The following is a 56,504-nucleotide window of genomic DNA, read 5'->3' as shown; positions in this document are numbered from 1 at the left end:
TCCGACGGAACATCCGGGTGGCGGTGATCTCGCCGTGCACCGCCGGCTCGCCCTCGCCCGCCGGCTGCGGCAGTCCCGGCCTCAGGTGCTCCTCGACGCTGATGTACTTCAGGCCCGCCCGGAGGTCGGCGTCATTGCGCAACCTGATGACCAGCGGGAACTCGGCGAGCGCCGTGGTGTCGAACAGGCCCGTGGTGTAGAGCAGCTGGACGCCCAGCGCGTCCGACACCGCACGCTGCAGCTCCAGCAGGTACGTGGCGTTGGCGCGGCCGATCGGGTTGTCGAGGAACAGGGTTCCGGCGTGCCGGTGCTTGTCGCGGCCCCGGTCGTTGCTGCGGAGGGCGGCCATCGTGCAGTACAGGGCGATGGCGGCGGTGAGCAGCTGCCCGCCGGAGAAGACGTCGCCCATCTGCCCGACCGGGACCCGCTCGGCGCGCAGCACCGCGTCGGGCTTGAGGATCTCCACGGCCACGCCCTTGGGCTGGAGGGCGGCCTGGACGCCGCGCAGCAGCAGGGACATGCCGTCGCGGCGGAGGTCGGAGTTCTTCTTGAGGGCGGCGCGGGTGGCCTCGTCGACGACCTCGCCCAGCCGCTCGACCAGGGTGGCCTGGTCCGGCTCCTCGAAGCGGATGCGGAGGAACTCCTGGCCCGACCATTCGCCCAGGCCCTCGGGCAGGCGGGAGAGGCGCTGGGCGGACCGGAGCGTGGCCAGCGCGGACTCCACGAGGCCCCGCAGCCGGTCGACGATGGAGTCGCGGTTGCGCTCCAGCTGCGCCAGCTCGTCGGTGAGGACCCGCAGCCGGGGGGCGAAGGCGTCGGCCCACTTGGCGGCGTGTTCGGGCAGCGCGGAGGCGGGCAGTTCGCGGATCTGCTGCCGGGCGGGGGTGCGGACCTGCTCGAAACGGGTGGCGTTGGCGTGCCGTACGAGGACGTCGGAGGCTTCGCGGACGGCGGCGTCGGCGGCGGACAGGTCGGCCGCGCAGCCGCGCAGGGAGCGGCGGGCCTCGGCGGCGGACCGGCGGGCCTCCTCCAGGCTGCCGGGGTAGGGCTCGGGGTTCTCCTGGTCCTCGTCGGTGTGCTCCCGGAGCAGGTCGCGCAGGAGGGCGGCGGTCTCGTCGAAGCCGCTCGCGGCGTCCTCGGCGGCACGGTGCGCCTGGAGGAGCCGGGCGTGGGTGGCGCGGGCGGTCTCCAGGGCGTCGGTGCGGACGGCCAGCTCGGTGGTCGCGGTGCGCAGGAGCGCCTGGGCGTGCTCGGCATCGGAGGGCACCAGCTCGTCGGGCAGGTCGGTGTGGGCCTCGCCGTCCTCGGGTGCCAGGCGCTCCGCCTCGCCGCGCAGCCGGCCGAGCTTCTCGCTGGCCTCGGAGGCGCGGGACTCCAGCATCTGGACCAGGGACTCGGCGCGGGCGGCCGCCGCCTGGCGGGAGGGGCCGTCGGCGCCGTCGGGGCTCTCCAGGAGCTGGGCGGCGCGGGTGCGGACCTTGTTGGTGAGGCGGTCCAGCTCGGCGAGCGCGGCGCTCTCGTCGCTCTCGGCGCGGGCCTGTTCGGCGCGCAGGTCGGCGCCGACGCCGACCTTCTCGTACAGCTGGGAGGCCGCGCGGTACGCCTCGCGGAGGGCGGCGAGCGGCGCGCGGGGGGCGTCGGTGTCCTCCTCCGGCAGGTTCTCGGGGGCTCCGGCGATCTCGGCCCGCTCGGCGCGCAGGGCGCGGGCGGTGCGGTGGGCGTCGTCGGCGGCGCGCTGGGCGGCGCGGCGGTCCTCGTCGGCGGCGCGGGCGCGCTCCAGGCAGGTCTGGGCGCGGGCCTCGTACTCGGCGGTCTCGTCGGCCAGTTCGCGCAGCCGGGCCTGCCAGCCGGCGCGCTCGCGCAGCCGGTACGCCAGCCCGGCGAGGGCGTCGGCGACCCGGCGGGCGCGCTGCGCGGCCTCCTGTCGCTCGTCCCGTACGCGGGCGGTGTCGGCGGCCGCCTCGTCGGCCTCGGCCCGGACGGTGCGCGCCTCGGCGAGCGCCGCCTCCGCCGTCTCGGCGGCCACGCGCGCGGTGGCGGCGCCCTCGGCCAGCTCGGTGAGCATGCCGGGCGGGCAGTCGGCGCGCCAGGAGCCGATGCGGGCGGCGAGGGAGCGGTCGCCGGTGAGGCGGGCGGCGAGGGAGCGGATCTCCTCGTCGCGGGCGGCGGCGCGGGCGCGCAGGGTCTGGCGCTCCTCGTCGGCGGCGTGCTCGTCGTGCATGGCCGGGTTCGGCGGTACGAGGAAGACGTCCGGGTCGGTGCCGGTGGCCCCGGGCACGGGTGCGAGGAGCGCGGCGGCGGTGCCCACGGCGACGGCGGAGCGGGGCAGCAGGGCGGCGCCGGCGAGGACCTCGCGGGCCCGGGCGTACGAGACGGGGTCGGTGATGACGACGCCGTCGACCAGCTCGGGCCGGGCGGCGAGCACGGCGGCGTGGTCGGCGGGGTCGACGGCCTGGGCGAGGTAGCGCCAGCCGGGGAGGGCGGGGATGCCCTGTTCGCCGAGGTACTCGACGGTGGCGAGGACGTCGGGGCCGGGCGGCAGGAGGCCGCCGTCGCCGAGGGCGCCGAGGATGCGGGAGTCGTCGGCGGCGGCGGTGCGCAGCTCGAACAGCTTGCGCTCGGCGGTGGCGATGCCCTGGTCGAGCAGCTCCCGCAGGTCGTCCGCGTACCGGTCGAACTCCTCGACGGTGAGCGGCCCCTGGGCGGGGCGCGGCGGGGCCTCTCCGTGCCCGCCGGCATCCGAGGGGGTGTCGCCGGCGGCGGGGCCGGGGCCCTGGCGGGGGCCGGGCACCGCGGGCCGGGGCGCGGACGGCAGGCTCAGCAGCTCGGCGAGGCGCTCCTCGGCGGCGAGGGACTCGGCGGCCCGGCGCTCGGCCTGGTGGGCGTTCTCGGCGGCGTCGGCGGCGTCGGCGGCGCGGGCGGCGGCCAGTTCGGCGCGGGACTCGGCGGCGGCGGCGTCGCGGGCCCGGTCGGCGGCCGCGCGGGCGGCGTCCCGGGCCTCGTCCCAGGCGGCGACGGTGGTCTTCTCGGCGTCGCTGGCGGCGAGCGCGGCGCGGGCGGGGTCGGCGTCCGGGGCGGTGTCGTCGAGCCATCCGGCGCGTACCGCCTCGGCGGTCTCCTGCTCGACCTCGGCGAGGCGCTGGCGCAGGTGGCCGGCCTCGCTCCGGGCGCGCTGGGCCTCGGTGGCGGCGGCGGTGGCGTCCCGGTGGGCGGTCTCCCCGGCCTCCTGGAGGGCCGCGGAGCGCTCCTCCTCCTCGGCGGCCTGCCGCTCGCCCCGGTCGGCGGCGGCGTGCAGGGCGCGGACGAGGTCGGCGGCGGCCCGGGCGCGGGCGGCGAGCGCCGGGGCGGCGTCCCGCTCGGCCTCGCGGATGGCGGCCGCCACGCGCGCGGAGCGGTCGGCGGCGGCGCGGTGCCTGAGGACCGCCTCGGCGGCCTGCCAGGCGGCGTGCAGGGTGCGGGCGTCGGTCAGTTCGCGGCGCTGGGCGGCGGCGCCCTTCTCGGCGGCGGTGAGGGCCAGGGAGGCGTGGCGGTAGGCCAGCTCGGCGGCGATGCGGGAGCCGTGCGCGCGCGCCTGTTCGGCCCCGGTGACCGTGTGGGCGGCGGCGGTGACCTGCTCGGCCAGCTCGGCGGTACGCGCGCGTTCGGCGGCGGCGCGGGCGGCGAGGCGGTGGGCGAGGGTGCGGGTGCGGCGCTCGGCGCCGGCGTGGACGTCGCGGGCGCGTGCGCGGGTTTCCGAGGCGTCGACGATCCGGCCGAGGAGGTCGACGGAGCCCGCGGTGAAGTCGCGTTCGGCGGTGAGTTCGGCCCGGCGGCCGAGCTTGTTGCCGAAGCCGCCGACGAGGTCGGCGAGGCCGTCGGTGTCCCGGGTGTCGGTGACCGCGCGCAGCAGGAGGTCGGTGAAGTCGGAGTCCTTCTTGACCGCGAAGAGGCCGGCCGCCTCGCCCTCGTCGGCGTTCATCTCGCGCTGGTAGCGGAAGAGTTCGGGGTCGAGGCCGAGGCCGCCGAGGTGCTCGTTCCAGCGGTCGTGGATCTCCTCCCAGTACACCTCCAGGTGGGGGTACGCCTTGCCCGCGTCGGTGAGGGCGTCGCGGAAGCCCTTCATGGTGCGGCGGCGGCCCTGGGCGCCGGAGATGCCCTCGGCGGGCGGCCGGACGGAGGTGGCCTCGGCGACGGGCAGCGAGTCGAGGCCGAGCCCGGGGCCGGGGCGGAAGGAGTACCAGGCCTCGGCGAACTTGCGCGGGTCGTTGGAGACCTGCCGGCCGCGCCACTCGCTGACCTTGCCGACGACGACCAGTTCGCCGGTGAGGGTGTGCTGCCACTCCAGGGCGACATGGCCGCAGTCGTCGGCGAGCAGGAACTTACGCAGCACTCCGGAGCTGGCGCCGCCGAGGGTGTTGCGGTGGCCCGGCAGCATCACGGAGAAGATCAGTTTGAGGAGGACGGACTTGCCGCCGCCGTTCTCCAGGAAGAGCACACCGGCGGGCGCGGGGCGGCGGGGCGGGCCGACCGGCTCCTCCTCGAAGAACTCCGCCTGCGCGGGCGCGGGGTGGGGCACGGGGGCGCCCACTCCGCGCAGGTCCAGCACGGTGTCGGCGTACCGCGCGCCGGCCGGCCCGATGGAGTAGAGGCGGACCCGGGACAACTCGTACATGTCGGCGGACTCTCAGTCGTGTGCTGTGGTGTGCTGCGGTGCGGGCGGTGCGGGCTGTGGTGTGCGGTGCGGGCGGTGCGTGCTGTCGTGTACTGCGTGTGCGGTGCGTGCTGTGGTGTGCGGTGTGCGGCGCGGGTCAGGCGTGGAAGGGCAGGCCGGCGTCGGCGGCCAGCTCCAGGTCGTCCCCCTCGGGCGGCGGCAGGAGGGTGGCGGAGCCGTCGGTGACCGGGACGACGCCCAGCTCCAGCAGTTCGGCTAGGGCGGCGCTGCCCGCCATGTCGCGCACCTGGAGCTGGTAGCGGGCGGTGGTGCGGTAGGAGCCGCCGCCCTCGTCGCCGGTGCGCTGGAGGAAGCCGGAGTCGGTGAGGAACGCGACGGCCTTGCCGATGATGCCGGTGGTGGAGCCGGCGAGCCGGCGGGCGTCCTTGGTGGCGCCGGTGGCGCTGCGCCGGGCGTAGATGCGCCAGGCGGCCTCCAGGCCGGGGGCGTCGGTCATCGGGTCGGTGTTCTCGCCCTGCTCCTCGGCGCGCTCCTCCAGGCGGCGGCACGCCTGGCGTACGAAGGCGTCGACGCCGTTGACGGTGATGCGGCCGATGTAGCCGTCGTCGGCGAGGTCCTCGGGGCGGGGGAACGCCATGGCGGCGACCGCCAGGTGGGCGAGGCCGTGCAGGAAGCGGTCGCCGGCGTCGGTGGAGGCGCGGCGGGCGTACTCGCCCATGCGGACGGCGAAGACGGAGTCCTCGGCGGCGGTGACGGCCATGCCCGCGCGCGGGGAGACCTCCAGGACGACCAGGCCGAGGCCGGTGGCGACGGCGTCGGCCACGCGCGCGAAGGCGGGCTCCTCGCGGTAGCGGCGGAGCAGGTCGGCGTACTCGGCGTCGCGGGCGGGGAGCAGCTTGGGCTGGAGCCCGAAGGAGACCAGCCGGGCGGCGTCGGCCGCGTCGGCGGGCGTGACGGCGCCGGGTGCGGCGGGCCGGGGGGTGTCCGGCTCGCTCCACGCGTCGGTGTGCTCGGCGTGGTGGTCGGTCACGGCTGGTGCTCCTCGGTGCGGGTGGGGTGGGGGGTCGTGGCCGGGTGGGCCGGTGCGGGCGGGGGCCGTCGGGGCGGGGTAGGGGTCGTGGCCGGGGCGGGTGGTCAGGGGCGGCGGGGCACGCGCGTCGCGGGCGGCCCGGGGGCGCGGGGCTCCGGGGTCATGCGGCGTCCGTCCGGTCGGCGGCCATGCCGGCGGCGTCCAGCAGGGCGGTGCCCACGATGAGGTCGGCGCCGCCGAACTCCGGGTCGTCCAGCTCGGTGCCGTCGTCCACGGCGAACAGCAGCCGCTCCTCGCCCTGCCGGTAGGCCGTGCCCACCGGGGGGCTCGCCGCGTGCACCGCCAGCAGGGCCACGAGATAGGGCAGTTCGGGGTCCCGGGCGCGGGCCTCGGCGAGCAGTCCCGACAGCCGGCGCGGCGCGTCGTGCTCCAGGTCGAGCAGCTCCATGGCGCTCGCGAGCTGCTGCTCGCTGAACCGGCTGTCGTCGGGGGTGGCGATCAGGTCCGGCTCGGGCATCTCGGCGCCCAGGTGCTCGCGCTCCACGGGCGGGGTCAGCAGGAGGTCGACCAGGTCCCCCATCCGGACCGAGCCGGGGGCGCGCAGGCCGGTGCCCCGGGCGAAGAACGCGTCGGTGACGGTGATCGCCCGCTCCAGCGGCAGCGGCAGGACGGGGGCGACGAGCTGGCCGTACAGATCGAGCCCCACACGCGCGGCGGGCTGGGAGAATGCCTGCCGGTCCTGCTCGGCGCGGAACAGCGGGCCGGCCTCCAGGAGTCGGGACTGCAGCTGGGTGTGGCGGCGGATGCAGTCCTTGACGATGTCGACCAGCTCGGCGGCGCGGCGCTTGTGCTCCTGGTCCTCGGCCTCGTCCCGCGCCTTGCGGATGTTGGTGAGGATCGCGTTCTCGTGGCGGTACCGGTCGGCGACGTGGTCGAGGGCCTCGTCGATCATGTCGGGCACGGCGCCGAGCCAGTCGACGGCCCGGACATTGCGGCGGGTGGCCTCCAGGGTCTTGCGGAGGGTCTCCGCGTACTGCACGGTGCGGTAGCGGGCCTGCTCCGCGGCGAGCTGGGCGTCGGCGAGCCTGCCCCGGCTGATGAGCACCTCCAGCTTGACCTCGGCGGCGATCTGGGCGCTGGTGACGTCGGTGTCGAGGGCGCCGACCAGGACGTTGACCGCCTCGTCGGTGGTGCGGAGGTAGACGCTGCCGCCGTAGCCGGGGACTTCCTCGATCAGCTTGAAGTCGTAGTCCCGGCGGACATAGACACCGTCGGCGCCGAAGGTGCCGTACACGGCGCGGAAGCCGCGGTCGACGCTGCCGACGTTGATCAGGTTCTCCATGACCCAGCGGGCCACGCGCTCGTGCTCGGCGGCGGGGCGCGCGGGGGCCTGGGCGGCGACGCGGGGCAGCAGCCGGGCGACGATCTGCTCGTGGTCGGCGCCGGTGTCGAAGTCCATGTTGAGCGTGACGAGGTCGATCGCGGCGAGGGCGACCTCGGCCATCGCGTACGTGGTGTACTCCCCCGCCAGGTTCGCCTTGCGGGCGTCCAGGTCGTGCAGGGGCGCGGTGCACGCGAGCGCGCGGAGCCGCCGCGCGAGCCCTTCGTCGGCGGCCGGGCCCTGCGCGGGCCGCGGCCCCGCGCTGAGCTGGGGCGGAACGGATTCCGTCGAGGCAGGCGAAGTCACGCTGCACAGATTAGGTCCTCGCACTGACAACGGTCGAAACGGCGCAGATGGCCCGCCGGGGGCCCGCGCTGCGGGGCACGGGCGGCGCGGGCCGGCGGGCGGCCGGGCAGGAGGCCGGGGACGGGCGGCCGCTCCGGGGCCTCAGCCGGTGCCGGCTTCCCGGCCACCTTCGAACACTTGGGTATAAACCCGGACCAACTGCTCGCGCGAGTCGTCGAGGTAAGCCACGAGGAGCTGCTCCGCCCTGGTGCGCTCCCCCGCCTGCAGGGCGTCCAGAATCTCCCGGTTCCTCCGGAGATACGGCTTGTGCAGCGCCCGCGCGTCGTCCACCAGGTGGAATACCAGCCGGAGTTCGGCGAGGACCCCGCGCATCAGCTCGTCGGTGCGGTCGCTGCCGGCCAGGGCGACCAGCTCGCGGTGGAAGTGGATGTTGGCGGTGGACACGCCCGTCCAGTCGCCCTTCCGCGCGTCGCGCTCCCCCTCCCCCACCGCCCGGACCAGCCCGTCCAGCGCGAACGGCGGCTCGCCCAGGTCGTGCACGACCGCGCACTCGACGAGCCGGCGGGTGCGGTAGATGTCGACCACGTCATCGACGGCCGGGACCCGCACGAACACCCCGCGGTTCAGCTCGTGCACGAGCAGCCGCTCACGGGTCAGCAGCCGGAACGCCTCGCGCAGGGTGTTGCGGGAGACGCCCAGCGCGCCGCCGATGCCGTCCTCGGAGAGCCGGGTCCCTGGCGGGAAGAAGCCTTCGGCGATCCGGGTGCGCAGGATGTCCGCCACCCGCTCCGCCGTGCTCGTGCGCCCCAGCAGCGCCCGGTCGTCCACCAGTCCGCCGGCCCGCTCGTCCCCGGAGCCCGTTGTCCCCACAGCGCCCTCTTCTCCTCCGCCGGTCCCGCCCGGCTCATCGTAGAAGGAAAGGCGGACGAGAACGAGGGGACGAACCTCTTGTCGGATTGTTGAACGATCCCTACCTTGGGGGCACCGCAACGGTTCCCGCTCTCCTCTGCGAGGTGCAGATGAGCACGACCAAGTCCCCGCACACCTCCCCGACCGGACCGACCGGACCCACAGGGCCGGCTCAAGCCGCCGGAACGACCGGACCGGCCGACGAATCCGGCGCGTTCGGCTGGCTGCGCGCCCTCGGTCCGCGCGGCCGGCGCGCCTTCGGCGGCGCGTTCGGCGGCTACGCCCTCGACTCGTACGACTTCTTCACGCTGCCGCTGAGCATGGTGGCGATCTCCGCCTACTTCAGCCTGAGCGGCGGCCAGACCGGGCTGCTGACCACGGTCACCCTGGTGGTCTCCGCCCTCGGCGGTGTCCTCGCGGGCATCCTCGCCGACCGGATCGGCCGGGTGAAGGCGCTGATGATCACGGTCATCACGTACGCCCTGTTCACCGTCCTGTGCGGCTTCGCCCCCAACTACGAGACCCTGCTGGTCTTCCGCGCCCTCCAGGGTGTCGGTTTCGGCGGCGAGTGGGCGGTCGGCGCGATCCTGGTGGCCGAGTACGCGTCCGCCCGGCACCGGGGCCGCACCCTCGGCGGTGTGCAGAGCGCCTGGGCGGCCGGCTGGGCGCTCGCGGTCGTCGTCTACACGCTGGTCTTCCACTTCCTCGACCCGGACACCGCGTGGCGGGTGATGTTCTGGACGGGCGCCCTGCCCGCGCTGCTGGTGATCTGGGTCCGCCGGAACGTCGAGGACGCGCCGGGCGCCGCCGAGGTACGCCGGTCGAGCCGTGAACGCGGCTCCTTCGCCGCCGTCTTCAGGCCCGGGCTGCTGCGCGTGACCCTGTTCGCCACCCTGCTGTCCACGGGAGTGCAGGGCGGCTACTACACGCTGGCCACCTGGGTGCCGACGTACCTCAAGGAGGACCGGGGGCTGACCGTCGTCGGGACGGGCGGCTATCTGGCCTTCCTGATATCCGGGGCGTTCCTCGGGTACCTGACGGGTGGTTACCTCACCGACCGGCTGGGGCGGAAGCGGAACATCGTGGTCTTCGCCTTCCTCTCGGCGGTGTGCATCGTGGCGTACACCAACATCCCCGCCGGGGCCGACGGTCTCGTGCTGGTCCTGGGGTTCCCGCTCGGCTTCTGCATGTCCGCCATCTTCAGCGGGTTCGGCTCGTTCCTGGCCGAGCTGTACCCGACGGCGGTACGGGGCACGGGCCAGGGCTTCACGTACAACACCGGCCGGGCGGCCGGCGCGTTCTTCCCCACCCTGGTGGGCTTCCTCGCGGACAGCTGGGGCGTGGGCGGGGCACTGGTCTTCGGCGCGGTCGGGTACGGCATCGCCGTCCTGGCCCTGCTCGGCCTGCCGGAGACACGCGGCCGCGAACTGGTCTGACGGATACGCGCGAACGACGGGAGACACCACCGTGACCTGGGCCTCGATCGACCTCAACGCCGACCTCGGAGAGGGCTTCGGGCGCTGGCGGCTGACCGACGACGAGCAGCTGCTGTCCGTCGTCACCAGCGCCAATGTCGCCTGCGGCTTCCACGCCGGGGACGCGGCCACCATGCGCCGGGTGTGCGCGCTGGCCGCCGAGCGCGGGGTGCGGATCGGCGCCCAGGTCTCCTACCGCGACCTCGCCGGCTTCGGTCGGCGCTCCATGGACGTGCCCCATGAGGAGCTGGCCGCCGAAGTGGCTTACCAGATCGGCGCGCTGGGGGTGTTCGCCCGGGCGGCCGGGGCGCGGGTGTCGTACGTGAAGCCGCACGGGGCGCTCTACAACCGGGTGGTACGGGACGAGGAGCAGGCCGCCGCCGTGGTCGACGGGGTCCTGCTGACCGGCGAGCGGCTGCCGCTGCTGGGGCTGCCCGGGTCGCGGCTGCACGAGGCGGCGGAGAAGGCCGGGCTGCCGGTCGTGACGGAGGCGTTCGCCGACCGCGCGTACACGCCGGACGGCACCCTGGTGCCGCGCGGTGAGGAGGGCGCCGTCCTCACCGACCCGGCGGCCGTGGTGGAACGGTCCGTGGCCATGGCCCGGTTCGGGACGGTCACCTCGCGGTGCGGACGCCCGGTGGCCGTCCGTGCCCGGTCGCTGTGCCTGCACGGGGACACCCCGGGCGCCGTGGATCTGGCGCGCCGTGTGCGGGCCGCCCTGGAGTCCTCCGGCGTGCGGGTGGGGGCCTTCGTATGAGGACCCTTCCGGTGGGTGACCGGGGTCTGCTCGTCGAGCTGGGCAGCGGCGAGGAGACGGAGGCGTTCCACGCCGAGGTGCTCCGCCGCCGGGCGGCCGGGGCGCTGCCCGCCGTGACGGAGGTCGTACCGGCCGCCCGGACCGTGCTGTTCGACGGGGTCGAGGACCCCGGGGCGCTGGCCGCGCTGGTCGCCGCCTGGGAGGTGGGCCCGCTCCACGCGCGCGTGGACCCGGCGGTGGAGATCCCCGTCCGGTACGACGGGCCCGACCTGGCCGAGGTGGCGGCCCGCTGGGGCATGACGCCCGGTGAGGCGGCCCGGACGCACGCGGGCGTGGAGTTCCGGGTGGCGTTCTGCGGGTTCGCGCCCGGGTTCGGCTATCTGACCGGGCTGCCGCCCGCCCTGCACGTGCCCCGGCGGGACACTCCGCGCACGGCCGTCCCGGCGGGCGCGGTCGCCGTGGCCGGCCCGTACACCGGGGTGTACCCGCGCACCTCGCCCGGCGGCTGGCAGCTGATCGGCACGACGGACGCCGTGCTGTGGGACCCGGCCCGGGAGCCGGCCGCGCTGCTCGCGCCGGGCACCCGCGTCCGGTTCGTCGCCCGGGGGCCGGAGGGCGGACGCCGATGACCGACCGGGCCTTCGCCGTCGTACGGGCCGGGGCGCTCACCACCGTGCAGGACCGGGGGCGCCCCGGGCACGCGCACCTGGGCGTCCCGCGGTCGGGCGCCCTCGACCCGTACGCGAGCGCCCTCGCCAACCGGCTGGTCGGCAACGGGCCCGGGGCGGCCGTGCTGGAGACGACGCTGGACGGCTGCGCGGTGCGCCCGCGCCGCGCGGTGACCGTCGCCGTGGGCGGCGCGCCCTGCCCGGTCCGGGTGGACGGCCGCCCGGCAGCGTGGGGCGCCCCGGTGCGGGTCCCCGCGGGCGCCGTGCTGGAGGTGGGGGCGGCGGTGCGGGGCCTGCGGTCGTACGTGGCGTTCGCCGGGGGCGTCGCCGCCGAGCCGGTGCTCGGCAGCCGCTCCACGGACCTGCTCTCGGGGCTGGGCCCGGCGCCCCTGCGCGACGGCGCCGTGCTCCCGCTCGGCCCGCCGCCCGCCGGGGCACCCGGCCGGGGCCACGGGGCGGTCCCGGACGCCGTGCCGTGGCCGGGCCCGCCCGGAGAGCTGGTGCTGGGCGTGCGGCAGGGCCCCCGGGACGACTGGTTCACCGCGCGGGCGCTGCGCACCTTCGCCACGCGCGCGTACCGGGTGTCCCCGGCGAGCAACCGCATCGGCCTGCGGGTGGAGGGCCCGCCCCTGGAGCGTGCCGTGCCGGGCGAGCTGCCCAGCGAGGGCATGGTCCTGGGCGCCGTGCAGGTGCCGCCGGACGGGCAGCCGGTGGTGTTCCTCGCGGACCATCCCACGACCGGTGGCTACCCGGTGGTGGCCGTGGTCCGGGAGCGGGACCTCGCGGCGGCGGCGCAGGCCGTGCCAGGCACCCCGGTCCGGTTCGCCGTCACCGGTCAGGGGTCGCGCGGGGTGCCGTAGCCGCCGCCTCCGGGGGTGGCGACGACCAGGACGTCCCCCGGCGCCACCTCCACCACGTCGACGCCGGCCAGGCGATGGACGGTGCCGTCGGCGCGCTCCACGCGGTTCTCGCCGAGCGCGCCCGGGGCGCCGCCGGCCATCCCGTACGGGGGGATCCTGCGGTGGCCGGTGAGGAGGGTGACCGTCATGGGCTCCAGGAACCGGATGCGGCGGACGACGCCGTCGCCGCCCCGCCACCGGCCGCGCCCGCCGCTGCCGTCCCGTACCGAGAAGGCGTCGACGCGGACCGGGTGGCGCCACTCCAGGATCTCCGGGTCGGTGAGGCGGGAGTTGGTCATGTGGGTCTGCACGGCGTCGGCGCCGTCGAACCCGTCTCCGGCGCCGGACCCGCTCGCCACGGTCTCGTAGTACTGCACGCGGTCGTTGCCGAAAGTGACGTTGTTCATGGTGCCGGAGCCCTCCGCCTGGACGCCGAGGGCCGCGTAGAGGGCGCCGGTCACCGCCTGGGAGGTCTCGACGTTCCCCGCGACGGTGGCCGCCGGGTGGGCGGGGGCGAGCATCGAGCCCTCCGGCACCCGCACCTCCAGCGGTTCGAGGCAGCCGCTGTTGAGGGGGATGTCGTCGTCGACGAGCGTGCGGAAGACGTACAGCACCGCGGCCATCACCACGGACCGGGGCGCGTTGGTGTTCCCGGGCTGCTGCGGTGACGTGCCGGCGAAGTCCAGGACGGCGCGGCGGCGTTCGCGGTCGACGCGGACGGCGACCTGAATGACGGCGCCGGCGTCGGTCTCGTACCGGCAGGTGCCGTCGTGGAGGGTGGCGACGATGCGGCGGACCGACTCCTCGGCGTTGGCGCGGACGTGGCGCATGTAGGCGTGGACGACGTCGAGGCCGAACCGGTCGGTGGCGCGGGCGAGTTCCTCGATGCCCTTCTCGTTGGCGGCGATCTGGGCGCGCAGGTCGGCGAGGTTGGTGTCCGGGTCGCGGGAGGGGTAGGGGGCTTCGGTGAGCAGCCGGCGGGTCTCGGCCTCGCGGAGCCGTCCGTCCCGGACCAGGAGCCAGTTGTCGAAGAGGACGCCCTCCTCGTGGACGCTGCGGCTGAAGGCCGGCATGGAGCCGGGGGTGATGCCGCCGATCTCGGCGTGGTGGCCCCGGGAGGCGACGAGGAAGCGCAGCGGGCCGCCGTCCGGGCCGAAGACGGGGGTCACGACGGTGATGTCGGGCAGGTGGGTGCCGCCGTGGTACGGATCGTTGATCGCGTACACGTCGCCGGGCCGCATGGTGTCCCCGTTGCGGCGCAGCACCTCCTTGATGGACTCGCCCATGGAGCCCAGGTGGACGGGGATGTGGGGCGCGTTGGCGATCAGGTTGCCGTCGGCGTCGAACAGGGCGCAGGAGAAGTCGAGCCGTTCCTTGATGTTGACGGAGTGGGCGGTGTTCTCCAGCCGTACGCCCATCTGCTCGGCGATCGCCATGAAGAGGTTGTTGAACACCTCCAGGAGGACCGGGTCGACGTCGGTGCCGGCGGCGGTACGGGGCGGCCTGGGGCGGGCGCGGGTGAGGATGAGGTGCCCTTCTTCGGCCGCCCGGGCCCGCCACCCGTCGTCCACGACGGTGGTGGCGTCGGCCTCGGCGACGACGGCCGGTCCGGTCACCGTGTCGGCGGGGCGGAGGTCGTCCCTGCGGTACAGGGGGGTGTCCGTGGGGGTGCCGTCCACGTGGACGGTGACGGTGGCGTACGGGCGCGGGGGGCCCTCCCTCGGGGCCTGCCCGGTGCGGGCCGGCTCCCGGTCGCCGGACCGGCCCACCGCCTCGACCGACACGGCCTCGGCGACCAGCGGTTTGTCCATGGTGAAGGCGTACCGGGCGCGGTGCGCGGCGGTGAACGCCTCCCGCATCCGTCCGGCGGGGGCGAGGGGTACCGGCAGGGTCGCGTCCGTGCCGGCGTAGCGGAGCAGTACGCGCGCGTGGGTGGTGATGGCGTCGTCGGGCAGCCCGTCCGCGCGCAGTTCGGCGCGGGTGCGGTCGGCGAGCCGGGCGCAGAGGGCCGTCACGCGCGCGTGGGCGGCGTCGTCGAGTTCGGCCTCGACGGACTGCTGGCGCATGGCGGTGGCGTCGGCGAGCCCGATGCCGTACGCCGACAGCACCCCGGCGAGCGGCGGTACGAGGACGGTGTCGATGCCCAGGGCGTCGGCGACGGCGCAGGCGTGCTGGCCGCCGGCGCCGCCGAAGCTGGTGAGGGCGTGGCGGGTGATGTCGTGACCGCGCTGGACGGAGATCTTCTTGACGGCGTTGGCCATGTTGAGGACGGCGATCTCCAGGAACCCCGCGGCGACCTCCTCGGGGGTGGGGGCGGTGCCGGTGTGCCGCCGTACCTCTCCGGCGAGCGCGGTGAACCGCTCGCGCACCACCCCGGTGTCCAGCGGCTGGTCCCCGGCGGGGCCGAAGACGGCGGGGAAGTGCCGGGGCTGGACGCGGCCGAGCATCACATTGGCGTCGGTGACGGTCAGCGGGCCGCCGCGCCGGTAGCAGGCCGGCCCGGGGTCGGCGCCGGCGGAGTCGGGGCCGACCCGGTAGCGCTGCCCGTCGAAGTGGAGGACGGAGCCGCCGCCGGCCGCGACGGTGTGGACGCTCATCATGGGCGCGCGCATCCGCACCCCGGCGACCCGGGTGTCCAGCTCCCGTTCGAACTCGCCCGCGTAGTGCGACACATCGGTGGAGGTGCCGCCCATGTCGAAGCCGATCACCTGTCCGTACCCGGCCTGTTCGGACGTACGGGCCATGCCGACGACCCCGCCCGCCGGGCCGGACAGCACGGCGTCCTTGCCGCGGAAGTGGGCGGCCTCCCGCAGGCCGCCGCTGGACTGCATGAACAGCAGCCGTACCCCGGCGAGTTCGGCGGCGACCCGGTCGACGTACCGGCGCAGGATCGGCGAGAGGTAGGCGTCCACCACCGTGGTGTCGCCGCGCGGCACCAGCCGGATCAGCGGGCTCACCTCGTGGGAGCAGCTGACCTGGGTGAAGCCGGCCGCGCGGGCCGCCTCGGCGACGCGCAGCTCGTGGGCGGGGTGGCGGTAGCCGTGCAGGAGGACGACGGCGGCGCTGCGGAAGCCGTCCTGACGGGCCGTCTCCACGCGCGCGCGGACGGCGTCGTCGTCGAGGGGGCGGACGACGGTGCCGTGGGCGTCGACCCGTTCGGGGACCTCGACGACCCGGTCGTAGACGGCCTCCGGGAGCAGGATGCGGCGGTCGAAGATCCGGGGGCGGTTCTGGTAGGCGATGCGCAGGGCGTCGCGGAAGCCCTCGGTGACGAGCAGCACGGTGGGCTCCCCGCGCCGCTCCAGCAGGGCGTTGGTGGCGACGGTGGTGCCCATCTTGACGGAGGCGATCCGGTCGGCCGGTACCGGTTCGTCCGGGCCGAGCCCGAGGAGCAGCCGCACCCCGGCGACGGCGGCGTCGTCGTAGCGCGCCGGGTCGTGGGAGAGCAGCTTGCGGGTGACCACGCGCCCGTCGGGGCGGCGGGCCACGACATCGGTGAAGGTGCCGCCCCGGTCGATCCAGAACTCCCAGCGCCCGGTCACTCCCCCATTCTGGCAAGCGGCGGCTCCCCCGGCACGGGGACGCCGGGCCCGCTCCGCTGCACCGGCACGGGGACGGGCGGTGGCGCGGGGACGTGTACGGGCGCGGGCGGCGCGCCGGGCGGCATGGGTACGCGTACGGGGGCGGGCGGCGATACGCGTACCGGCCCGTGCGGCGGTCCCGTTACGGCGGCGAGGGCGGCCGCCAGCGCGGTCTCGGCGTGCAGGTCGAGCCGTGCGCCGGTGCCGCGCGCCCAGTGCACCGTCTCCGCCCCCGCGAGCCGCAGGAGCTGCGGCAGCAGGTCGTGGCAGCGGCGCAGCAGCCAGCCGGTCCCGGCGGTGGCCAGCCAGAGCGCGGTGTCGGCGGCGGTCGGCGGCGGCTGCCCCGGTTCACGGGCGGGCGCGGCTCCGTGCGCCAGGCCGCGGTCGGCGAGCAGGGTGTGGAACCGGGCGGCGATGGTCCGGTGGCCGCGCTCCCCCGGGTGCAGCCGGTCGGCGCTCCACTGGGCACGGTCGGCGACCCAGGCGGAGTCGGCCAGGTGCAGGTGGACGGCGCCGTGGCGGGCGGTCAGGGCATGCGCGACGGCGTTGACCTGGCGCTGGCGGCGGGCGAGGGGGCGGGCCAGCGGTGGCGGCAGGCCCAGCATGGCGCCGGGGTCGGGCAGGCAGGCGGTGAGGAGGACGGCGCCCTGCGCGGCGAGCCGGCCGCAGACCCGGTCGAGGGCGAGCGCCACCTCGGTGATGTCGAAGGCGCTGCGGAGGGTGTCGTTCACCCCGACGACGACCGAGGCGACGTCGGGGCGGTACGCGAGGGCCTCGGGGAGCTGCCGCTCGGCGACGTCCCTGGCGCGGGCGCCGCTCACCGCGAGGTTGCGGAACCGCACGGCGGTGCCGTCCGGCTGGGTGAGCCCCTCCGCGAGGAGCGCGGCCCACCCCCGGAGGCCGCCGCCCACCGGGTCGCCGACGCCCGCCGTGAGGGAGTCCCCGAGGGCGGCGAACCGCCGCGCCCCTTCGTGTCCGGTGGCCGGCGCGCTCCGGTCGTACGCCGGCGGGGACGGCCGTACGGGCGCCGGACCGGGGACCGGCACCGGCACCGGCACCGGCGTGAGGCCGTACGCCGCCCCGGAGGGCGGGGGTGTCAGCGGCGTCCCGGGGGTCATGCCGGCACCTCCGGGAGCGCGGGGGCGGCCTGCGCCGGGGCGGGGCGCATGGGGGCATCGTGCGCCGCGAGGAACGCCGCCACGGCCAGGTCCCAGCCGAAGAGCTCCGCCCGGGCGCGGGCCTCGGCGCGCCGCCTGCCCTCCGGCCGGGCCAGCAGGTGGACCACCGCGTCGGCGAAGGCCCCCGGGGTGTCCAGGGCGGCCACTCCGGCGCCGCCGACGACCTCGGGGAGGGCCGAGGCCGCGCTCGCGACGACCGGGGTGCCGCAGGCGAGGGCCTCCAGGGCGGACAGCCCGAAGGTCTCGGCCGGGCCGGGTGCCAGGCAGACGTCCGCCGACGCCTGGAGCGCGGCCAGTTCGCCGCGGTCCGCCACATGTCCCAGGAACCGGACGGCCGATCCGCGCGCCCGGCGCTCCAGGCCGCTCCGCAGCGGCCCGTCGCCCGCGACGAGCAGGGTCGCGGGGACGCCCAGGGCGCGCAGCCGCGCGAGGGCGTCCACGGCCGTCGCGGGCCGCTTCTCGACCGACAGGCGGGAGCAGAGCAGGAGCAGGACGCCGCCGTCCGGCGCGTACCGGGCGCGCAGGGCGTCGCTGCGCCGCCCCGGCCGGCACCGGCGCAGGTCGACCCCGAGGGGCGCGCGCACCACATTGCGCGCCCCGACGCGGAGGAACTCGCGCTCCGCCCACTCGGTGGTGCAGACGATCCGGGAGTAGGCCCACGCGCTGCGGCGGTTGAGCCGGTCGGCGGCGCGTGCGGCGGCGCGGCCCGGCATCCCCCAGGTGCGCAGGACGCCGTCCGCCGTCTCGTGGGAGACCATCACGGCGGGCACCCGGGCGCGCCGGGCCCATTCGCCGGTCCAGCGCAGGGTGGTGCGGTCCGACACCTCCAGGCGGTCGGGGCACAGTTCCTCCAGCAGCCGGCGGAGCCGGTCCCGGTCGGCCAGGACGCGGTAGCCGCCGGTGCCGGGCAGGACGCGGCCGGGGAGGGTGATCACGCGGCCCTGGGGGGTGACGCGGTCGTCCGCGGCGTCGCCCGGGACGATCAGGACCGGTTCGTGGCCGGCGGCGGCGTACCCCCGGCCCAGTTCGTCCAGGGCCGTGCGCAGCCCGCCGGACGAGGGGGTGACGAAGTTCGCCAGCCGGACGATGCGCAGGCTCATGCCGCCACCGCCGTCCGCCGCTCGCGCAGGACGTCGCCGTAGTGGCCGAGGAGCAGGTCGCCGACGGCCTCCCAGGTCCGGCCGTTCACCCGGTCCCGCCCGGCGTGCCCGTACGCCGCGCGCAGGGCGGGGTCGGCGGCGAGCGCGGCCACGGCCGTCCGCAGGGCGTCCGCGTCGTGCGGGGCGACGAGCAGGCCGGTGCGCCCGTGGTCCACCAGGTCGAGGGGGCCGCCCGCGGCGGGCGCGACGACCGGGAGGCCGCAGGCCATGGCCTCCTGCACGGTCTGGCAGAAGGTCTCGTACGGGCCGGTGTGCGCGAAGACGTCGAGCGAGGCGAAGATCCGGGCCAGGTCGTCCCCGGTGCGGCGGCCGAGGAAGACGGCTCCGGGCAGGGCGGTCCGCAGCGCGCCCTCGCTCGGTCCGTCCCCGACGACGACCACGCGTACGCCGGGCAGGCCGCACGCCCCGGCCAGCAGCTCCACCCGCTTCTCGGGCGCGAGCCGTCCGACGTACCCGACGAGCACCTCGCCGCCGGGCGCCAGCTCCCGGCGGAGCGCCGCGTCCCGCAGGCCGGGGCGGAAGCGGCCGGTGTCGACCCCGCGCGGCCAGAGCCGTACCCGCCGCACGCCGTGCCGCTCCAGGTCGGCGACGGCGGCCGTGGAGGGCGCGAGGGTGCGGTCGGCGGCGCCGTGGACGGCGCGCAGCCTGCGCCAGGCGGCGCCCTCTCCGGCGCCGACGTAGGTGCGGGCGTAGCCGCCGAGGTCGGTCTGGTACACGGCGACCGCCGGGAGGCCGAGCCGGGCGGCGGCGGCCATGCCCCGGGCGCCGAGCACGAAGGGGCTCGCGAGGTGGACCAGGTCGGGCCGGTGCGCGGCCACGGCGGCGGACAGCCGCCGGCTGGGCAGGGCCACCCGGACCTGGGGGTAGCCGGGCAGCGGCAGGGAGGGGACGCGGACGACCGGGCACGGCGGCCCGGCGGCGCCGCCGGAGCCGTGGAACACACCGGAGCCGTCGCCGGCGCCGAGCGCGGGGGCGGAGGGCGTGGCGGGGGCGATGACGAGCGGGTCATGTCCGCGCAGTGCGAGGTGCCGGGCGGTCTGGAGGGCGCAGTGCGCCACCCCGTTGATGTCGGGGGGAAAGGACTCGGTGACGATGACGACACGCATACGGGTGTTCTCGTCGCCGCCGGAGTGGCCGCGCCGACTTGGATCTGTCCGTGCGGGAAACGTCCCGTGAGCGTTTGCCCGCGCGCGCCGCGTCACATGCCCCCGGCCGGACGCTGCGGTCGCGCGCCCGCGCGAGCCGGCGCCGTGATCGCGCGCCGCGCGGGTCCGTCATGCGCCGCGTGCACGCCCCGGATCCGCGCTCCGGTCGTACGGCCGCGGCTGGACGGATGGACGACCCGCTCGCGCCCGCGGGGGCCGTGGGCCCGCGAGGTCCCCCGTGACCCTCGCGGTGGGCGGGGCTGCGTGCCCCCGCGCCGGTTCAGACCTTGGGCAGGTCCGGTCCGATCCTGCTGCGGACCGCCGTCTGGACCTCGTCCTCCTCGGCGGGGTCGGCGGCGAGGCGGCGCAGCCGCTCGGCCACCCGTACGTCCCCGGTCTCGGCGTGCAGGGCGGCGATCTCCCGGGTGGTCTCCTCGCAGTCCCAGAGGCATTCGACGGCGAAGCCGGTCGCGAAGGAGGGGTCGGTGGCGGCGAGCGCGCGGGCGGTGCGCCCGCGCAGCTGGGAGGAGGCGGTCTCGCGGTAGATGTGGCGCAGTACGGGCGCGGCGCAGGCGACCTCCAGCCGGCCGGCGCCGTCGACCAGGGCGTACAGGGCGGGCGCGTCGGGGCCCTCGGCCCGTACCGCCTCGCGCAGCGCCCCGAGGACGAGTGCGGCGTCCCGGGCGTCGCCGCGGCAGGCGAGGACGCCGGCGGCGGAGGCGCCCAGCGGGTCGGGCCGGTGGATCCAGCCCCGCGCGCGGTCGACGGCCGCGTCGCCGCACATGCGCTCGAAGGCGCCGACGGCGGCTTCGGCGACGGTCCGGGAGTCACTGGCGGCGGCGGCCTCGATGAGGTCGAGCACGACGGGGTCGCGCGCCTCGGCGAGGTAGTGCAGGGCGGCGCAGCGGGCGCCGTCCGCACCGGTGCGGGCGGCCTGGACGATCAGCGCCCGGTCCTCGGGGCCCGCGACGGCGGTGAGGCAGCGGGCGGCGGGGACGTGCAGCGCAGTGCCGCGCTCCAGGCCCTCCTCGGCCCAGGCGAAGACGGCCTCGACGCTCCAGCCGGGCCGGGGGCCGGTGGGGCGCAGCTGGCGCTGCCACCGGTCGAAGGAGCCCTGCTCCCGGGCGGCGCGCACCCGGGCGCCGACCGTCTCGCGCGGGTCGTCGGCCCAGAGCCGCCAGGGGCGCGGTTCGAAGGCGTCCCGGACGGCGGCGGCCAGCTCGGCCTCGCCCTCGGGGGTGGCGGGGAAGCGCGCCAGGACCGGGGCGGCCAAGGCGCGCAGGCCGGAGTCGTCGTCGCGCAGGGCCAGCTCGTCCAGCGCCCAGGCCCAGTTGGAGCCGGTGGCGGCGTACCGGCGGAGCAGCGCGAGGGCGTCCCCGCGGCCGTACGCGGCGAGGTGGCCCAGCACGGCGAGCGCCAGGCCCGTCCGCTCCTCCTCGGTGTCGAGGTGGTCCTCGGCGGCGAACAGGTGGTCCTCGATCGCTTCGAGGCCGCCGTGCAGGTCCAGGTAGAGGCGCGCGTAGTAGAGGGAGCGGTTCTCGACCTGCCAGTCCTGGCGCGGGTCGGAGAGCACACAGTGGTTGAGGGCCGCGAGGGCCTCTGTCCGCGGCGCGGCGAGCGCGTGCAGTGTGCCGTCGCCGCGACCCCTCTGCAGCAGGCCGAGCAGCGTGCCGCTCGGCGCTATGACCGGATCGAACATGGAAAATGCCTCACATCAAGCTGTCGACGCACCCGGCGGGTACCGGGGTCCCGGCGGGGGGCCGGGAAACGGTGATTGCCTAGGCCGCGCAGCAACATGTGGAGCCGCCCGTCGTCGTCTTCCGCCTGGTGTCGACCATCTTCCTCTGCCTCTCGTCGGTGGCCCCGTGCGGGCCCGACGTCATGATGACCCAGCCTTTTCGCCACCGCGACCACATTTACGCCACCGCTCCGACCTGGGGTTCCGCTCCCGTTCACCGGGTTCCGAACAGCTCCAGGAGGTGTGTCTTCCCAAACATCCTGGCGGTATCCACGGCGGACGGAGTTCCGGCTTCCGGATCGGCGCCGGCGTTCAGGAGGGCCTGGACGATGCCGTCCTCGCTCTTGAAGACGGCCCCGGCGATGGGGCTCTGGCCGCGGTCGTTGACGCGGTTGGGGTCGGCGCCGCGCGCCAGGAGGGCGGCGACGGCCTCCTCGTGGCCGTGGTACGCGGCGAGCATCACCAGGCAGTCGCCCTTGTCGTTGGTGAGGTTCACCGGGACCCCCGCGTCGACATACGCGGCGAGCGCCTCGGCGTCGCCCTGCCGCGCCAGGTCGAAGACCTTGGACGCCAGCTCGATCACCCCGGGATCGATGGGGTTGCTGGGGTCGTTGGAGTCGTTGGGTTCGATGCCTTCACTCATCGGACGTACCGCCTCTCACCTCGTTGACGCGCCGTGAGGACCAGGGCGCGCGCGGCCGTGATGGCCGCTTGACCTGCGTGGACCCGGAGGACCGGGGTGTACGGCGGGGGCGCCGTACGAGTGAACCGACAGGGTACTGCCCGGGCGGGGACATGATCGGCTCCGGCGGCGGCAAGGGATGTGCGTCGGGGCGGCGGGACGCCCCGGCGAGGGCGGCCGGGCCCGCCGGTCAAGTGACACGTCCGCCAGTCAAGTGAAAAACCCATAATTTCACTCGTTTGCACCTTTTATCACATAGATACTTTCTGTGAGGCTGGAAGAACTGAAGGTGACTGTCCCCTCACCCAGGAGATCCCCTCATGATCCTGTCCATCTCAGGCGTGGTACTGCTCGGCATCATCGTCTTCCTGTTCTTCAGGAAGGACGGGCTCAAGGCCTCCCACGCCCTCGTCTGCGCGCTGTTCGGCTTCTACCTCGCGGGCACCGCGATCGCCCCCAGCATCACGGCCGGCGGGGCCAGCCTCGCCAGCCTGCTGGGCGGGATCAAGTTCTGACCGCCCGCGCGGCCCCCTCCACCACCTCAGGATCAGGAGTACGACGTGGCCCGGCGTCCTCTTCCGCGCATCTCCAGCCTCCCGAGCATTCCGAGCCTCACGAGCGGCGCCACCGCCCGGATCGCCCGGGGCCGGGAGCTCGCACGAACGGCCGCCGACGGCGCCACGGACGTCCTCCATCCGCTGATCACGATCACCCGTGGTCTGCGGAAGCTGGCCGGAGTGGGCCGCGCCCGATGGGCCGCGACCCCCAAGGAGCGGCGCGGTCCCGCGCTGTTCGTCGTCGCGGCCTGCGTCCTGGCCGTCGCGCTCATCCCGTACGGGCCGCTGCTGGCCCTCGTCTCGGTGATGGGCGCGGCGGCCTGGCAGGGACGGGAGCGTCCGGTGGTGCGGACGGGTCCCGACGAGGCGGAGACCGAACGCCTCAGGGGCCTGTACGAGGCCCTCGTACCGTACTTCTCGGTCCCGGACGACCCCGCTCCGCTGTTCGCCCACGGCGGTGACTGGTCCAGGGCCCTCGGCGACTTCGCCTTCGACGGCGACGGCCGTCCGACCCGGCTGCGGATCACCTACCCCGCGTACTTCACCGACGGCGAGGCCGAGTCCCGCGCCAGGATCGAGCAGCTGCTGCACGCCAAGTCCGGCCGGGGCCGGGAGTACCTCTTCGACTGGGACGAGGAGGGCAACCAGCTCCTCATGCGGGTGCTGGCGCCGCTGCCGGCGACGGTGGCCGCGCAGCGCTTCGTGACCGCGCCGGGCGAGACCGTCCTGGGCTTCACCGACCCCGACGCGGTGCAGCGGACCGTGCCCGTGCGGGACGGCGACGAGACCCGCGACGCGCCCCCGGTGGTGTGGCGCACGGGGCCCCGCTCGACGGAACCGCACCTCCTTGCCGTGGGCCAGCCCGGCAGCGGCACCACCACCCTGCTGCGGTCCGTCGCCCTCCAGGCGCTCCAGCACGGGGACGTCCTGGTCGTGGACGGGGCGGGCACCGGCGAGTACGCCTGCCTCGTCGGGCGCCCCGGGGTGCTGGGCGCCGAGTGCGCCCCGTCCGGTGCGCTGGCGAGCCTCGAATGGGCGGCGAGCGAGACGGAACGGCGGCTGATCGAGGCGAACAAGGCCCGGCAGGCGGGCCGCCCGGCCCCGGAGGACACCCGGCGGCCGCTGTGGATCCTGCTGGACCGGCCCGGTGTGCTCGGGCACCTCGCGGCGGCCGAGGGGCGCACCGACCCCCAGGCGCTGCTCCAGGTGCCGCTGCGGCACGGCCGCTCGGCCCATGTGACGGTCGTGGTGGCCGAGCAGTTCGACACCGTCGGCGCGCTCAGCGAGGCCGTCTGGACGCACACACGCGCCCGGGTCGTGCTGGGCCCCGCCTCCCCCGAGCAGGTGCGGTACGTGCTGGACTCCGCCCCCCGCACGACGCCGGTCCCGGAGGTCCCGCCCGGACGCGGGTACGCCCGGCTGGGCGCCGGACCGGTGCTGCGGCTCCAGGTGCCGGCGACCCCGGACCCGTACGACGACGCGACGCCGGAGCCGCTCCGGCAGGCCGTCCTCGACCTGCTGCCCGACCGCCACCCGGCTCCCCAGGCTCCCCCGGAGGCCCCGCCGCTGCCGCCGCAGCCGCCCCTCGCACCGACCGCGGCACCGGACGGACCCGAAACACTCCAGGACGCGGCACCGGACGGGCCCGAAACACTCCAGAACGCGGCACCGGACGCGCCGACCGCCCGCCCCGGGCCGGTACGCCCGCTGATCGTGACGTCCATGGCGGCCCTGCCCGGCGCACCCCTGGCACCCGCGGCGCAGCCGCCCGCGCCCGCCGGGCCGCCCGTGGCCGCACCGGACACAGTGACTGGCACGGCCCCCGCCCTCACCACCGGCACCGGAGGAACGGCGGGCGTACCCGCGACGGGCTGACCGCACCCGGCGCCGCGAACCCCACCGCCCGGGCCCACCGGGCGGCCGGGGACCAACCGGGCCCCGGCGCCGCCCCGGGAGCCCCAGGCAGCCTCAGGCCACGAACGTCCGGGGCGACTCCCCCGAACCGGCGCTCGCCCCGGCCTGCACCAGGCGGGCCGCCGCCGCGAGGCGCACCGCCGCCTCATCGGCCACCGGCCCGGCGACGGTGAACGGCAGCCGTACGTACCCCTCGAAGGCGCCGTCCACGCCGAAGCGGGGCCCCGACGGCACCCGGACGCCGACCCGCTCCCCCACCTCGGCCAGCCGCGAGCCGGACAGGCCCCCGGTGCGCACCCACAGGGTCAGGCCGCCGCTCGGCACCTCGAACTCCCAGTCCGGCAGCTCCCGGCGCACCGCGGCGACCAGGGCGTCACGGTTCTCCCGGGCCTGGGCGCGCCGCAGGGCGACCGCCTCCTCCCAGCCACCGGTCCGCATCAGCCAGTTGACGCCGAGCTGCTCCAGCACGGGGGTGCCGAGGTCGGCGTACGCGCGTGCCGCGACCAGCGAGCGGATCACGTCGGGGGCCGCGCGCACCCACCCGATGCGCATGCCGGCCCAGAACGCCTTGCTCGCCGAGCCGACGGTGAGCACCGTGCTGCCGGCCGGGTCGAAGGAGCAGACGGGGCGGGGCATCTCGAAGCCCTCGTCGAGGTACAGCTCGGTCATGGTCTCGTCGACGACGAGGACCGTCCCGGCGGAGCGGGAGGCGTCGACCAGGGCGCGCCGCCGGTCCTCGTCGGCGAGGGCGCCGGTCGGGTTGTGGAAGTCGGCGACGACGTAGGCGAGCCGGGGCGCGGCGTCCCGGAGCACCTGGCGCCAGCGCGGGAGGTCCCAGCCGTCCAGCCCCTCGGACATGGCGACGGGCACCAGCCGGGCGCCGGCCTCCCGCATGAGCTGGAGGATGTTGGCGTACGAGGGGGACTCCACGGCGATCCGCTCGCCGCGTCCGGCGAAGAGGTGGCAGATGGCGTCGATGGCGCCCATGGCACCGGTCGTCACCATGATCTGCTCGGGCATGGTGGGGATGCCGCGCTCGGTGTAGCGGTCGGCGAGCATCTGGCGCAGGGCGGGCAGTCCGGCCGGGTAGTCGCCGTGGGTGTGCGCGTAGGGCGGCAGCTCCTCCAGGGCGCCCTGGAAGCCGCGGGTGAGCCAGGGCTCGGGCGCGGGCAGCGAGGCGCAGCCCAGGTCGATCATGGAGCCGAGCGACTCGGGCGGCAGGGGCTCCAGCCCTCGGGCGGGCAGCGGGTTGCCCGCGGGCACGGCGGTCCAGCTCCCGGCGCCGCGGCGGGACTCCAGGAACCCTTCGGCGCGCAGCGCCTCGTAGGCGGCGGCGACCGTCGTACGGCTGACGGAGAGGGCGAGGGCCAGTTCCCGCTCGGCGGGGAGCCGGGCGGCGACCGGGACGCGGCCCTCCAGGACGAGGAGGCGGATGCCGTCGGCGAGGGCGCGGTAGGCGGGCGGCTTGCGGGTGCCGGGTCCGGCGGGCCGGGGCTGCTGCGCCGTGAGCTGTCGGGCCAGCTGGGCGGGGCCCACTGCCGAAGTCCACTCAGCCATGGAATTCAGTCCACCTTCCTCGAATTGGACCTGGTTGGGGTCCCGAAGCCTGCCACAGGGTGGCATGAGTCAGTCCACCATCACCACATCGGGGGGCACAACCCATGTCGACCACCTCCGGCCCACCGGCCACCGCCGACACCACCGCGACACCGCCCACCGCCGACACGACCCCGACGCCGGCCACCGCTGTCGCCGCCGGTGCCCCGGCGGCCGTCCCGGAGCCGCGGCACCTCGTCCGCCGGCTGGTGCAGCTGTACGCGGGCCTCGCGCTGTACGGGGTCAGCTCCGCGCTGCTGGTGCGCAGCGGCCTGGGACTCGAACCGTGGAACGTCCTGCACCAGGGCCTGTCCGGGATCACCGGCCTGTCCATGGGCGTGGTCCTGACGATCGTCGGGGCCGCCGTCCTGCTGCTGTGGATCCCGCTGCGCCAGAAGCCGGGACTGGGCACCGTCTCCAACGTCCTCGTCATCGGCGCCGCCATGGACGCCACCCTCTGGCTCGTCCCCGACGCCCACGGCCTGCTCGCCCGGGTGCCGCTGATGCTCGCCGGGGTCGTCCTCAACGGCCTGGCCACCGGCCTCTACATCGCCGCCCGGTTCGGTCCGGGTCCGCGCGACGGGCTGATGACGGGACTGCACCGGCTCACCGGGCGCTCGCTGCGGCTGATCCGGACCACGATCGAGCTGACGGTGGTGCTCACCGGCTTCCTGCTGGGCGGCTCCCTGGGGGTGGGGACGCTGCTGTACGCGGTGGCGATCGGCCCGCTCGCCCAGTTCTTCCTGCGCGTGTTCGCCGTCCCGGGCGGCGGCGGCAGCACCGTGGTCGCCTCCCGGACACCCCGGCAGGCGATACTGCGGCGGTGACTCGCGTACGCCACCCCTATCTGGACCACCCGTCCCCCCTCATACCCTTCGCCCACCGCGGCGGGGCGGCCGACGGGCTGGAGAACACGGTGACCGCCTTCCGGCGCGCCGCGACGGCCGGTTACCGCTACTTCGAGACCGATGTGCACACCACCGCCGACGGCCGGCTGGTCGCGTTCCACGACGCGACGCTGGACCGGGTGACGGACGCCCGGGGCCGCATCCGGGACCTGCCGTGGAGCGAGGTGCGCCACGCGCGCGTGGGGGGCACGGAACCGCTGCCCCTCTTCGAGGAGCTGCTGGAGGAGTTCCCGGAGGCCCGCTGGAACGTGGACATCAAGGCGGAGCCGGCCCTGGAGCCCCTGGTCGAGCTGGTGCGCCGGACGGGCGCCTGGGACCGGGTGTGCGTCGGCTCCTTCAACGAGGGGCGGGTGGCCCGGGCGCGGCGGCTGGCCGGGGACCGGCTGGCCACGTCGTACGGGGTGCGGGGGGTGCTGGGCCTGCGGCTGCGGTCGTACGGCATCCCTGCGGCGCTGCGGGCGGGCGCGGTGGCGGCCCAGGTCCCGGAGACGCAGGGCGGGGTGCGGGTGGTGGACCGGCGGTTCGTCCGGACGGCCCACGACCGGGGCCTCCAGGTGCATGTGTGGACCGTGAACGACCCGGACCGGATGGCCGCGCTCCTCGACCTCGGGGTGGATGGCATCATGACCGATCACCTGGAGACGCTGCGCACGGTGCTGACCGACCGGGGGGTCTGGGCCGGGGCGTGACGCCCGTCCGATGGGGCCGTGGGGACGTACGGCCGAGGGAACGAACGAGGGGGGCGGGCGTGAGCGACGCCGACACCGCCGGCCGGGCCGCCGGCGAGACCGGTCCGGCCGGCCGCCTGCGTGAGCAACGCGGCTGGTACTTCTACGACTTCGCGTGCTCGGTCTACTCCACGAGCGTGCTGACGGTCTTCATCGGCCCGTACCTGACGTCCGTCGCCAGGGCCGCCGCCGACGCCGACGGCTTCGTGCACCCGCTGGGCATCCCGGTCCGGGCGGGGTCGGTGTTCCCGTACGCGGTGTCCCTGTCGGTGGTCCTGGCGGTGCTGGTGATGCCGCTGGCGGGGGCCGCCGCCGACCGTACGGGCCGGAAGAAGCCGCTGCTGGCGGTGGCGGCCTATGTGGGGGCGACCGCCACGGCGGGGCTGTTCCTGCTGGAGGGCACCCGCTATCTGCTGGGGGCGTTCCTCCTGATCGTGGCGAACGCCTCGCTGGCGGTGTCGATGGCGCTCTACAACGCCTATCTGCCGCAGATCGCCGCACCGGAGGAGCGGGACGCGGTGTCCTCGCGGGGGTGGGCCTTCGGCTACGCCTCGGGCGCGCTCGTCCTGCTGCTGGACCTGGCTCTGTACACCCGGCACGACTCCTTCGGGCTCACGGAGGGCGAGGCGGTGCGGATCTGCCTGGCCTCGGCGGGCCTGTGGTGGGGCGCCTTCACGCTGGTGCCGCTGCGGCGCCTGCGGGACCGGCGAGTGGTTCCCGGCGGGGAGGGCGCGGTCGGTTCGGGGTGGCGGCAGCTGGTGGCCACATTGCGGGACATGCGCCGGCACCCGCTGACGCTGTCGTTCCTCCTGGCGTACTTGGTCTACAACGACGGTGTGCAGACGGTGATTTCGCAGGCGTCCGTCTACGGCTCGGAGGAGCTGGGGCTGGAGCAGACCTCGCTCATCACGGCGGTGCTGCTGGTCCAGGTCCTGGCGGTGGCCGGGGCGCTGGGCATGGGCCGGCTGGCGAGGACGTACGGCGCCAAGCGCACGATCCTGGGGTCGCTCGCGGTGTGGACGCTGATCCTGGCGGCCGGATATCTGCTGCCCGCGGGCCGGCCGGTGTGGTTCTTCGCGCTCGCGGCCGGCATCGGGCTGGTGCTGGGCGGCAGCCAGGCGCTGTCCCGGTCGCTGTTCTCGCACCTGGTGCCGCCGGGCAAGGAGGCCGAGTACTTCTCGGCGTACGAGATGAGCGACCGCGGGCTCAGCTGGCTGGGCCCGCTGGTCTTCGGGCTGGCCTACCAGCTGACCGGCAGCTACCGGGACGCCATCCTCTCGCTGGTGCTGTTCTTCGCCCTGGGATTCGTCCTGCTGGCGCGGGTACCCGTCCGGAAGGCGGTGGCCGCCGCGGGGAACCCGGTGCCCGACCGGATTTAGACGCCGAAGTGAAAGGCCGGTAGTGTACGCCTTTGGCCTGCCAGGCGGACCGTTACTGCGTGCACTGGTAGTAAAGACGCTGGGTGACATCTGCTGTCAGATGTGACAAACCGGGCGCTGGCGGGTACCCCATGAGGGGAAAAAGCAGCGGCACGACGGGCGACGCATGACCCGCAACGGGAATCTTTACCGCCGACCGGACGTTGACCGGATGACGACGACAGCGACACCTGTCCTGTGGGCGACAAGCCCGGGAGGCACGATTCATGAGTGAGCGAGCTCTTCGCGGCACGCGCCTCGTGGTGACCAGCTACGAGACCGACCGCGGCATCGATCTGGCCCCGCGCCAGGCGGTGGAGTACGCATGCGAGAAGGGGCATCGGTTCGAGATGCCGTTCTCGGTCGAGGCGGAGATCCCGCCGGAGTGGGAGTGCAAGGTCTGCGGAAGCCAGGCACTCCTCGTTGACGGGGACGGCCCCGAGGAGAAGAAGGGCAAGCCGGCGCGTACGCACTGGGACATGCTCATGGAGCGGCGCACCCGCGAGGAGCTGGAGGAGGTGCTGGCCGAGAGGCTGGCGGTCCTGCGCTCCGGCGCCATGAACATCGCCGTGCATCCGCGCGACAGCCGGAAGTCCGCGTAACGCGGGATTCCGGACGGCCGGGCGTCCGCAGACGACCGGCGGGCGCGCGAGTGAGCGCCACGAGCAACAGCCGCGGGGCGGCGGTACCTCAGGAGTACCGCCGCCCCGCGGCTTTGCCGTTCCTGCAGCTGTGCCGAGCCGCCGCTCAGCGGCCGATCGGCGGGCGCGGACCCTCGTCGCCGGCACCACCCGGGCCCCGGGGGGCGTCCTCCCGGACGACCTCGCCCTGCACGACCTTCCCGTCCGGGTGGCTCATCCGGGCCTGCTGGAAGGCGTCGCCCAGCGGGCCGTAGCCCGGCACGGCGGCCCGCACCCGGCGCTCCACCGCCCGCTCCGTGTACCGCCCGGCCATCGCCCGCACCGGCGGGATCAGCAGCAGCAGTCCGGCGGCGTCGGAGATCAGGCCCGGCAGCATCAGCAGCAGCCCGGCGAGCATCAGGAAACCGTTCCCGGCGCTCTCGCGGTCCTGCGCGGCCGGGCCCCCCGGAGCGGCGCCCGACTGCTGCTGCTGGAGCGTCTCGGTCAGCGTCCGGAACGCCCTGCGGCCCGCCCGCTTGATCACCGCGGCGCCGAGGACACCGCCCCCGACGAGCAGGGCGAGCACGGTGAGCCCGCCGGCCGCGCCCGCCACCAGGGTCAGCAGCCAGATCTCCAGCACCAGCCAGGCGGCCACCCCCACGGGGGCGAACCTGCGGGCGCGGGAGCGCGGGGTACGGGCGGAAGGGGGCGGTGCGCCGGTCGTCATGGTCCCAGTGTGCCCGGGCGTGCGCCGGGGCGGCGTAAAGGGGGGATCAGGAGCGGCCGTCGGACCCGCGGCCGAGGATGCGGCCGGCCCGGGAGCCCACGCCCCAGGCGGTGACCCGCCACAGCGCCTCGACCACGATGTCCCGGCTCATCTTGGAGTCGCCCAGCTCCCGCTCGACGAAGGTGATGGGCACCTCGACCACATGGAAGCCCGCGGCGACCGCGCGGCGGGCCAGGTCGACCTGGAAGCAGTACCCCTGGGACGCGACCTCGTCCAGGCCGAGGCCCTCCAGCGTCTCCTTGCGGAAGGCGCGGAAGCCGCCGGTGACGTCCCGGATCGGCACGTCGAGGAGGAGGCGCGAGTAGGTGCTGCCGCCCCGGGAGAGGATCTCGCGGGACTTGGGCCAGTTCACCACCCGGCCGCCGGGCACCCAGCGGGACCCGAGGACGAGGTCGGCGTTCTTCAGGGCGGTCAGCAGCCGGGGCAGCTCCTCGGGCTGGTGGGAGCCGTCGGCGTCCATCTCCACCAGGACGCCGTAGTCGCGCTCGATGCCCCAGCGGAAGCCCGCCAGGTAGGCGGCGCCGAGCCCCTCCTTGCCCTTGCGGTGCAGGACGTGGACGTGCTCGTCCTCGGCGGCCAGCTCGTCGGCGAGCTTGCCGGTGCCGTCCGGGCTGTTGTCGTCGGCGACGAGGACGTCGACGTCGGGCACGGCGGCGCGCACCCGGGAGACGATCGGCTTGATGTTCTCGGCCTCGTTGTAGGTCGGGATGATCACCAAGGCTCTGCCGAGCGGGCCGTACCGCCTCTGGCCACCGTCGTTCACTGCTGCCCCTCACGTCCGTACACGGATCACCACCATAGCGAGCCCGGCGGGGCCGGTCGCGGCGGCGGTACGGAAGGGGGGAACCGGCGCGCGGCGCGAGTGGGGGCCCGGTGTCCTTCGGGCCGACCTGGGGCCCGCTGGCTGCGGGTCGACCGAGAGCCGTTGTCTACTGAACGTCCGGGCCCCACCCGGGTCGCACCTCCCCCGGGCCGCTCCCGGCCAGGGGGGAGCCCGAACCGGCAAAAACCTTCCCTCGCCCCCGAGGCGCTGGCGCTGAACCTGGCTCCCAGTGGTGGTGCGCCGGCGCGGAGCACCACCCCATGACCCAGCGGCGTTCGACGACTGCGTGAAGGTCGGCCGGTCGGGCGTCCTGTGGTGGACCCGCCGAACCTACCGGCCGCCGACCGCCCGCTGTCAACAGCCGTGCCACCTGCGGCGTTTCTTGAAAGGGCAGGTCAGGCAGGAAGATCCGCAGGTGGTGGGCGACCGGCCGGGACCCTCGCCCGGGCCGGGGCCCGGACGACGTCACTCGTTCGGTCGCACGAAGACCGTACGTCCGGAAACGACGGTGCGCAGGCAGACCGGCAGGTCGGAGCCGGGGGTGAGGTCGGGCAGGCCGGGCGTGCCGGAGCGCGGGTCGGTGGACCAGCGGGCGACCCGGTCGTCGGGCGCCTGGACGACCAGGTCCCCGGCGCGCCAGACCGCGTAGTCGGCGGGCGCTCCGGGGACGAGGACGCCCGCGTCGTCCCGTCCGGTGGCGCGCCAGCCGCCGCGGGTGTGGGCGGTGAAGCCGGCCCGGACGGAGATCCGGTGCTCGGGGGTGCGGTGGAAGGCGGCGGCCCGCACGGTGCCCCACGGGTCCAGGGGCGTGACCGGGCTGTCGGAGCCGAAGGCCAGGGGAACTCCGGCGCGCAGGAGCGCCGCGTACGGGTTGAGCGTGCGGGCCCGTTCCGCGCCCAGGCGCCGGGCGTACATGCCGTCCTCCCCGCCCCAGGCGGCGTCGAAGGCGGGCTGGACGGAGGCGGTGAGGCCCAGCTCGGCGAAGGCGGCGACGGTCTCGGGGGTGAGCATCTCGGCGTGTTCCACGCGGTGGCGGGCGGCGCGGACGCGGGCCGTGCCGACGGTCTCGGCGGCGGCCCGTACGCCCGCGACGACGGTGCTGAGCGCCGCGTCCCCGATGGCGTGGAAGCCGGCCTGGAGACCGGCCTCGGTGCAGGCGGCGACATGGGCGGCGACGGCGGCCGCGTCGAGGTGGGCGGTGCCGGTGTGCGGGGCGTCGGCGTACGGCTCGTGGAGGCACGCGGTGTGGGAGCCGAGCGACCCGTCCACGAAGAGGTCGCCGGCCGCGCCCGCGGCGCCCAGCTCCCGCACCCGCCGGGCGTCCTTCTCGCCGGACACCGCCTCGGCCCAGTACCCCACGACGCGGGGGCCGGGCTCGCCGGCGGCCAGCGCCAGCAGGGCGGTGAAGTCGTCCTCGTCGGAGATCTCGGGGCCGGCGCACTCGTGGACGGTGCCGATGCCGAGCGACGCGGCGCGGCGCAGCGCGGCCCGCTGGGCGTCGGCGCGCTGGGCGGGGGTGACGGCGGCGTGGGCGGCGGCGCGCACGGCGTGGTGCGCGGCGGCGGTGAGCGGGGCGTCGGGGCGGTAGCCGGTCAGGGCGGTGACGCCGGGGACGAGGTCGAGCAGCGCGGTGGTGACGACCGCGGAGTGGACGTCGACGCGCGGCAGGTACAGCGGGCGCCCGCCGGTGGCCTCGTCCAGCTCGGCGCGGGACGGCGGGCGCTGCTCGGGCCAGCGGGCGGCGTCCCAGCCGTGGCCGAGCAGGACGCGGTCGGCGGGGCGGGCGGCGCTGTGGGCCCGTACCCGCTCCAGGGCCTCGGCGAGGGTGGCGGCGCCGGACAGGTCGAGTCCGGTGAGGGCGAGGCCGGTGGCGGTGGTGTGCACATGCGCGTCGGTGAAGGCGGGGGTCACCAGGGCGCCTTCGAGGTCGATCACCTCGTCCACGCCGGCGGCGAAGGCGTCGGCCGCGCCCTCGGACCCCACCCAGGCGACATGGCCCCGCTCGACGACCATCGCGGTGGCGAAGGGGTCGGCGGGGCTGTGGACGTCTCCACCGCGCAGGAGCACGGTGCGGTGTTCGCTCTCGGTCATGGTGACCAGCCTAAGGAGGTGGTCAGACGCGTGGCGGCCGGGCCTCGTAGGGGGTGGAGAGGACGACGGTGGTCCGGGTGGAGACGCCGGACTGGGAGCGGATGCGGGTGAGCAGGTGCTCCAGCTCGAGCGGGGTCGCCACGCGGACCTTGAGGATGTAGTTCTCGTCCCCGGCGACGCTGTGGCACGCCTCGATCTCGGCGATGTCGGCGAGCCGGTCCGCGATGTCGTCGGGGGCGCTGGGGTCGAAGGGTTTCACCGAGATGAACGCGGTGAGCGGCAGGCCGACCGCCTCGGGGTCGACGACGGCGGCATAGCCGCGGATGACTCCGCGCTGCTCGAGGCGTCGGACGCGCTGATGCACCGCCGAGGTGGACAGGCCGGTGGCCTTGCCCAGGTCGGTGTAGCTCATGCGCCCGTCCTTGACGAGCAACTCGACGATCTGACGATCCAGCTCCTCCATGCGGTCAACCTATTGCCCCCGGCGCCCCGCGGCCCAGTCGGAGGCCCCGCCGGAGGGCACCTGCGGGCGGCATGTGACGAAGACCACAACATTGCGGCGGGCTCCTCCGTGACCGGATGGTTATCCGGGCCGGTGGAAGGGAATTGCTTGCTGTGGTCGAGGCCGCAAGAGCCCGGTCGGCCCACCCGAGGGGGAGATTCTCCATGCAGGAGCCTGTTGATTCGGTCGCATCCATCGAGGACGACGAACTCGACGCGTACGACACGTTCGAGATGGTCCGGGTCCTCTGCCCGGACTGCTCGCAGCCCATCGCGCTGCTGGCGGACGAGGACGTGCTGCCGGAGCACGCCCTGTGCCCGACGCCGTGGAACCCGTTCGTGCTGACGGTGTGCACCGGCACGGGGCGGGCGGCGTCGGAGGCCCGGCCCGCCGACGAGTCGCGGGAGCTCCAGGAGCAGGACACCGCCCTGCTGCTGACGCTCCCCCAGGGACTCGACTGGCGCACCCAGCCGTTCTCGCACGTGGGCGGCCCCGGCTCGCAACCGATCAAGACGCCGCGCGTCACCCGCCGCCCGATGCCGCCCATGCGGCGCGCCGCCTGACGGACCCCGCCCGGACGGCCGCCGTCCGGTCCCGTCGCCTCCCGGCCCGCACCCCCGCCGTACCCCGGCGCCGGTGCGGGCCGGCCGTCGTCACGCGCCGCCCCGCGGCCCTGGCGGCCTCGGCGGTCTTCCGTTCAGCGTGACTCGGGGCCGACGATGTGGCGGGCGATGACCATCCGCTGGATCTGGTTGGTGCCCTCGACGATCTGGAGCACCTTGGCCTCGCGCATGAAGCGCTCGACGGGGAAGTCGGCGGTGTAGCCGTACCCGCCCAGCACCTGGACCGCGTCGGTGGTGACCCCCATCGCCGCGTCCGTGCAGAACAGCTTGGCCATCGCCGCCTCGCGCGAGAAGGGCAGGCCCGCGTCGCGCAGCCGCGCGGCGGACAGGTAGAGCGCGCGCCCCGCCTCGACCCGGGTGGCCATGTCGGCCAGCATGAAGCGCAGCCCCTGGAAGTCGGCGATCGGCCGGCCGAACTGCTGCCGGCCGGTGGCGTAGGTGACCGCCTCGTCCAGCGCCGCCTGGGCGACGCCCACGGCGCACGCGGCGATGCCGAGGCGGCCGGAGTCCAGGGCGGACAGGGCGATGGCGAAGCCCTGGCCCTCGTCGCCGATCCGGCGCGCGTCGGGGACGCGTACGCCGTCGAAGTGGAGCTGTGCGGTGGGCGAGCCCTTCATGCCCATCTTCTTCTCCGGCACGGCGGCGGAGAGGCCCTCGGCGTCGCCGGGGACCAGGAAGGCGGTGATGCCGCGCGGCCCCTCGCCGCCGGTGCGGGCCAGCACGGTGTAGAAGTCGGCGACCCCGCCGTGGGTGATCCACGCCTTGGTGCCGCCCAGCACCCAGTCGTCGCCGTCGCGGACGGCCCGGGTGCGCAGGGAGGCGGCGTCGGAGCCGGACGAGGGCTCGGACAGGCAGTAGGCGCCGAGGAGGCCGCCGCCCAGCATGGCAGGCAGGTGCTCCGCGCGCTGCTCCTTGGTGCCGTAGCCGGCCAGGGCGTGGCAGGACAGGGAGTGGACGCTGACGCCGAGGCCGACGGTCAGGCGGGCCGCGGCCAGCTCTTCGAGCACCTGGAGGTAGACCTCGTAGGGCTGGTCGCCGCCGCCGAAGGCGGAGTCGTAGGGCAGGCCGAGCAGTCCGGAGTCGGAGAGCAGGGAGAAGAGTGCGCGGGGGAACACCCCGGCGTCCTCCTCCTCGGCGGCGCGCGGTGCGACCTCCCGCTGGACGATGTCACGCACCAGGGCGATCAGATCCCTGGACTCCTCGGTCGGCAGCTGTCGTTCCACCGGCTGCGGGGCGCGGTCGGGCATGGGGGCGCTCTCCTCCCTGTCGGGCGCTGCGGCGGGCGCGCGCGTACGGGTGGGCGGCGCCGCCGGGTCACACTGCTTCGCCGATGCTGCCTTCCCGGATCACGGAATCGGCTGACCAGCGGCTGTGGCGGGTTGAGTATGCCCGATCGAGGGAGTTCCGTCACCGGGTGACCGGTGATCGTTCCGTCACCCTCAACTCGGCGGTGGCGGAGGACCGGTGCCCGGCGCGCGGGGGTGTTCCGGAGGTCACCGGACGGCGGGTGGGAGCGGCCGCCGGCCGGCGGGCGGGGTCAGAGCAGGCCGACCCGGGTGACGAGCATGGCGAGCACGACGACGAGCACCCATCCCAGGATGTGCTCCAGCAGCTCGGGGCCGTCGTCCTTGGGGCCGCCGGTCCGGGTCCGGGGGGCGGCGACGGCAGCGGTGTTCGAGGTCATGGTTTCCCGCTCTTTCGACCGAAAAGGGACCCGTCCACAGTGCCAGCGCGGGCGGCCCCGGCGGTAGAGACGTTCCTCACGCTCCCCGCCGGCCCACCCGCGCCGTCCGCCCGGTTCAGCGCACTCCCACCGCCGCGAGGGCCCGGCGCTGGGCGGCCGTGGGGTGGGCGGGCCAGTAGAGGTAGCAGACGCCGCCCGTGCCGGAGGACACCGTGCCGGAGGCGTTGTAGCGCTTGGTGCGGAGCCAGATGTTCTCCCACTCGCGGCGCCGGTAGACGCGGCGCACCGCGACGTTGCTGGGCGAGGCGGGGTCGTTGGCGATCACGTCGCCGCCGGTGGTGAAGCCGATGACCGTCATCAGGTGGCCGGCCGTGCCGTAGCCGGCGCCGGTCAGCTCCTCCTTGAGGAAGGACTGGGAGGTGATGACCGGGATGCCCGCCCGGATCAGCCGCTCCACGTCGGTCAGCGACCGCAGCCGGGTGACCACGGCGTTCAGGTCGCGGTAGGTGGCGGCGTAGGCGGCGTTGAAGGGCCAGTTGCCGCAGCCGTCGTACTGGTGGTCGAAGGTGTACCGGGCCGCGTGGCAGACCTGGGGGTCGTCGTAGTCCGGGTTGACCCAGGCGAGATCGGCGGCGGTGGGTCGGCGCCCCCAGTACTCGATGATCATCTGCGACGATGTGGGGCTGCACCACGCCTCGCCGCCGTTGTCGTACTCCGGGTACTGGCCGATGTGGGTGTTCTGCGAGTAGCGCGGGACGACCAGCTCGCGGGCGAGACCGGGCTCGGTGGCGGGCACGGTGAAGCGGTCGGGCACGTCCGACGCCATGGCGCCCACCCGCCACACGGTCGGGGTGAGGCGGGTGCCGGGCCGGCGGTGGAGCGTGAGCCGCAGCCGGTACGAGGTGAGGCGCACCCCGCTCGCCGGGTCGTCGACGGCGAGCGTGTCGGTCCAGACGGTGCTCCTGCCGTCCTTCTGGTCGTCGACGGAGGTGCGCCGGATGTCGCCGTCGCCGGACGCCCAGCGGCCCATGACGTACCAGGGCGTCTCGGTGCCGTCCGCGTACCGGCCGCTCAGCTCCACCGCGATCCAGGTGCCGGCCGGGGTGGCGGCGTTCCACGAGGCGATGATCTCGGTGGCGGGGACGGTGGCGGTGTGCCGGGGCGAGGTCCAGGTGGCGTACTCCCAGGCCGCGGTCGCGCCGGTGTGCGGGTCGGTGTAGTCGGTGCGCCCGGCCGGGGTGGCGATCACCAGACCGGGGCGGCGGGCAGCGACGGCGCGGGTGCCCTCGCGGGTGCCGGAGCGCCAGTCGGTGTACGAGGTCCAGAAGCGGTTGTCGACGGTGCCGGACGGGGCCCGGCGGCCCCCGGGCGCGGGGCGGGCGCGGTCCCCGGCGCCGAGGGCGGCGGCGGGGGCCGGGGAGGCGGCGGCGGTGCCGACGGCGGCGAGCGCGGCGGCGAGCACGGTCCTGCGGGCGGCGGGCGCCGCTCCGGGCGGCGGGGAACTGGTCATGGCGAGACCCCCGGTCGGTCGGGATGGGCGACGGATGCGGTGCACGCGGGTGGCGCGTGCGGCGGGCGCTGGTGCGGCTGTGTGACGGTCCGCGCACGGTGCGTACGGGCCGCCGGTCCGCCCACTATCGCCGCTCGGGCCGTGACTCGGCCAGACATCGGGCGCGCGTCGCCGTACCAATATTGGTCTCCACCTGTGGCTTTGTAGGCTGGGCGGCATGGATGACCTGGCCCGACCCGCCGCCGCGCTGCGCGCGCTGCCGCCGTCCTGCGGCCCCGTCCGGCTGATCGCGGTGGACGGCCACGCCGGTTCGGGCAAGTCGACGTTCGCGAGCCGGCTGGCCGCGGCGCTCGGCGGGGCGCCGGTGCTGCGGCTGGACGACGTGGCCACGCACGAGGAGCTGTTCGGCTGGACGGACCGGCTGCGGGCCGAGGTGCTGGAGCCGCTGAGCCGGGGCGAGGTGGCGCACGTTCACCCGTACGACTGGAATCTGCGGCGCTTCGGGGCGGCCCGGCCGCTGCCCCCGGCGCCGGTGGTGCTGGTGGAGGGCGTGGGCGCCGGCCGCCGGGCGCTGCGGCCGTTCCTGGCGCGGCTGCTGTGGATGGAGCGCGGCGCCGAGGAGTCCTGGGAGCGGGGCCGGCGGCGGGACGGGCCGCCGCAGCGGGAGTTCTGGGAGGGGTGGACGGTGGCGGAGACTCGCCACTTCGCGGCGGACCCCTCCCGGCCGTACGCCGACACCCTGGTACGGGAGTGCGCGGAGGGGTACGAGTGGCTTCCCGGGCCCGCCGGGACAGCAGTGGCGAACCACGGTGTGACGGAGAGTGACCGGCTCGGAGGCCCCTTCCGGGCTCCGTACTGAGCAGTCGGAAATCAGCCTCCAGAGTGCCCCAACTTCGCTTGACCGACGGGGCGTACAGGTCTTACGTTCTCAATGTGCGGCTTTCCGGAGCCGCCGCAGACGCGAAGCCCCCGGTTGTTCCCCCGTGACCGGGGGCTTCGTTCTGCCCCCGACGCGCTCCCGGCGCCCCTTTTCGATCCCGTTCGGACACCTCACGCTCACCGTCGGTCACCGCGGCGCCCCGCTTCTTCCGCGCCCCACAGAGCCCTTCGCGCCCTTAAGCGCACACTCCCCGTACAGGTACGATGCCTCTCGGTGCGGTCAATTCCCTTGCGACGAGAGGGCGATGGGGAACGCTTCCGGCGGGCGGCCGCCCGGCGGACAGGTACGGGGACACGTCTTGTGGGGGACCCGATGGACATCGGCACGAAGGGCACGCACGCCCCGGCCGACCTCGCCTGGCTGCGCGGCGTGGACGCCTACACCATGGGGGCGTACCCGCAGGCCGAGGAGGAGTTCCGGACGGCCGTGCGGATCGATCCCGGCATGGCCGACGGCTGGCTCGGGCTGCACGCGCTGCGCGTCGACACCACCACCGCGCTGCTGCGGATGTACCAGGAGCGGGCGCGCTTCGGCGAGCAGCGCGCCCGCCACCGCCGGACGCTCAACTCCTGGTACTGGCTGGGCTGGTGGGTGCAGCCGGTCCTGGAGTCGCCGCGCGACCTGCTGCTCGCGCACGCCTCGCACTGGCTCGACGGCCGCCACGTCCCGGAGCTCGACCGGGCGCTGGCCGGCCTGCCGCCCGTGGACACCGACCCGCAGGTCCGCTTCCTGCACGCCTGCCGGGCCTATCTGGTCAAGGACTGGGACCAGCTCGTCCGCCACACCGAGCCGCTGGTGAACGACCCGCTGCTGGGCATCGAGGCCGGGCTGTTCGGCGGCATGGCCCGGGTCCGGCTGGAGATGTACGGGCAGGCGGAACCGCTGCTGTCCGCCGCCCTGATGCGCTGCCGCAGCGAGCAGCCGCAGCGCAAGGAGCTGCGCTACTGGCTGGCCCGCGCCCACGAGGGCACCGGGCGCAGCGCCGCCGCCCTCCCGCTCTACCGGGCGGTGCACCGCATCGACCCGGCCTTCATGGACACCGCCGCCCGGCTGGCCGCGATCACCGAGTACGACGGGTTCGAGGGCGACGACGACCCCGGGGACCTGGCGGCGGTGTCCCTCGCCGGGCTCGGCCAGGACGCCCTGGACCTGCCGGACGCCCCCGAGGCCCCGCCCTCCGACGGGCTGCGCCTGGCCGGGGACCCGCCGCCCCCGGTGCCCGGCCAGGCGTCGCCCGGTGCCGGTGGCGGGCCGTCCGTGCCGCCGCCCGGCCGCCCGCCGGCCCCGCCGCACGGCGCGCGGGAGAAGGCGGCCGGCCCCGGCAGGCCGCGCACCCCGGCGTTCCCGGCGAGCCCGACCGACCCGGCGCTGCTGGCGGAGGCGCTCGCCGAGCTGGAGCGCATGGTGGGCATGGACCCGGTCAAGCGGCAGGTCAAGGCGCTGTCGGCGCAGCTGGAGATGGCCAGGCTGCGGGCCGGGCAGGGCCTCCCCGTGCAGCCGCCGAAACGTCACTTTGTCTTCTCCGGCCCTTCCGGCACCGGGAAGACCACCGTCGCCCGCATCCTCGGCCGGGTCTTCTACGCCCTGGGGCTGCTCGGCGGGGACCACCTCGTGGAGGCCCAGCGCTCCGACCTGGTGGGCGAGTTCCTCGGCCAGACCGCCGTCAAGGCCAATGAGCTGATCGACTCGGCGCTGGGCGGGGTGCTGTTCGTCGACGAGGCGTACTCCCTGTCCAACTCCGGTTACAGCAAGGGCGACGCGTACGGCGACGAGGCGCTCCAGGTGCTCCTCAAGCGCGCCGAGGACAACCGCGACCACCTGGTGGTGATCCTCGCCGGCTACCCGGAGGGGATGGACCGGCTGCTCGCCGCCAACCCGGGCCTCTCGTCCCGGTTCACCACGCGGGTCGACTTCCCGTCGTACCGGCCGCTCGAACTCACCGCGATCGGCCAGGTGCTGGCCGCCGCGAACGACGACGTGTGGGACGAGGAGGCCCTCGACGAGCTGCGGTCCATCAGCGGCCATGTGGTGGAGCAGGGCTGGATCGACGAGCTGGGCAACGGGCGGTTCCTGCGCACCCTGTACGAGAAGTCGTGCGCCTACCGGGACCTGCGGCTGTCCGGCTGCACGGTGACGCCCACCCGGGAGGACCTCGCCACCCTGCGGCTGCCGGACCTGATGCAGGCGTACGGGGAGGTGCTGTCGGGGCGCGGCCCGGCGCGGCGCCCGCCGCAGGACCCGCCCGGGCTGCCCGGCACCCCGGGGTACTGACCGGCCCCGGGCCCCTCCCGCGCGGGAGGGGCCCGGGGCGGGCGGTCAGGCGGTCAGGACGCCCTGGTCGGGAACAGCGGCCGGGGCCGGCTCGGCGGCGCGCACCGGGACGGGCGCCGGGTCGTCCGGGACCGGGACGGCGGCGGCCGGCGCCGGGTCGTCCAGGGCCGGGACCGCAGCGGGCGGGGTGCCCGGGGTGACGGCCGGGACCAGCGGCGCGGCCGAGCGGTGGGCCGGGTCCCTGACCTCGCCGACCAGCATCTCCAGTACGTCCTCCAGCGCGACCAGGCCCAGGACGCGGCCCGACGCGTCGGCGACCTGCGCCAGGTGCGTGGCGGCCCGGCGCATCACGGTGAGGGCGTCGTCGAGCGGCAGCTCCGCCCGCAGGGTCGCCATCGGGCGCCACACGTCCTGCGGGACGGCGCGGTCGGCGTCCTCCAGCTCCAGCACGTCCTTGACGTGGACGAAGCCCATGAAGACCCCTCCCCCGCCCTCGGCGCACACCGGGAAGCGGGAGTAGCCGGTGCGGACGGTCAGGTCCTCCACCTCGGCCGGGGTGACCGACGGGGTGACGGTCACCAGGGACGTACGCGGGATGAGGACGTCGGAGACCGGGCGGCTGCCCAGCTCCAGGGCGTCCTCCAGCCGCTCCTGCTCGGCCGGATCGAGCAGCCCGGCCTGGCCGGCGTCCTCGACCAGCCGCCCGAGCTGGGCGCTGGTGTACACGGCCTCGACCTCGTCCTTCGGCTCCACGCCGAAGAGCCTCAGCACCAGCCGGGAGCAGGCGCCGAGCGCCACCGTCACCGGACGGCAGAGCCGGGCGAAGCCGACCAGGCCGGGGCTGAGCCACAGCGCGGTCCGCTCCGGGGCCGCCATGGCGAGGTTCTTGGGGAGCATCTCGCCGATGACCAGGTGCAGGAAGACCACCACGGCCAGCGCGATGACGTACCCCAGCGGGTGCACCAGGCTCTCCGGCAGGCGCACCGCGTGGAAGACCGGCTCCAGCAGGTGGGCCACGGTCGGTTCGGCGACCGCGCCGAGGGTCAGCGAGCAGACGGTGATGCCGAACTGCGCGGCGGCCATCATCCGCGGCAGGTTCTCCAGGCCGTACAGGACCTGGCGGGCCCGCTTGGAGCCGGGGCCGAGCGGCTCGATCTGGCTGCGGCGCACGGAGACGAGGGCGAACTCGGCGCCGACGAAGAAGCCGTTGGCGAGCACCAGCAGGCCCGCGAAGAGGAGTTGGAGGACGCTCACCGCGCGGCCTCCACCAGTTCCGGCTCCGCTCCGGCCGCCGCCAGGCGCACCAGCCGCACGCGCTCGGCGCGGTAGCGGTCCACCTGCCGCACGGACAGCCGCCAGCCGGGCAGTTCGGCCCGGTCGCCGGGGGCCGGGATGCGGCCGAGCAGGTCGGCGACGAGCCCGGCGACGGTCTCGTACGGCCCGTCGGGGACGTCGAGGCCTATCCGCTTCAGGGTGTGCACGCGGCAGCCGCCGTCGGCCTCCCAGGCGGCGAGGCCGTCCTCGGCGGACACGGCGGCCAGTTCGGGCAGCTCGTCGCTCTCGGCGTCGTGCTCGTCCCGGACCTCGCCGACCAGCTCCTCGACGATGTCCTCCAGGGTGACCACCCCGGCGGTGCCGCCGTACTCGTCGACGACGACGGCGATCGGCTGCTCGCTGCGCAGCCGCTCCAGGAGCGCCTGGGCGGGCAGGGTCTCGGGGACGAGCAGCGCGGGCACGGCGATCCGGCCCACGGGGGTGCGCAGCCGCTCCGGGCCGGGCACCGCGAGCGCGTCCTTGAGGTGGACCATGCCGGCGATCTCGTCGATGCGCTCCCGGTAGACGGGGAAGCGGGACAGGCCGGTGGCGCGGGTGAGGTTGACGACGTCCGCCGCGGTGGCGTCGGTGCGCAGGGCGTTGACCTTCACCCGCGGGGTCATCAGGTGCTGGGCGGTCAGGCCGCCCAGCGACAGGGTGCGGACGAAGAGGTCGGCCGTGTCCTGTTCGAGCGCGCCGGCCCGCGCGGAGTGCCGGGCGAGCGAGACCAGCTCGCCGGGGGTGCGGGCGGAGGCCAGCTCGTCGGTGGGCTCGACGCCCAGCAGCCGTACGAGCCGGTTGGCGGCGGCGTTCAGCAGGGCGATGACCGGCCGGAAGGCGCGTGAGAACAGGGTCTGCGGGCCGGCGACGAACCGGGCGACCTGGAGGGGCCGGGAGACGGCCCAGTTCTTCGGGACCAGTTCGCCGATCACCATCTGGACGGCGGAGGCGCCCAGCATGCCGATCACCACCGCGACGCCGGAGACGGCCCCTTCGGGCAGTCCCGTGGCGGTGAGCGGCCCGTCGAGGAGGCGCGCGAGCGCCGGTTCGGCGAGCATGCCGACGACGAGCGAGGTGAGGGTGATGCCGAGCTGGGTGCCGGAGAGCTGGAAGGACAGCTGCCGCAGGGCCTTCACGACGGTACGGGCCCGCCGGTCGCCCTCGGCGGCGGCGCGCTCGGCGTCCGCCCGCTCCACGGTGACGAGGCCGAACTCGGCCGCCACGAAGAAGCCGTTGGCGAGGATCAGGAGGAATGCCGCGGCGAGCAGCAGGAGGGGGATGGTCATGCCGCCGCCTCTTCACGGGGGGCGGCGCAGGTACTACCGGACGATCCGTCCATTGCTGGAGGGAATCACTCCTCGGGTCGCAGGGGCCCCGCCGGCGGTGGTGCGAAGGGGCTGCCGTGTGCGCGGGGCGGTGGCGCGCTCGGCGCCACCGCCACAAGAGTAATCACGCCCGCCCCGGTCGGGGCAGAGGGTCGGCGTCCGTCCGGGCGACACGCCGGGCGTGGCGCGGGCGCCGTCAGGCGGTGTCGGTGCCGGTTCCGCGGGCCTCGGCGAGGGCGCGCAGGGCGCGGGCGTCCCGGATGGCCCGCTGCTTGCCGATGCCGGGCTGGATGCCGAGCGCGGGCATGCTGGTGCCGTCGCTGAGGTCGAGGAAGACCCAGGGGTCGCCCTCGCGCAGGTTGACCTGGAGGATCTCCGCCCAGGCCAGCCGGCGGGTGCGGGTGAGGTTGACGACGGTGACGCCCTCGTGGTCGGCGACGACCTTGGGGCGGCTGAGGAGCGCGAGGACACCGAGGAAGAGCGCGGCCGTGAACACGAAGCTGGCGCGCTCCCCCGGTCCGAGCGTCTCCAGCATCAGGGCGACGGCCGTGATGGTCACGAACATCACCGCGCCCACGGTCAGCAGGACGGCCCGGGTGCGGGTCGGCCGGAAGGTGACCGGGAGCACGGGGAGGTGGGGGTCGGACATGTGTCGTACCGGTTCTTCCGGGGCCGTCAGAGGCGGCAGGCGTGGATCTCCGTGGTCAGGATGGCCCGGGCGCCCAGGGCGTACAGGTCGTCCATGATCCGCTGCGCCTCGCGGGCGGGGACCATGGCGCGGACGGCGACCCAGCCCTCGTTGTGCAGCGGCGAGACGGTCGGCGACTCCAGCCCGGGGGTGAGGGCGACGGCCTGCTCCAGGTGCTCGGCGCGGCAGTCGTAGTCCATCATCACGTACGAGCGGGCCACCAGGACGCCCTGGAGGCGGCGGAGGAACTGCTCCACCTTGGGGTCGTCGGCGGGGGCGCCGGTGCGCCGGATGACGACGGCCTCGGAGGTGAGGATCGGCTCGCCGACGACCTCCAGGCCGGCGTTGCGCAGGGAGGTGCCGGTCTCGACGACGTCGGCGATGATCTGGGCGACGCCCAGCTCGATCGCGGTCTCGACGGCGCCGTCGAGGTGGACGACGGAGGCGTCGATGCCCTGGTCGGCGAGGTGCTTGGCGACGATGCCCTCGTAGGAGGTGGCGATCGTCATCCCGCCGAAGTCGGCGGGGCCGGTCGCGGTGCCGGGCCGGGTGGCGTAGCGGAAGGTGGAGCGGGCGAAGCCGAGCTGGAGGATCTCCTCGGCGTTGGCGCCCGAGTCCAGCAGCAGGTCGCGGCCGGTGATGCCGATGTCGAGCTTGCCGGAGCTGACGTAGATGGCGATGTCGCGGGGGCGGAGGTAGAAGAACTCGACCTCGTTCTCCGGGTCGACCATCACCAGTTCCTTGGACTCCTTGCGCTGCTGGTAGCCGGCCTCATGGAGCATCGCCGACGCAGGTCCGGACAGTGAACCCTTGTTGGGGACGGCGATGCGCAGCATGGGGTGGGCTTCCTAACTGTGAAGGGGGTTTTCGCGGGGAGCCGGGACCGGCTCAGAGGTGGGCGTAGACGTCGTCGAGCGAGATCCCGCGGGCGACCATCATCACCTGGACGTGGTACAGCAGCTGCGAGATCTCCTCGGCGGCGGCTTCCTTGCCCTCGTACTCGGCGGCCATCCAGACCTCGGCGGCCTCTTCGACGACCTTCTTGCCGATGGCGTGGACGCCCTTGTCCACCAGCTCCGCGGTGCGGGAGGTGGCGGGGTCGCCGGTCCTGGCCTTGAGCTCCAGCTCGGCGAAGAGCTGTTCGAAGCTTTTACGGGTTTCGTTCGCCATGATGTCCTAAGAGTACGGGGTGGGGGGTGCCCACTCAGCGCCAGGGTTCGCTGACGGTGCGCAGTGTGGTGGCGGTGGCGACGGCGGCGGTGACCGCCTCGTGGCCCTTGTCCTCGTTCGACCCCTCCAGGCCGGCCCGGTCGAGGGCCTGTTCCTCGGTGTCGCAGGTCAGTACGCCGAAGCCGACGGGGACGCCGGTGTCGACGGAGACCTGGACGAGGCCCTGGGTGACGCCCTGGCACACGTACTCGAAGTGGGGGGTGCCGCCCCGGATGACGACGCCGAGCGCGACGATCGCGTCGTAGCCGCGGCCGGCGAGGACCTTGGCGACGACGGGCAGCTCGAAGCTGCCGGGGACCCGCAGGAGGGTCGGCTCGTCGATGCCCAGCTCGTGCAGGGCCCGGAGGGCGCCGTCGACGAGGCCGTCCATGATCTTCTCGTGCCACTGGGCCGCGATCACGGCGACCCGGAGGTCGCCGCAGTTCTTCACGCTCAGTTCGGGTGCGCCCTTGCCGCTCACGTGCGTACTCTCCTCGTGCTCTGATCGGGTCGTTCGGTCACTGGTTGTTGCAGGGGGAGGCACCGGCGGCGGCGTCGAGCCACGGAAGGTCGTGGCCCATGCGGTCGCGCTTGGTGCGGAGGTAGCGGAGGTTGTGCTCGCCCGCCTGGACGGGCATCGGCTCGCGGCCGTGGACCCGCAGGCCGTACCGGACGAGGGCGTTGACCTTCTCCGGGTTGTTGGTCATCAGCCGCAGGCTGCGTACGCCGAGGTCGGCGAGCATCTGGGCGCCGGCGGCGTAGTCGCGGGCGTCGGCCGGCAGGCCCAGTTCCAGGTTGGCGTCGAGGGTGTCGTGGCCGCGCTCCTGGAGTTCGTACGCGCGCAGCTTGGACAGCAGGCCGATGCCGCGTCCCTCGTGGCCCCGGAGGTAGACGACGACGCCCCGGCCGGCCTCGGTGACGCGCTCCATGGACGCCTGGAGCTGGGGGCCGCAGTCGCAGCGCAGCGAGTGGAAGATGTCGCCGGTGAGGCACTCGGAGTGGACCCGGACGAGGACGTCCTCGCCGTCGCCGAGGTCGCCGTGGACGAGGGCGATGTGCTCGACGCCGTCGACGGTGGAGCGGTAGCCGTACGCGGTGTACTCGCCGTGCGCGGTGGGGAGCCGGACCTCGGCCTCGCGGCGGACGGTCGGCTCGTTGCCGCGGCGGTAGGCGATCAGGTCCTCGATGGAGATGATCGTCAGGCCGTGCTTGCGGGCGAAGGGGACCAGCTCCGGCAGCCGGAGCATCACCCCGTCCTCGCCGGCGATCTCGACGATGGCGCCGGCGGGGCGCAGTCCGGCGAGCCGGGCGAGGTCGACGGCGGCCTCGGTGTGGCCGTTGCGGGCGAGGACGCCGCCGGGCCGGGCGCGCAGCGGGAAGACGTGGCCGGGGCGGACCAGGTCGCCGGGGGCGGCCGTGCCGGAGGCGAGGAGCTGGAGGGTGGTGGCGCGGTCGGCGGCGGAGATGCCGGTGGTGACGCCGTGCCGGGGGGAGGCGTCCACGGAGACGGTGAAGGCGGTCTTCATGGACTCGGTGTTGTCGCCGACCATCTGCGGCAGCCGGAGCCGGTCCAGTTCCTCGCCCTCCATGGGGGCGCAGATCAGGCCGCGGCACTCGCTCATCATGAAGGCGACGATCTCGGGGGTGGCCTTCTCGGCGGCGATGACGAGGTCGCCCTCGTTCTCGCGGTCCTCGTCGTCGACGACCACCACGGGGCGGCCGGCGGCGATGTCGCGGACGGCCTGCTCGACGGGGTCGAGGGCGAGGTCCGTCGCGTCCCAGACGGGGAGGGCGCTCATGCGGGTGCTCCTTCCAGGGCGGACGCGCTCGCGCGGGACCGCAGCCACCAGTCGCGCAGGCCCCACAGGACGAGCGCACCGTAGATCACGTAGACGAAGCCGGAGAAGGCGTAGCCGTTGACGAAGTTGAGGGGGACGCCGACGAGGTCGACCAGCAGCCAGGCGAACCAGAACTCGACCATGCCGCGGGCCTGGGCGTACATGGCGACCAGGGTGCCGACGAAGATGTACGCGTCGGGCCAGGGGTCCCAGGACAGCGACGGCACGGCGGTGAACAGGCCGCCGACGGCGAGGGTGCCGAGGACGGCGCCGCCCGCCATGAGGGCGCGTTCGCGCCAGGTGGCGAAGCGGACGGCGATGGTGCCGTCCTGGCTGCGGCGGCTGCCCCGGGTCCACTGCCACCAGCCCCAGGCGGCGACGGCCATGACGACGACCTGCTTGCCGGCGCTGCCGGTGAGGTGGCCGGCGAAGGCGGCGAAGAGGATGGCGCCGGAGAGGAACTGGGCGGGCCAGGTGAGGACGGAGCGGCGCCAGCCGAGGGCCAGGGCGATCAGGCCGATGGTGTTGCCGATCATGTCGGACCAGAGGATGTGCTGGCCGAACGCGGTGAACGCCTCGGTGTTGAGCCAGCTCACTTGACCGCTCCTTCGGCCCTGTCGCCGACGAGCCGCTCGACGTACTTGGCGATGACGTCGACCTCCAGGTTGACCGGGTCGCCCGGTTCCTTGATGCCGAGCGTGGTCAGGGCGAGGGTCGTCGGGATGAGGCTGATGGTGAAGTACTCGTCCGCGGCCTCGACGACGGTGAGGCTGACGCCGTCGACCGTGATGGAGCCCTTCTCGACGACGTACCGGCGGAGCGGGGCGGGGAGGGAGACCGTGACGATCTCCCAGTTCTCGGAGGGGGTACGGGCGAGGAGGGTGCCGGTGCCGTCGACGTGGCCCTGGACGATGTGGCCGCCGAGCCGGTCGCCGACGGCCATCGGGCGCTCCAGGTTGACCCGGGAGCCGGTGGTCAGGGCGCCGAGGCTGGAGCGGTTCAGCGTCTCGGCCATCACGTCGGCGGTGAACTCGCCGCCGGAGGTCTCGACCACGGTGAGGCAGACGCCGTTGACGGCGATCGAGTCGCCGTGTTTGGCGTCCTCGGCGACGAGGGGGCCGCGCAGGCGGAAGCGGGAGGAGTCGCCGAGGTCCTCGACGGCGGTGACCTCTCCCAGCTCTTCGACGATTCCGGTGAACACGCTCAGCGCTCCTTGGGTGCGGCGGGTGCGGCGGTGGCGGTGATCCGCAGGTCGGGGCCGAGGCGTACGGTCTCGGTGACATCGAGCCGCAACGCGTCGGTGAGGGTGGTGATTCCGCCGCCGACGAGGGCGGCGGGCCCGGCGCCGAGGAGCACCGGGGCGAGGTAGCCGACGACCCGGTCGACGGCTCCGGCGGCGACGAAGGAGCCGGCGAGCACCGGGCCGCCCTCCAGGAGGACGGAGCGGACCCCGCGCGCGTGGAGGGCGTCCAGCAGGGCGGGGACGGACAGGCCGCGTCCGTCCCTGGGGAGCCGTACGACGCCGGGCAGGGTGGTCTCGGCGTCCTCGGCGACGGCGATCAGGGTGGGGGCGGCGTCGTCCAGGACGCGGGCGCCGGGCCGTACGGCGGTGCCCTCGGTGTCGACGACCACGCGCAGTGGCTGGACGGCGCCCTCGATGCCCCGTACGGCGAGGTGGGGGTCGTCCGCGCGGGCGGTGCCGGAGCCGACGACCACCGCGTCGGCCTCGGCGCGCAGCCGGTGGACGTCGGCGCGGGACTCGGGCGAGCTGATCCAGCGGCTGGTGCCGTCCTGGGCGGCGACGCGGCCGTCCAGGGTGGCGGCGTACTTCCACAGCACATGGGGGCGCCCGAGGCGTACGGAGGTGAGCCAGGCGGTGTTGCCCCGCTCGGCCTCCTCGGCGAGCACCCCGGCGACGACCTCGACGCCGGCCGCGCGCAGGGTGTCGGCGCCGCCGGTGGCCCGGGGGTTGGGGTCGCCGACGGCGTACACGACGCGGGCGATCCCGGCCTCGATCAGGGCCTGGGCGCAGGGGCCGGTGCGGCCGGTGTGGTTGCAGGGTTCGAGGGTGACGTAGGCGGTGCCGCCGCGGGCGAGGACGCCGGCCTGGCGGAGGGCGTGGATCTCGGCGTGCGGGCCGCCGGCGCGCCGGTGCCAGCCGGCGCCGACCTCGTGGCCCGAGGCGTCGTGGACGACGCAGCCGACGACCGGGTTGGGGCTGGTGGCGCCGAGTCCGCGGGCCGCGAGGGCGACGGCGCGGCGCATGGCGGCGGCGTCGGCCGTGTCCGCCGTGCCGGTCGGGTCCGCTGCGGGGGCCACCGGGTCTCCTGCCTCTTCGGGCGGACTCCGGGGCCTGTCGATGACGACAGAGAGCGGGCGGACACCACCGCACAGGGGGACGCGAGGCCGAAGGACCGGTCGCCGGACGACGGCGACCAGCGGAATACGGCCGGTCGCCCCGAGGTGGGGTCACCCGCCGCGCACTGCCTCCCATCCGGACTTTCACCGTCGGTCCAGGAGTTTCACCTGGTCAACCGGCCACTGGATGCGGCCGGGTCGCGGACTGTAACCGCCGGTTCGGAATTGCACCGACCCCGGAGTGCGCTGCTGCTGATACAGGGCCAGTGTGCCACGCCGGTCCGTCGCCCATGCGGGTGAGGGCTGTGGCCTGCCTCACAGACCTGTCTCACATGGCGGCTCGCCGTCTCAACTGGTCCAGACCTATTGACCACTTGGTCTAGTCCTTTTAATGTCTGCGTCACCTCCACGGAGACGGCCCGCAGCGTGTGCGCACACCGGGGCCGACACGACCCACTCCCCTGCCAGTTGTGTGCCCCCTCAGCCTCCCCGGGAGGAAACCCGCCGTGCTCTCCCCCACCCGCAGACGGGCCACCGTGCTCGCGTCCGGCGCCGCCGCCGCCGGACTGCTGCTCGGCTCGCTCTCCGGTGGCGTCTCGCACGCCGCCACCGACCACGCCTCCTGCCGCCCCGACGGCCTGTACGCCACGCCCGGCGTCGACGGGCCCTACTGCTCGGTGTACGACGCCGAGGGCCGCGAGAAGATGGGCGCAGACCACCAGCGCCGGGTCATCGGCTACTTCACCGGCTGGCGCACCGGCAAGGACGGCACCCCCGCCTACCTGGCCAAGGACATCCCGTGGGACAAGATCACCCACATCAATTACGCCTTCGGCCACATCGACTCCGCCAACAAGCTGTCGGTCGGCACGGACGGCCCCGCCAACGCCGCCACCGGGATGACCTGGCCGGGCGTGGCGGGCGCGGAGATGGACCCCGGCCTGCCCTACAAGGGGCACTTCAACCTGCTGAACAAGTTCAAGAAGCAGCACCCCGACGTCAAGACGCTGATCTCGGTGGGCGGCTGGGCGGAGACCGGCGGCTACTTCGACGACAGCGGCAAGCGCGTCGGCTCCGGCGGCTTCTACACCATGGCCACCAATGCCGACGGCTCGGTCAACCAGGCGGGCATCAACACCTTCGCCGACTCCGCCGTCGCGTTCATCAAGAAGTACGGGTTCAACGGCGTCGACATCGACTACGAGTACCCCACCTCCATGAAGGACGCGGGCCACCCGGCCGACTTCCCCGTCTCCAACGCCCGCCGCGGCGGCCTCGTCAAGGGCTACGCCGCCCTGATGAAGACCCTCCGCGAGAAGCTCGACCGGGCCGGCGCCGCCGACGGCAAGCACTACATGCTCACCGTCGCGGCCCCCTCCTCCGGCTACCTGCTGCGCGGCATGGAGACCTTCCAGGTCCAGAAGTACCTGGACTACGTCAACATCATGTCCTACGACCTGCACGGCGCGTGGAACGAGTACGTCGGCCCCAACGCCTCGCTCTTCGACGACGGCAAGGACGCGGAGCTGGCCGCCGCCAACGTCTACGGCAGCCAGCAGTACGGCGGGATCGGCTACCTCAACACCGACTGGGCGTACCACTACTTCCGCGGCTCCATGCCGGCCGGCCGCATCAACATCGGCCTGCCCTACTACACCCGCGGTCACAAGAACGTGCAGGGCGGCACCGACGGACTGTGGGGCAGGGCCGCCGCGACCAGCTGCCCGGCCGGCTCCGGCCTGACCAAGTGCGGTGACGGGGCGACCGGCATCGACAACCTGTGGCACGACAAGGACGACAACGGCAAGGAGTCCCCGGCGGGCTCCAACCCGATGTGGCACGCCAAGAACCTCGAGAAGGGCGTCCTCGGCGACTACCTGCCCTCGTACGGCTTCGGCCCCGGCACCAAGCTGACCGGCACCTACGCCCGCAAGTACGACTCCACGCTGGTCGCGCCCTGGCTGTGGAACGCGCAGACCCGGACGTTCCTGTCCACCGAGGACGAGCAGTCGGTGGCCGCCAAGGCCGCGTACGTGGCCGACAAGGGCATCGGCGGCACCATGGTCTGGGAGCTGGCCGGCGACTACGCCTGGAACGCCGCCAAGGGCCAGTACGAGCCCGGCTCCACGCTGACCTCCCTGATGTACGACGCCTTCAAGAAGGCCGCGCCGTACGGCGCGAAGGTCTCCAACAAGCCGCTGCCCACCAAGGCCGTGAACATCGGTGTGGAGTTCGGCGAGTTCAAGCTCGGCGACTCCAACTACCCGATCACCCCCAAGGTGAAGATCACCAACAACACGAAGACGGCGCTGCCGGGCGGTACGGAGTTCCAGTTCGACTACTCCACGGCCGCCCCGGGCAACGCCTCCGACCAGTCCGGCTTCGGCACCAAGGTGATCAGCAGCGACCACACCGGCTCCAACGTGGGCGGGCTGAAGGGCGACTTCCACCGCGCCTCGCTGAAGCTGCCCGCCTGGCAGTCGCTGGCTCCCGGCGCGTCGGTGGAGCTGTCCTTCAACTACTACCTCCCGGTCTCCACGCCGTGGAACTGGACGGTGAACATCGCCGGCACCACGTACGCCCTCGCCGGCGACCTGGGCCGGGGCGTGACCGTGGTGGAGCCCGGTACCGGTCCGGGCCCGGGCCCCTCGCCCGACCCGACGAACCCCACGCCCACGCCGACCCCCGGCGCGTGCACCGCGCCCGCCTGGGCCAAGGCCACCGCGTACGGCTCCGGCACCACGGTGTCCCACGCGTCCCGCACCTGGAAGGCGAAGTGGTGGACCCAGGGCGAGGAGCCCGGCACCACCGGCCAGTGGGGTGTGTGGCAGGACCTCGGCGCCTGCTGACCCGGTGACGGGACGGGCCCCGGCGGCGGAGCAACGGCCCTTGGCCGCCGCCGGGGCCCTTCACCGTGCGCGGGTGCCCGGCGCGTCGGGGGGCGTGTCCGGGCCGCCCGCTGCTTCCTTGTCCGTGACGACGTCCGACACAACGGCAAGGAGCTGGAGATGGGCACGATCCTGGTGACCGGCGGGACCGGCACCCTCGGCAGGCACGTCACGGAGCTGCTGCGCGGCGGCGGCCACGAGGTGCGGGTACTGAGCCGGCGCACGCCGCCGTACGCCGTCGACCTGCGCGAGGGCGGCCCCGGGCTGGACGCAGCCCTGGCCGGCGCCGACACGGTGGTGCACTGCGCGTCCACCCCGCGCGGCGGCGACGAACGCGCGGCGGAGAACCTGATCGCGGCGGCCCGCCGCGCCGGGACCGCCCACCTCGTATACATCTCCATCGTCGGCGTGGACCGGGTGCCCTTCCCGTACTACCGCGCCAAGCTGGCCGTGGAGCGGCTGGTCGAGGAGTCGGGGCTCGGCTGGACGGTGCTGCGGGCGACGCAGTTCCACGACCTGCTGGTGATGCTGTTCCAGGCGCTGGCCAAGCCGCCGGTGATGCCGCTCCCGGCGGGGGTGCGCGACCAGCCCGTCGAGGTCACCGAGGTCGCCGCGCGCCTGGCCGGACTGGCCGGGGGCGCCCCCGCCGGGCGGGTGGCGGACCTGGGCGGGCCGGAGGTGCGGACGCTCCGCGAACTGGCGGACGCCTATCTGCGGGCGTCGGGGCGCCGCCGCCGGGTGGTGTCCGTGCCGCTGGCGGGCCGCTCCTACCGGGCCTTCCGCGCGGGCGGCCACCTGGCGCCGGAGCACGCGGTGGGGCGGGGGACCTTCGAGGAGTTCCTCCAGCGGCGGTTCACGGCGTCGCGGCCGGGCTGAACAGCTCGTCCTGGGCGGCGTCCCGCGCCGTGAGCAGGGCGCCGCGCAGTACGGCGGCGCCCCCGAGCGCGCCCGCCCGCACCTCGGTGCGCAGCGGGGACAGGGCGGCCAGCCGCTCCTCCACCCGGGCGGCCAGCGCCGGGCCGCCCGCGTGTCCGGTCTCGCCGCCCAGGACGACGCACCCCGGGTCGAGTACGGCGCCGACGGCGGCGGCCCCGAGCGCGAGGCGGCCGGCCAGGGCGTCGAGGAAGCCGCCGGCCCCGGTGGCCACGGCCCGGCGCACGGCCACCGCCCCGGGGGGCTCGCCGCCCGGTTCCCCGTCCGGCCCGGCATCGGTCCCGATCCCGTACTCCTCCGCCAGCGAGGCGATCGCCGCCGAGCCGGCCAGCGCGTGGAAGCCGCCCCCGCAGTCGGTCGCGGAGGGCAGCCCGCCGGTGCCCGGCACCGGCAGGAACCCGATCTCGCCCGCCCCGCCCGAGGCACCGCGCCGCAGCCGGCCGTCGAGCAGCACGGCCGCGCCGACGCCATGGCCCAGCCACAGCAGGACGAAGGTGTCCCGGTCGCGCGCGGCGCCCTCCCGCAGCTCCGCCACCGCCGCGAGGTTGGTCTCGTTCTCCACCAGCACGCGCGCGTGCAGCCGTTCCTGGAGGGCCGGGACGAGCCGCCGGTGCCAGGCCGGCAGGCTCGCCGAGTCGCGCAGCTCCCCGGTGGCGGGGTCGATCAGCCCCGGCGCGCCGACGCCCACGGTGTGCAGCCGCCGCGCCCCCGCCCCGGCGGCCGTCCGCTCCAGCAGGCCCACCGCACGCTCCACGGCCGCCCCGTTGTCGTGGCCCTCCATCGGCAGGGACGCCTCGGCGAGCGTGGCGCCCAGCAGGTCGGTCACCACGACGGCGACGCTGCCGGTGCGGACGTCGAGGCCCGCGAGGTGGGCGCGGCCGGCGACGATCCCGTACAGCCGGGCGTTGGGGCCGCGCCGCCGGTCGCCCGTCTCCCCGACGACATGGACCAGCCCGGAGTCCTGGAGCCGTTCCACCAGGTCGGCGACGGTGGGCCGGGAGAGCCCGGTGAGCGTCCGGAGCTGACCGGCCGTCAGCGGACCCTGCTCCTGGAGGAGTCGCAGGGCGGACCGGTCGTTGATGGCCCGGGCGGTCCTGGGCGATGCGGGCATGGCGGGCACCTTATCATCAGGCAGGGTTCCTGATAGTTTACGCGGGCCAGGAGAACCGATCGCCCGGGAGGGGCCTGTGGCCGAGGACGAGGGCAAGCGACGGCTGCGGCGGGCCCGGTACGCCATCGCGGCCGTCTTCTGTGTGCACGGCGCCGTGACCGGCAGCTTCGCCACCCGCATCCCCTGGATCCAGGACCACGCCGGCATCGGCGCGGGCCAGCTCGGGCTGGCGCTGGCCTTCCCCGCGCTGGGCGCCTCCGTGGCGATGCCCCTCGCCGGGGCGGTCACCCACCGGTACGGCGCCCGGACCGCGCTGCGCGGCCTGCTCGCCCTGTGGACCCTCTCGCTGGTGCTGCCCTCCTTCGCCTCCGGCATCTGGGTGCTCTGCGGGGCGCTGTTCGTCTACGGGGCCACCTCCGGGATGTCCGACGTGGCCATGAACGCGCTGGGCGTCGAGACCGAGAACCGCCTCGGCCGGTCGATCATGTCCAGCCTGCACGGCATGTGGAGCGCCGGGGCCCTGATCGGCTCCGCCGCCGGCACGCTCGCCGCGCACCTCGGCACCGACGCGCGGCTCCACCACACCGTCGCTGCGCTGGTCCTCACCGCGCTGGGCCTCCTCCTCTGCCAGGGCGTCCTGGACCTGCGCAGCGCCCCCGAGGAGGAGGCGCCGCCCCGGTTCGCGCTCCCGCCCAGGTCGGCCCTGGTGATCGGCGCGGTCGGCTTCTGCGGGGTCTTCGCGGAGGGCGCCGGGCTGGACTGGTCGGCGGTGTACCTCCGGGACGAGCTGGGCGCCTCGGCGGGGCTCGCCGCCGCGTCGACCACCGCGTTCGCCCTGACCATGGCGGTCGCGCGGCTGGTCGGCGACCGGGTGGTGGACCGGTTCGGCGCGGTGCGTACGGTACGGGCCGGGGGCGTCGCCGCCGCCGCGGGCGGGGTGCTGGTGGTCGCCGCGCGGCACCCGGCGCAGGCCCTCGCCGGCTTCGGGCTGCTGGGCCTGGGCGTGGCGATCGTCGTCCCGCTGGCCTTCGCGGCGGCGGGGCGCAGCGGGCCGAACCCGAGCCAGGCGATCGCGGGGGTCGCCACCATCACGTACACCTCGGGGCTGATCGCGCCCTCGGCGATCGGCGGGGTGGCGGACGTGACGTCGCTGACGGTGTCGTTCGGCCTGGTGACGCTGCTGGCGTTCGGCCTGGTGCTCGGCGCGGGGGTGCTGCGCCCGGGCGAGCGCACGCCCCGAAAGCCCGCGGCGGGCACGCCCCACTGATCGACGCCCCCGGGGCGGTGCCCACCACCCACGATCCGCAGTCGGCGTACGGCCGGGGCGGGGCCGTGCAGGGTCGCCCCCGCAGCGGATCGGCGGCGTCGCACGGTCACCCAACCGGTAGGGCAACCCGCCGACCGCGAGGAGGCGAGCCCGGAGGGGCCCCGCCCCCCACCCACCGGGAGGCACCGCCCCGGTGGGCACCCCGTTGTGCCCACCCGTCCCGCCCCAGCGGGACGATTGCCCACAACGCGTGGGTCCCCGTTGTGCCCACCCTCCCCCAAGCTCTCGGCTTCGCTCGAGCAGTCGGGGAGGACCGACCGCAGGGCGGTGGGTGGGGGGCGGCCGCGCCTGGGCCATTACGATGGCGGCTGGTTTTCGGCCGTTCGGCCGACCCGGAGCGAAGTAGGAGCCACCCCCCATGAACCTCGGCGTGCGCTGGACTCTGCACGGCGACGGACGCACCCCCGCTCCCGGCGCGGTCGTCCGTCCCGACGAGCGGTTGTCCTGGCCCCGTACTGTCGGGCTCGGCGCGCAGCACGTCGTGGCCATGTTCGGCGCGTCCTTCGTGGCGCCGGTGCTGATGGGGCTCGACCCCAACCTGGCGATCATGATGTCGGGCGTGGCGACGATCGTGTTCCTGCTCGCCACCCGCGGCGCGGTGCCCAGCTACCTGGGCTGCTCGCTCTCCTTCGTGGGTGTCGCGGCGACCATCCGGGCGTCCGGCGGCGACAGCGCCACCGTCACCGGGGCGGTCCTGGTGGTGGGCGCCGTGCTGTTTCTCGCGGGGCTCGCGGTACGGAGGTTCGGCGCGCGGATCATCCACGCGACTATGCCGCCGATCGTGACGGGCGCGGTGGTGATGCTGATCGGCTTCAACCTGGCGCCGGTGACGGCGTCGACGTACTGGCCGCAGGACCAGTGGACGGCGCTGCTGGTGATGCTGTTCACCGGCCTCGCGGTGGTCTGCCTGCGGGGCTTCTGGTCGCGGGTGGCGATCTTCCTGGGGCTGGTCTTCGGCTATGCCCTGTCGTGGGTGCTGGA

General features: G+C 75.1%; 46 protein-coding genes and 1 riboswitch (2 of these 47 cut by a window edge). Of the genes, 17 read left to right on the top strand and 29 right to left on the bottom strand.

The genetic code is table 11. The features are described 5' to 3' along the window. The 4 genes from ACF08D_RS27720 to ACF08D_RS27705 all read right to left on the bottom strand — a co-directional run. Nucleotides 1-4,651, bottom strand: the 5' portion of a protein-coding gene (locus ACF08D_RS27720) for a hypothetical protein (protein ID WP_392226313.1). The gene continues 44 nt to the left of window position 1, outside the view; the window shows 4,651 of its 4,695 coding nt (coding positions 1-4,651); it begins with the start codon at nt 4,649-4,651; its stop codon lies beyond the left edge, outside the window. Between the two features lie 136 nt (nt 4,652-4,787). Beyond that, nucleotides 4,788-5,681 carry a hypothetical protein gene (locus ACF08D_RS27715; protein ID WP_392226311.1) on the bottom strand — a complete coding sequence of 298 codons (894 nt, stop codon included), beginning with the start codon at nt 5,679-5,681 and terminating at the stop codon, nt 4,788-4,790. A 160-nt stretch (nt 5,682-5,841) separates the two neighbouring features. Then, entirely contained in the window at nt 5,842-7,368 is a 1,527-nt protein-coding gene (locus ACF08D_RS27710) for a hypothetical protein (protein WP_392226309.1), read from the bottom strand. 141 nt (nt 7,369-7,509) lie between these two features. Then, nucleotides 7,510-8,238 (bottom strand): GntR family transcriptional regulator, encoded by a 729-nt coding sequence (locus ACF08D_RS27705; RefSeq protein ID WP_392226307.1) that lies wholly within the window; start codon nt 8,236-8,238, stop codon nt 7,510-7,512. Between the two features lie 149 nt (nt 8,239-8,387). Here ACF08D_RS27705 and ACF08D_RS27700 point away from each other — a divergent pair, with 149 nt between their 5' ends. From ACF08D_RS27700 to ACF08D_RS27685, 4 genes are read left to right on the top strand one after another with little or no spacing between them, the layout of a single operon-like run. Then, the gene (locus ACF08D_RS27700; RefSeq protein ID WP_392226305.1) at nt 8,388-9,713 is read left to right on the top strand and encodes an MFS transporter; all 1,326 of its coding nucleotides are present in this window, start codon (nt 8,388-8,390) and stop codon (nt 9,711-9,713) included. A gap of 31 nt (nt 9,714-9,744) precedes the next feature. Beyond that, the gene (locus ACF08D_RS27695) at nt 9,745-10,509 is read left to right on the top strand and encodes a LamB/YcsF family protein (protein WP_392226303.1); all 765 of its coding nucleotides are present in this window, start codon (nt 9,745-9,747) and stop codon (nt 10,507-10,509) included. Continuing rightward, nucleotides 10,506-11,138 carry an allophanate hydrolase subunit 1 gene (locus tag ACF08D_RS27690; RefSeq protein WP_392226301.1) on the top strand — a complete coding sequence of 211 codons (633 nt, stop codon included), beginning with the start codon at nt 10,506-10,508 and terminating at the stop codon, nt 11,136-11,138. The genes ACF08D_RS27695 and ACF08D_RS27690 overlap by 4 nt, the downstream gene beginning before the upstream one ends. After that, nucleotides 11,135-12,037, top strand: a complete 903-nt coding sequence (locus ACF08D_RS27685; RefSeq protein WP_392226299.1) for a biotin-dependent carboxyltransferase family protein — start codon at nt 11,135-11,137, stop codon at nt 12,035-12,037. Before ACF08D_RS27690 ends, ACF08D_RS27685 begins: the two co-directional genes overlap by 4 nt. On the opposite strand, the gene ACF08D_RS27680 is transcribed toward ACF08D_RS27685, so the two are convergent. The 6 genes from ACF08D_RS27680 to ACF08D_RS27655 form a co-directional block, all read right to left on the bottom strand. Next, the gene (locus ACF08D_RS27680) at nt 12,013-15,618 is read right to left on the bottom strand and encodes a hydantoinase B/oxoprolinase family protein (RefSeq protein ID WP_392226297.1); all 3,606 of its coding nucleotides are present in this window, start codon (nt 15,616-15,618) and stop codon (nt 12,013-12,015) included. The two genes, ACF08D_RS27685 and ACF08D_RS27680, sit on opposite strands and share 25 nt — an antisense overlap. After that, a complete protein-coding gene (locus ACF08D_RS27675) occupies nt 15,615-16,775 on the bottom strand; it encodes an SGNH/GDSL hydrolase family protein (RefSeq protein ID WP_392226296.1) in 1,161 nt (386 codons plus the stop codon). Before ACF08D_RS27675 ends, ACF08D_RS27680 begins: the two co-directional genes overlap by 4 nt. After that, nucleotides 16,772-17,935: a glycosyltransferase gene (locus tag ACF08D_RS27670; RefSeq protein WP_392226294.1), complete on the bottom strand. Its 1,164-nt coding sequence runs from the start codon at nt 17,933-17,935 to the stop codon at nt 16,772-16,774. Before ACF08D_RS27670 ends, ACF08D_RS27675 begins: the two co-directional genes overlap by 4 nt. Further along, on the bottom strand, nt 17,932-19,101 hold the full coding sequence (locus ACF08D_RS27665) for a glycosyltransferase family 4 protein (RefSeq protein WP_392226292.1): 1,170 nt from the start codon (nt 19,099-19,101) through the stop codon (nt 17,932-17,934). The genes ACF08D_RS27670 and ACF08D_RS27665 overlap by 4 nt, the downstream gene beginning before the upstream one ends. 319 nt (nt 19,102-19,420) lie before the next feature. Further along, nucleotides 19,421-20,839, bottom strand: a complete 1,419-nt coding sequence (locus ACF08D_RS27660; protein ID WP_392226290.1) for a HEAT repeat domain-containing protein — start codon at nt 20,837-20,839, stop codon at nt 19,421-19,423. 253 nt (nt 20,840-21,092) lie between these two features. Continuing rightward, entirely contained in the window at nt 21,093-21,521 is a 429-nt protein-coding gene (locus ACF08D_RS27655) for an ankyrin repeat domain-containing protein (protein WP_392226288.1), read from the bottom strand. A 359-nt stretch (nt 21,522-21,880) separates the two neighbouring features. Here ACF08D_RS27655 and ACF08D_RS27650 point away from each other — a divergent pair, with 359 nt between their 5' ends. Both ACF08D_RS27650 and ACF08D_RS27645 read left to right on the top strand, forming a co-directional pair. After that, a complete protein-coding gene (locus ACF08D_RS27650; RefSeq protein WP_073757949.1) occupies nt 21,881-22,075 on the top strand; it encodes a hypothetical protein in 195 nt (64 codons plus the stop codon). Between the two features lie 45 nt (nt 22,076-22,120). After that, nucleotides 22,121-23,992: a hypothetical protein gene (locus ACF08D_RS27645; protein ID WP_392226286.1), complete on the top strand. Its 1,872-nt coding sequence runs from the start codon at nt 22,121-22,123 to the stop codon at nt 23,990-23,992. A gap of 93 nt (nt 23,993-24,085) precedes the next feature. Here ACF08D_RS27645 and ACF08D_RS27640 read toward each other — a convergent pair whose 3' ends face one another. Further along, nucleotides 24,086-25,588, bottom strand: a complete 1,503-nt coding sequence (locus ACF08D_RS27640; protein ID WP_392226284.1) for a PLP-dependent aminotransferase family protein — start codon at nt 25,586-25,588, stop codon at nt 24,086-24,088. Nucleotides 25,589-25,692: 104 nt separating this feature from the next. Between ACF08D_RS27640 and ACF08D_RS27635 the strand changes: the two genes are divergently transcribed. From ACF08D_RS27635 to ACF08D_RS27620, 4 genes are all read left to right on the top strand, one after another. Beyond that, nucleotides 25,693-26,454 (top strand): YitT family protein, encoded by a 762-nt coding sequence (locus ACF08D_RS27635; protein ID WP_392226282.1) that lies wholly within the window; start codon nt 25,693-25,695, stop codon nt 26,452-26,454. Then, entirely contained in the window at nt 26,451-27,224 is a 774-nt protein-coding gene (locus ACF08D_RS27630) for a glycerophosphodiester phosphodiesterase family protein (protein ID WP_392226280.1), read from the top strand. The genes ACF08D_RS27635 and ACF08D_RS27630 overlap by 4 nt, the downstream gene beginning before the upstream one ends. Nucleotides 27,225-27,283: 59 nt before the next feature. Beyond that, on the top strand, nt 27,284-28,642 hold the full coding sequence (locus ACF08D_RS27625; RefSeq protein ID WP_392226278.1) for an MFS transporter: 1,359 nt from the start codon (nt 27,284-27,286) through the stop codon (nt 28,640-28,642). Between the two features lie 266 nt (nt 28,643-28,908). Then, nucleotides 28,909-29,283 carry an RNA polymerase-binding protein RbpA gene (locus tag ACF08D_RS27620; protein WP_026278069.1) on the top strand — a complete coding sequence of 125 codons (375 nt, stop codon included), beginning with the start codon at nt 28,909-28,911 and terminating at the stop codon, nt 29,281-29,283. A 145-nt stretch (nt 29,284-29,428) separates the two neighbouring features. On the opposite strand, the gene fxsA is transcribed toward ACF08D_RS27620, so the two are convergent. The 4 genes from fxsA to ACF08D_RS27600 all read right to left on the bottom strand — a co-directional run bounded on the left by fxsA (nt 29,429) and on the right by ACF08D_RS27600 (nt 33,465). After that, a complete protein-coding gene (gene fxsA / locus ACF08D_RS27615; protein ID WP_392226277.1) occupies nt 29,429-30,028 on the bottom strand; it encodes an FxsA family membrane protein in 600 nt (199 codons plus the stop codon). A gap of 46 nt (nt 30,029-30,074) precedes the next feature. Beyond that, complete coding sequence (locus ACF08D_RS27610) at nt 30,075-30,851, bottom strand: polyprenol monophosphomannose synthase (protein WP_392226276.1); 777 nt, start codon at nt 30,849-30,851, stop codon at nt 30,075-30,077. Between the two features lie 525 nt (nt 30,852-31,376). Beyond that, entirely contained in the window at nt 31,377-33,002 is a 1,626-nt protein-coding gene (locus ACF08D_RS27605) for an amidohydrolase (RefSeq protein ID WP_392226274.1), read from the bottom strand. 22 nt (nt 33,003-33,024) lie between these two features. Then, nucleotides 33,025-33,465, bottom strand: coding sequence for an Lrp/AsnC family transcriptional regulator (locus ACF08D_RS27600; RefSeq protein ID WP_126887834.1), 441 nt, complete (start codon nt 33,463-33,465; stop codon nt 33,025-33,027). Nucleotides 33,466-33,668: 203 nt separating this feature from the next. On the opposite strand from ACF08D_RS27600, the gene ACF08D_RS27595 reads away from it, so the two are divergent. Continuing rightward, nucleotides 33,669-34,067: a hypothetical protein gene (locus ACF08D_RS27595; protein WP_392226272.1), complete on the top strand. Its 399-nt coding sequence runs from the start codon at nt 33,669-33,671 to the stop codon at nt 34,065-34,067. 134 nt (nt 34,068-34,201) lie between these two features. Here ACF08D_RS27595 and ACF08D_RS27590 read toward each other — a convergent pair whose 3' ends face one another. The 3 genes from ACF08D_RS27590 to ACF08D_RS27580 all read right to left on the bottom strand — a co-directional run bounded on the left by ACF08D_RS27590 (nt 34,202) and on the right by ACF08D_RS27580 (nt 37,321). Then, nucleotides 34,202-35,374 carry an acyl-CoA dehydrogenase family protein gene (locus ACF08D_RS27590; protein ID WP_392226270.1) on the bottom strand — a complete coding sequence of 391 codons (1,173 nt, stop codon included), beginning with the start codon at nt 35,372-35,374 and terminating at the stop codon, nt 34,202-34,204. Nucleotides 35,375-35,664: 290 nt separating this feature from the next. Then, on the bottom strand, nt 35,665-35,811 hold the full coding sequence (locus tag ACF08D_RS27585) for an SCO1431 family membrane protein (RefSeq protein WP_392226268.1): 147 nt from the start codon (nt 35,809-35,811) through the stop codon (nt 35,665-35,667). 115 nt (nt 35,812-35,926) lie between these two features. After that, a complete protein-coding gene (locus ACF08D_RS27580; RefSeq protein ID WP_392226266.1) occupies nt 35,927-37,321 on the bottom strand; it encodes a C39 family peptidase in 1,395 nt (464 codons plus the stop codon). A 217-nt stretch (nt 37,322-37,538) separates the two neighbouring features. Here ACF08D_RS27580 and ACF08D_RS27575 point away from each other — a divergent pair, with 217 nt between their 5' ends. Continuing rightward, nucleotides 37,539-38,180, top strand: a complete 642-nt coding sequence (locus tag ACF08D_RS27575; protein WP_392226264.1) for a uridine kinase — start codon at nt 37,539-37,541, stop codon at nt 38,178-38,180. A gap of 393 nt (nt 38,181-38,573) precedes the next feature. Continuing rightward, complete coding sequence (locus tag ACF08D_RS27570) at nt 38,574-40,532, top strand: AAA family ATPase (RefSeq protein ID WP_392226262.1); 1,959 nt, start codon at nt 38,574-38,576, stop codon at nt 40,530-40,532. A gap of 45 nt (nt 40,533-40,577) precedes the next feature. Here ACF08D_RS27570 and ACF08D_RS27565 read toward each other — a convergent pair whose 3' ends face one another. From ACF08D_RS27565 to ribD, 10 genes are all read right to left on the bottom strand, one after another. Next, nucleotides 40,578-41,786, bottom strand: coding sequence for a hemolysin family protein (locus ACF08D_RS27565; protein WP_392226260.1), 1,209 nt, complete (start codon nt 41,784-41,786; stop codon nt 40,578-40,580). Continuing rightward, the gene (locus tag ACF08D_RS27560; protein ID WP_392226259.1) at nt 41,783-43,132 is read right to left on the bottom strand and encodes a hemolysin family protein; all 1,350 of its coding nucleotides are present in this window, start codon (nt 43,130-43,132) and stop codon (nt 41,783-41,785) included. Before ACF08D_RS27560 ends, ACF08D_RS27565 begins: the two co-directional genes overlap by 4 nt. Nucleotides 43,133-43,367: 235 nt before the next feature. Further along, on the bottom strand, nt 43,368-43,820 hold the full coding sequence (locus ACF08D_RS27555) for a PH domain-containing protein (RefSeq protein WP_392226258.1): 453 nt from the start codon (nt 43,818-43,820) through the stop codon (nt 43,368-43,370). Between the two features lie 26 nt (nt 43,821-43,846). After that, nucleotides 43,847-44,695 (bottom strand): ATP phosphoribosyltransferase, encoded by an 849-nt coding sequence (hisG, locus tag ACF08D_RS27550; protein WP_392226256.1) that lies wholly within the window; start codon nt 44,693-44,695, stop codon nt 43,847-43,849. A 52-nt stretch (nt 44,696-44,747) separates the two neighbouring features. Beyond that, nucleotides 44,748-45,029 carry a phosphoribosyl-ATP diphosphatase gene (locus ACF08D_RS27545; RefSeq protein WP_392226254.1) on the bottom strand — a complete coding sequence of 94 codons (282 nt, stop codon included), beginning with the start codon at nt 45,027-45,029 and terminating at the stop codon, nt 44,748-44,750. A 34-nt stretch (nt 45,030-45,063) separates the two neighbouring features. Beyond that, nucleotides 45,064-45,549, bottom strand: coding sequence for a 6,7-dimethyl-8-ribityllumazine synthase (ribH, locus tag ACF08D_RS27540; RefSeq protein ID WP_073757985.1), 486 nt, complete (start codon nt 45,547-45,549; stop codon nt 45,064-45,066). A 37-nt stretch (nt 45,550-45,586) separates the two neighbouring features. After that, complete coding sequence (locus tag ACF08D_RS27535) at nt 45,587-46,867, bottom strand: bifunctional 3,4-dihydroxy-2-butanone-4-phosphate synthase/GTP cyclohydrolase II (protein ID WP_392226252.1); 1,281 nt, start codon at nt 46,865-46,867, stop codon at nt 45,587-45,589. Next, nucleotides 46,864-47,502 (bottom strand): nicotinamide riboside transporter PnuC, encoded by a 639-nt coding sequence (locus tag ACF08D_RS27530; RefSeq protein WP_392226250.1) that lies wholly within the window; start codon nt 47,500-47,502, stop codon nt 46,864-46,866. The genes ACF08D_RS27535 and ACF08D_RS27530 overlap by 4 nt, the downstream gene beginning before the upstream one ends. Further along, nucleotides 47,499-48,107 (bottom strand): riboflavin synthase, encoded by a 609-nt coding sequence (locus ACF08D_RS27525; protein WP_392226248.1) that lies wholly within the window; start codon nt 48,105-48,107, stop codon nt 47,499-47,501. The genes ACF08D_RS27530 and ACF08D_RS27525 overlap by 4 nt, the downstream gene beginning before the upstream one ends. Nucleotides 48,108-48,109: 2 nt before the next feature. Next, the gene (gene ribD / locus ACF08D_RS27520; RefSeq protein ID WP_392226378.1) at nt 48,110-49,171 is read right to left on the bottom strand and encodes a bifunctional diaminohydroxyphosphoribosylaminopyrimidine deaminase/5-amino-6-(5-phosphoribosylamino)uracil reductase RibD; all 1,062 of its coding nucleotides are present in this window, start codon (nt 49,169-49,171) and stop codon (nt 48,110-48,112) included. Between the two features lie 211 nt (nt 49,172-49,382). Then, nucleotides 49,383-49,513, bottom strand: a riboswitch (FMN riboswitch). 257 nt (nt 49,514-49,770) lie between these two features. Here ribD and ACF08D_RS27515 point away from each other — a divergent pair. Both ACF08D_RS27515 and ACF08D_RS27510 read left to right on the top strand, forming a co-directional pair. Further along, entirely contained in the window at nt 49,771-52,113 is a 2,343-nt protein-coding gene (locus ACF08D_RS27515) for a chitinase C-terminal domain-containing protein (RefSeq protein ID WP_392226246.1), read from the top strand. Between the two features lie 159 nt (nt 52,114-52,272). Then, entirely contained in the window at nt 52,273-53,028 is a 756-nt protein-coding gene (locus ACF08D_RS27510; RefSeq protein WP_392226244.1) for an SDR family oxidoreductase, read from the top strand. On the opposite strand, the gene ACF08D_RS27505 is transcribed toward ACF08D_RS27510, so the two are convergent. Beyond that, nucleotides 53,006-54,196: an ROK family transcriptional regulator gene (locus ACF08D_RS27505; protein ID WP_392226243.1), complete on the bottom strand. Its 1,191-nt coding sequence runs from the start codon at nt 54,194-54,196 to the stop codon at nt 53,006-53,008. The two genes, ACF08D_RS27510 and ACF08D_RS27505, sit on opposite strands and share 23 nt — an antisense overlap. A 76-nt stretch (nt 54,197-54,272) precedes the next feature. Here ACF08D_RS27505 and ACF08D_RS27500 point away from each other — a divergent pair, with 76 nt between their 5' ends. Both ACF08D_RS27500 and ACF08D_RS27495 read left to right on the top strand, forming a co-directional pair. Next, a complete protein-coding gene (locus ACF08D_RS27500) occupies nt 54,273-55,463 on the top strand; it encodes an MFS transporter (protein ID WP_392226241.1) in 1,191 nt (396 codons plus the stop codon). A 418-nt stretch (nt 55,464-55,881) separates the two neighbouring features. Next, on the top strand, nt 55,882-56,504 hold the 5' portion of the coding sequence (locus tag ACF08D_RS27495) for a uracil-xanthine permease family protein (protein ID WP_392226239.1). Its footprint extends 796 nt past the window's final position; only the first 623 of its 1,419 coding nucleotides appear in the window; its start codon is at nt 55,882-55,884; its stop codon lies beyond the right edge, outside the window.

The sequence above is a fragment of the Streptomyces sp. NPDC015131 genome, assembly GCF_043079975.1.
Lineage (GTDB): Bacteria > Actinomycetota > Actinomycetes > Streptomycetales > Streptomycetaceae > Streptomyces.
Note: the sequence above shows the minus strand (reverse complement) of the source record. Positions and strands in the feature narration are given on the sequence as shown.

Excerpts from the sequence above, each read along its gene's own strand:
- ribD (WP_392226378.1), bottom strand. The coding sequence starts at position 49,171 with ATGCGCCGCGCCGTCGCCCTCGCGGCCCGCGGACTCGGCGCCACCAGC.
- fxsA (WP_392226277.1), bottom strand. The coding sequence starts at position 30,028 with ATGACGACCGGCGCACCGCCCCCTTCCGCCCGTACCCCGCGCTCCCGC.
- ACF08D_RS27505 (WP_392226243.1), bottom strand. The coding sequence starts at position 54,196 with ATGCCCGCATCGCCCAGGACCGCCCGGGCCATCAACGACCGGTCCGCC.
- ACF08D_RS27590 (WP_392226270.1), bottom strand. The coding sequence starts at position 35,374 with ATGCCCGACCGCGCCCCGCAGCCGGTGGAACGACAGCTGCCGACCGAG.
- ACF08D_RS27640 (WP_392226284.1), bottom strand. The coding sequence starts at position 25,588 with ATGGCTGAGTGGACTTCGGCAGTGGGCCCCGCCCAGCTGGCCCGACAG.
- ACF08D_RS27660 (WP_392226290.1), bottom strand. The coding sequence starts at position 20,839 with ATGTTCGATCCGGTCATAGCGCCGAGCGGCACGCTGCTCGGCCTGCTG.
- ACF08D_RS27620 (WP_026278069.1), top strand. The coding sequence starts at position 28,909 with ATGAGTGAGCGAGCTCTTCGCGGCACGCGCCTCGTGGTGACCAGCTAC.
- ACF08D_RS27685 (WP_392226299.1), top strand. The coding sequence starts at position 11,135 with ATGACCGACCGGGCCTTCGCCGTCGTACGGGCCGGGGCGCTCACCACC.
- ACF08D_RS27600 (WP_126887834.1), bottom strand. The coding sequence starts at position 33,465 with ATGGAGGAGCTGGATCGTCAGATCGTCGAGTTGCTCGTCAAGGACGGG.
- ACF08D_RS27575 (WP_392226264.1), top strand. The coding sequence starts at position 37,539 with ATGGATGACCTGGCCCGACCCGCCGCCGCGCTGCGCGCGCTGCCGCCG.
- ACF08D_RS27585 (WP_392226268.1), bottom strand. The coding sequence starts at position 35,811 with ATGACCTCGAACACCGCTGCCGTCGCCGCCCCCCGGACCCGGACCGGC.
- ACF08D_RS27690 (WP_392226301.1), top strand. The coding sequence starts at position 10,506 with ATGAGGACCCTTCCGGTGGGTGACCGGGGTCTGCTCGTCGAGCTGGGC.
- ACF08D_RS27595 (WP_392226272.1), top strand. The coding sequence starts at position 33,669 with ATGCAGGAGCCTGTTGATTCGGTCGCATCCATCGAGGACGACGAACTC.
- ACF08D_RS27635 (WP_392226282.1), top strand. The coding sequence starts at position 25,693 with ATGTCGACCACCTCCGGCCCACCGGCCACCGCCGACACCACCGCGACA.
- ACF08D_RS27555 (WP_392226258.1), bottom strand. The coding sequence starts at position 43,820 with ATGTCCGACCCCCACCTCCCCGTGCTCCCGGTCACCTTCCGGCCGACC.
- ACF08D_RS27545 (WP_392226254.1), bottom strand. The coding sequence starts at position 45,029 with ATGGCGAACGAAACCCGTAAAAGCTTCGAACAGCTCTTCGCCGAGCTG.
- hisG (WP_392226256.1), bottom strand. The coding sequence starts at position 44,695 with ATGCTGCGCATCGCCGTCCCCAACAAGGGTTCACTGTCCGGACCTGCG.
- ACF08D_RS27655 (WP_392226288.1), bottom strand. The coding sequence starts at position 21,521 with ATGAGTGAAGGCATCGAACCCAACGACTCCAACGACCCCAGCAACCCC.
- ACF08D_RS27670 (WP_392226294.1), bottom strand. The coding sequence starts at position 17,935 with ATGAGCCTGCGCATCGTCCGGCTGGCGAACTTCGTCACCCCCTCGTCC.
- ACF08D_RS27535 (WP_392226252.1), bottom strand. The coding sequence starts at position 46,867 with ATGAGCGCCCTCCCCGTCTGGGACGCGACGGACCTCGCCCTCGACCCC.
- ACF08D_RS27700 (WP_392226305.1), top strand. The coding sequence starts at position 8,388 with ATGAGCACGACCAAGTCCCCGCACACCTCCCCGACCGGACCGACCGGA.
- ACF08D_RS27650 (WP_073757949.1), top strand. The coding sequence starts at position 21,881 with ATGATCCTGTCCATCTCAGGCGTGGTACTGCTCGGCATCATCGTCTTC.
- ACF08D_RS27560 (WP_392226259.1), bottom strand. The coding sequence starts at position 43,132 with ATGACCATCCCCCTCCTGCTGCTCGCCGCGGCATTCCTCCTGATCCTC.
- ACF08D_RS27675 (WP_392226296.1), bottom strand. The coding sequence starts at position 16,775 with ATGACCCCCGGGACGCCGCTGACACCCCCGCCCTCCGGGGCGGCGTAC.
- ACF08D_RS27580 (WP_392226266.1), bottom strand. The coding sequence starts at position 37,321 with ATGACCAGTTCCCCGCCGCCCGGAGCGGCGCCCGCCGCCCGCAGGACC.
- ACF08D_RS27665 (WP_392226292.1), bottom strand. The coding sequence starts at position 19,101 with ATGCGTGTCGTCATCGTCACCGAGTCCTTTCCCCCCGACATCAACGGG.
- ACF08D_RS27605 (WP_392226274.1), bottom strand. The coding sequence starts at position 33,002 with ATGACCGAGAGCGAACACCGCACCGTGCTCCTGCGCGGTGGAGACGTC.
- ACF08D_RS27510 (WP_392226244.1), top strand. The coding sequence starts at position 52,273 with ATGGGCACGATCCTGGTGACCGGCGGGACCGGCACCCTCGGCAGGCAC.
- ACF08D_RS27570 (WP_392226262.1), top strand. The coding sequence starts at position 38,574 with ATGGACATCGGCACGAAGGGCACGCACGCCCCGGCCGACCTCGCCTGG.